Origin of the sequence: Stenotrophomonas sp. SMYL8, from assembly GCF_036320065.1 — a bacterium.
In the GTDB taxonomy this organism is placed as follows: domain Bacteria; phylum Pseudomonadota; class Gammaproteobacteria; order Xanthomonadales; family Xanthomonadaceae; genus Stenotrophomonas; species Stenotrophomonas maltophilia_A.
On sequence record NZ_JAWIRR010000032.1, the window covers coordinates 1 to 42,250 of the forward strand.

At 66.8% G+C, this 42,250-nt stretch carries 33 protein-coding genes; 14 read left to right on the forward strand and 19 right to left on the reverse strand.

Going from position 1 to position 42,250, the window contains the following annotated elements:
* Nucleotides 1–132: 132 nt before the first annotated feature.
* From V3B25_RS18870 to grxC, 6 genes are all read right to left on the reverse strand, one after another.
* Nucleotides 133–882 carry a sulfite exporter TauE/SafE family protein gene (locus V3B25_RS18870; RefSeq protein ID WP_032129085.1) on the reverse strand — a complete coding sequence of 250 codons (750 nt, stop codon included), beginning with the start codon at nucleotides 880–882 and terminating at the stop codon, nucleotides 133–135.
* Nucleotides 883–907: 25 nt separating this feature from the next.
* Nucleotides 908–1,816, reverse strand: coding sequence for a LysR family transcriptional regulator (locus V3B25_RS18875; RefSeq protein WP_100437398.1), 909 nt, complete (start codon nucleotides 1,814–1,816; stop codon nucleotides 908–910).
* A 53-nt stretch (nucleotides 1,817–1,869) separates the two neighbouring features.
* Nucleotides 1,870–2,613 (reverse strand): cysteine hydrolase, encoded by a 744-nt coding sequence (locus V3B25_RS18880; RefSeq protein WP_329811322.1) that lies wholly within the window; start codon nucleotides 2,611–2,613, stop codon nucleotides 1,870–1,872.
* Between the two features lie 245 nt (nucleotides 2,614–2,858).
* Nucleotides 2,859–3,863 (reverse strand): isocitrate dehydrogenase, encoded by a 1,005-nt coding sequence (locus V3B25_RS18885; RefSeq protein WP_329811324.1) that lies wholly within the window; start codon nucleotides 3,861–3,863, stop codon nucleotides 2,859–2,861.
* A 427-nt stretch (nucleotides 3,864–4,290) separates the two neighbouring features.
* Nucleotides 4,291–4,683 carry a carboxymuconolactone decarboxylase family protein gene (locus tag V3B25_RS18890; RefSeq protein WP_004146041.1) on the reverse strand — a complete coding sequence of 131 codons (393 nt, stop codon included), beginning with the start codon at nucleotides 4,681–4,683 and terminating at the stop codon, nucleotides 4,291–4,293.
* Complete coding sequence (gene grxC / locus V3B25_RS18895) at nucleotides 4,680–4,970, reverse strand: glutaredoxin 3 (protein ID WP_049400919.1); 291 nt, start codon at nucleotides 4,968–4,970, stop codon at nucleotides 4,680–4,682. Before grxC ends, V3B25_RS18890 begins: the two co-directional genes overlap by 4 nt.
* 88 nt (nucleotides 4,971–5,058) lie before the next feature.
* Between grxC and V3B25_RS18900 the strand changes: the two genes are divergently transcribed.
* The 10 genes from V3B25_RS18900 (at nucleotide 5,059) to lpxH (ending at nucleotide 22,219) form a co-directional block, all read left to right on the forward strand.
* Nucleotides 5,059–6,759 carry a M48 family metalloprotease gene (locus V3B25_RS18900; protein WP_329811327.1) on the forward strand — a complete coding sequence of 567 codons (1,701 nt, stop codon included), beginning with the start codon at nucleotides 5,059–5,061 and terminating at the stop codon, nucleotides 6,757–6,759.
* A 116-nt stretch (nucleotides 6,760–6,875) separates the two neighbouring features.
* Nucleotides 6,876–7,565 (forward strand): phosphate regulon transcriptional regulator PhoB, encoded by a 690-nt coding sequence (gene phoB, locus V3B25_RS18905; protein WP_005408258.1) that lies wholly within the window; start codon nucleotides 6,876–6,878, stop codon nucleotides 7,563–7,565.
* 106 nt (nucleotides 7,566–7,671) lie between these two features.
* Complete coding sequence (gene phoR / locus V3B25_RS18910) at nucleotides 7,672–9,003, forward strand: phosphate regulon sensor histidine kinase PhoR (protein WP_032129078.1); 1,332 nt, start codon at nucleotides 7,672–7,674, stop codon at nucleotides 9,001–9,003.
* 4 nt (nucleotides 9,004–9,007) lie between these two features.
* A complete protein-coding gene (gene ppk1, locus V3B25_RS18915) occupies nucleotides 9,008–11,095 on the forward strand; it encodes a polyphosphate kinase 1 (RefSeq protein ID WP_153856557.1) in 2,088 nt (695 codons plus the stop codon).
* Between the two features lie 434 nt (nucleotides 11,096–11,529).
* Nucleotides 11,530–13,056: an exopolyphosphatase gene (ppx, locus tag V3B25_RS18920; protein WP_010483920.1), complete on the forward strand. Its 1,527-nt coding sequence runs from the start codon at nucleotides 11,530–11,532 to the stop codon at nucleotides 13,054–13,056.
* Nucleotides 13,057–13,362: 306 nt separating this feature from the next.
* Nucleotides 13,363–16,332 (forward strand): TonB-dependent receptor, encoded by a 2,970-nt coding sequence (locus V3B25_RS18925; protein WP_049422614.1) that lies wholly within the window; start codon nucleotides 13,363–13,365, stop codon nucleotides 16,330–16,332.
* 337 nt (nucleotides 16,333–16,669) lie between these two features.
* Nucleotides 16,670–19,594, forward strand: coding sequence for a TonB-dependent receptor (locus tag V3B25_RS18930; protein WP_329811332.1), 2,925 nt, complete (start codon nucleotides 16,670–16,672; stop codon nucleotides 19,592–19,594).
* A 145-nt stretch (nucleotides 19,595–19,739) separates the two neighbouring features.
* Nucleotides 19,740–20,885 (forward strand): glycosyltransferase family 1 protein, encoded by a 1,146-nt coding sequence (locus V3B25_RS18935; RefSeq protein WP_032129074.1) that lies wholly within the window; start codon nucleotides 19,740–19,742, stop codon nucleotides 20,883–20,885.
* Nucleotides 20,866–21,405: a phosphatase PAP2 family protein gene (locus V3B25_RS18940; RefSeq protein ID WP_049422612.1), complete on the forward strand. Its 540-nt coding sequence runs from the start codon at nucleotides 20,866–20,868 to the stop codon at nucleotides 21,403–21,405. The genes V3B25_RS18935 and V3B25_RS18940 overlap by 20 nt, the downstream gene beginning before the upstream one ends.
* A gap of 67 nt (nucleotides 21,406–21,472) precedes the next feature.
* Entirely contained in the window at nucleotides 21,473–22,219 is a 747-nt protein-coding gene (lpxH, locus tag V3B25_RS18945; RefSeq protein ID WP_201118254.1) for a UDP-2,3-diacylglucosamine diphosphatase, read from the forward strand.
* 87 nt (nucleotides 22,220–22,306) lie between these two features.
* On the opposite strand, the gene V3B25_RS18950 is transcribed toward lpxH, so the two are convergent.
* Nucleotides 22,307–23,560 carry a zinc-dependent metalloprotease gene (locus V3B25_RS18950; protein WP_032129071.1) on the reverse strand — a complete coding sequence of 418 codons (1,254 nt, stop codon included), beginning with the start codon at nucleotides 23,558–23,560 and terminating at the stop codon, nucleotides 22,307–22,309.
* Between the two features lie 225 nt (nucleotides 23,561–23,785).
* Between V3B25_RS18950 and V3B25_RS18955 the strand changes: the two genes are divergently transcribed.
* Nucleotides 23,786–25,243: a DUF2235 domain-containing protein gene (locus V3B25_RS18955; RefSeq protein WP_032129070.1), complete on the forward strand. Its 1,458-nt coding sequence runs from the start codon at nucleotides 23,786–23,788 to the stop codon at nucleotides 25,241–25,243.
* A gap of 67 nt (nucleotides 25,244–25,310) precedes the next feature.
* Here the strand turns inward: V3B25_RS18955 and V3B25_RS18960 are convergent, their stop codons facing one another.
* From V3B25_RS18960 to V3B25_RS18990, 7 genes are all read right to left on the reverse strand, one after another.
* Entirely contained in the window at nucleotides 25,311–26,135 is an 825-nt protein-coding gene (locus tag V3B25_RS18960) for a ferritin-like domain-containing protein (RefSeq protein WP_049422611.1), read from the reverse strand.
* A 9-nt stretch (nucleotides 26,136–26,144) separates the two neighbouring features.
* On the reverse strand, nucleotides 26,145–27,611 hold the full coding sequence (gene purF, locus V3B25_RS18965) for an amidophosphoribosyltransferase (protein ID WP_032129068.1): 1,467 nt from the start codon (nucleotides 27,609–27,611) through the stop codon (nucleotides 26,145–26,147).
* Nucleotides 27,612–27,641: 30 nt separating this feature from the next.
* Nucleotides 27,642–28,421: a CvpA family protein gene (locus tag V3B25_RS18970; protein ID WP_049400926.1), complete on the reverse strand. Its 780-nt coding sequence runs from the start codon at nucleotides 28,419–28,421 to the stop codon at nucleotides 27,642–27,644.
* A gap of 46 nt (nucleotides 28,422–28,467) precedes the next feature.
* Nucleotides 28,468–29,496: an SPOR domain-containing protein gene (locus tag V3B25_RS18975; RefSeq protein ID WP_329811340.1), complete on the reverse strand. Its 1,029-nt coding sequence runs from the start codon at nucleotides 29,494–29,496 to the stop codon at nucleotides 28,468–28,470.
* 81 nt (nucleotides 29,497–29,577) lie between these two features.
* Entirely contained in the window at nucleotides 29,578–30,849 is a 1,272-nt protein-coding gene (folC, locus tag V3B25_RS18980; protein ID WP_329811342.1) for a bifunctional tetrahydrofolate synthase/dihydrofolate synthase, read from the reverse strand.
* A 41-nt stretch (nucleotides 30,850–30,890) separates the two neighbouring features.
* Nucleotides 30,891–31,535, reverse strand: coding sequence for a histidine phosphatase family protein (locus V3B25_RS18985; protein ID WP_008268389.1), 645 nt, complete (start codon nucleotides 31,533–31,535; stop codon nucleotides 30,891–30,893).
* 219 nt (nucleotides 31,536–31,754) lie between these two features.
* Nucleotides 31,755–33,917 (reverse strand): S46 family peptidase, encoded by a 2,163-nt coding sequence (locus V3B25_RS18990; protein WP_329811344.1) that lies wholly within the window; start codon nucleotides 33,915–33,917, stop codon nucleotides 31,755–31,757.
* 399 nt (nucleotides 33,918–34,316) lie between these two features.
* Between V3B25_RS18990 and tdh the strand changes: the two genes are divergently transcribed.
* Entirely contained in the window at nucleotides 34,317–35,339 is a 1,023-nt protein-coding gene (tdh, locus tag V3B25_RS18995) for an L-threonine 3-dehydrogenase (protein WP_010483949.1), read from the forward strand.
* A 144-nt stretch (nucleotides 35,340–35,483) separates the two neighbouring features.
* Here tdh and V3B25_RS19000 read toward each other — a convergent pair whose 3' ends face one another.
* Nucleotides 35,484–36,179, reverse strand: coding sequence for a TorF family putative porin (locus tag V3B25_RS19000; protein WP_329811346.1), 696 nt, complete (start codon nucleotides 36,177–36,179; stop codon nucleotides 35,484–35,486).
* Nucleotides 36,180–36,377: 198 nt separating this feature from the next.
* On the opposite strand from V3B25_RS19000, the gene kbl reads away from it, so the two are divergent.
* Entirely contained in the window at nucleotides 36,378–37,586 is a 1,209-nt protein-coding gene (kbl, locus tag V3B25_RS19005; protein ID WP_329811348.1) for a glycine C-acetyltransferase, read from the forward strand.
* 83 nt (nucleotides 37,587–37,669) lie between these two features.
* On the opposite strand, the gene V3B25_RS19010 is transcribed toward kbl, so the two are convergent.
* The 4 genes from V3B25_RS19010 to V3B25_RS19025 all read right to left on the reverse strand — a co-directional run bounded on the left by V3B25_RS19010 (nucleotide 37,670) and on the right by V3B25_RS19025 (nucleotide 40,739).
* Nucleotides 37,670–38,005: a hypothetical protein gene (locus V3B25_RS19010; protein WP_005412356.1), complete on the reverse strand. Its 336-nt coding sequence runs from the start codon at nucleotides 38,003–38,005 to the stop codon at nucleotides 37,670–37,672.
* Nucleotides 38,006–38,090: 85 nt separating this feature from the next.
* Nucleotides 38,091–38,900, reverse strand: a complete 810-nt coding sequence (locus tag V3B25_RS19015; RefSeq protein WP_197616478.1) for a pseudouridine synthase — start codon at nucleotides 38,898–38,900, stop codon at nucleotides 38,091–38,093.
* Between the two features lie 20 nt (nucleotides 38,901–38,920).
* Nucleotides 38,921–39,427: a hypothetical protein gene (locus V3B25_RS19020; RefSeq protein ID WP_005408235.1), complete on the reverse strand. Its 507-nt coding sequence runs from the start codon at nucleotides 39,425–39,427 to the stop codon at nucleotides 38,921–38,923.
* A 220-nt stretch (nucleotides 39,428–39,647) separates the two neighbouring features.
* Complete coding sequence (locus V3B25_RS19025) at nucleotides 39,648–40,739, reverse strand: OmpA family protein (RefSeq protein WP_010483958.1); 1,092 nt, start codon at nucleotides 40,737–40,739, stop codon at nucleotides 39,648–39,650.
* A 357-nt stretch (nucleotides 40,740–41,096) separates the two neighbouring features.
* On the opposite strand from V3B25_RS19025, the gene V3B25_RS19030 reads away from it, so the two are divergent.
* A complete protein-coding gene (locus V3B25_RS19030; RefSeq protein WP_049422604.1) occupies nucleotides 41,097–42,116 on the forward strand; it encodes a zinc-binding alcohol dehydrogenase family protein in 1,020 nt (339 codons plus the stop codon).
* The last annotated feature ends 134 nt before the right edge of the window (nucleotides 42,117–42,250 follow it).

Below are 42,250 nucleotides of genomic sequence, written 5' to 3' on the forward strand. Positions count from 1 at the left end.
CAACGCTGAGCGCCCCCACCTGTCCCTTAAAATGCAGACGCCCGATGCGATGCATCGGGCGTCTTTGGCCGCCTGACGGCGGCCGGACCATCCACCCATCGGTGTCAACCTATGGCAGGACGAGTCATTCCCTCAGCGCGCCAGCAGTACCGGCAGCGACGACGCCAGCAACGCTATGCCTGACGCGGTCAGCAGGCCCAGCACGACCTGCCGGAAGCGTGCCTCGCTGATGCCGATGTAGACCCGCGCGCCCAGCAGGGTCGGCACCAGCATGGCCGGTGCCACGATGGCGAAGTACGGCAACATCTGCCGGCTCACCAGGCCGCTGCCGACATAGGTGGCCATGGTCACCGCCAGCATCGCCAGGTTGAAGTTCTGGATGACCGCGCGCTGCTCGTCCTTGCCGAAGCCTCGCAGGGTGCTCCACAACGTCGGCACCGGCCCGGCAAAGCCGCCGATGCCACTGAGCACGCCACCGGCCATGCCAGCAATCGCATCACCGATACGGCCGCCGACGCGGACCGGAGGCAACGAGCGCGCCATCAGCATCACCGGGCACCACAGCGCCAGGAAGCCACCCAGCAGCGCCTTGAACCAGTCCATGTCCAACCGTGGCAGCACCGTCACGCCCAGCGGAATGCCGGCCAGCCCACCCAGCACGAACGGCAGCAGCAGGCGCAGGTTGAAACCGCGGCGCACGGTGAACACTGCGACCAGCTGCCCGACCAGCGCACCAAACACCGAAAGCGTCGCCGCCAGCCGCGGCTCCAGTCCCCACGCCCAGAACGACATCGCCACCATGCCGAAGGCGAAGCCGGACAGGCCCTGCACGAATCCGGCGACGATCGCGCCCAGCGCGACCAGCAGATACACCGACTCCATCACCACCTCGGTTGCTGCCGCGCGACTACCCCGCCGCGCCCACCTGTGCAGCGTAGTGCGCCGCAAGGTGCTCGACCAGCGCACGCACCTTCGGCGCCAGCGCCCGCGCGTGCGGATACAGCGCGAAGTAGCGCCGCTGTCCGGCGTGCCAGGCGGGCAGCACACGGATCAGGCGGCCGGCACGCAGGTCCTCCTGCACGGTCAGCGCAGTGAAGAGGCTGATGCCCATGCCAGCCAGCGCAGCGGCATACAACGCTGGCGTCGCATCCACCCGCAGGCGCTGCCCCGCCTCGATGCTCGCGGCGGCACCGCGTGGTCCCTGCAGCTGCCAGGGCGACATCGCCGCTGTGGGACTGAAACCCAGCAGCGTGTGCTGTGCGAGGTCCGAAGCCTGCCGGGGCAGACCGTGCCGCGCCAGATAGGCCGGTGCGGCGACCAGGATACGTGGGCAGCTGGCCAGCTCGCGGGCGACCAGCTGGCTGTCCGGCAAGGAAGGCGCGATGCGCAGGGCCAGATCGAAGCCACCCCCGACCACATCAACCAGCTGGTCGTCGGCGGAAAGATCCAGCGTGACCTGTGGATAGCGCTGCAGGAACGACGGCAACCAATGCGGCAGCTCCTGGCTGGCGACCACCTGCGGCACGCTGATCCGCACGGTGCCGCTGGGCTGTGCCTGCCCTGCGCGTGCGCGGTCATCCGCCTCCTGCAGGCGATCCAGCAGCGCTGCCGCCTCGCGGTAGTAGTCGCGACCGGCTTCGGTCAGTGACAGCCGGCGGCTGTTGCGATCGAGCAGTCGAACCTGCAGATGTTCTTCCAGCTGCCGCAGTTGCCGTGACATCGCCGAATGGGTGGTACCCAGTCGTTCGGCGGCGGCGGTGAAACTGCCTGCATCGACGATGGCGCGCAGCGCACGCAGGGCGGCGAAATGGTCCATCGGCGGGCGGCTCCAGGTGGCGGGGCCCGCGGCGTGCGGGCCCCGTCAGCTTATCAAGCGCCGTCGCCGGCCTTGCGCACCGGCAGTGCCAGGATCGCGTCAGTCGCCATGACATCGCCGAAGGTGTCCTCAATCTGCGCCAGCGAGGCGTCATGCAGCGCGCGATGACCGATGCGCTGGCCTCCGGCAAGATCCAGATCACGGCTGGCAGTTGCATCGGACGACACGATGACACGGTAGCCACGCGGTGCCGCTGCGGCATCGCGGGCGGCACCGGCCACGCAGGCATGGGTCTGCAGGCCGGTGACGATCAGGGTGTCGATGCCGGCATCCTTCAGCACCTGGTCGAGCACTGCGGCGGAGTCACCGGCGAACACGCTGACGTTGTCCTTCTGCACTACGGTCTCGCCCTTGCGCGGCTGCAGGTCGCGATGGAAGGCGGCATTGACGCTGCCCTGCGCGAACAGCGGCGCACCCACCGGCAACACGTGCTGTACATGGATCACGCGGATGCCGTGGGCATCGGCGAACTCGACCACCCGCTTCGCCTGCCGCAGTGCGGCCACGCCATCGGGGATGACCATGCGGCCACCGGCGAAGCCCGGCGCAGCGCTGCCGTCGAAGTATTCGTTCTGGAAGTCGATCACCAGCACGGCGGTCTTCGCCGCATCCAGCGAAGCCACAACGGGTGCGCCAGCCATGTGGCGGATGGTGGGATGGGGCGGTTCGGCAGCGGTGACGGGGGTAACGGTGGCCATGCCGATCAGGCTGGCCAGACCAAAGGCGGTGAGGTTCATGTTCAAGCTCCTGTGCGGTGAAAAGTGGGCACATGATGCGGAGCGGACGGCGCACGAACCAGCCATGTAAAAGCACATGATCTGTGCGAATTTCGCACAGACAATCCCCTGTAGAGCCGCCCCATGGGTGGCTGCGGACCAAAGCCCCGCCATCCACGCATGGCGTGGATCTACCGAGCCGACCCACAACGCAACGAGGCGCCCGAAGGCGCCCCGCTGCGGTTCCGTCAAGGAACGCCGGCCGCTTACAGGCGGCTGGCGATGGCCTGGGCAAAGCTCATGGTGGTGCCGGTGCCGCCCAGGTCGCCGGTCAGCGAATCCTTGGCTTCCATGGTCGCCACGATGGCCTTGCGCAGGCGCTCGGCATTTTCCGGCTGGCCGACATGGTCCAGCATCTGCGCCGCTGCCAGCAGCAGCGCGCACGGATTGGCCTTGCCCTGGCCAGCGATGTCCGGCGCGGTGCCGTGCACGGCTTCGAAGATCGCCGCGCCCTTGCCGATGTTGGCACCCGGGGCCAGGCCCAGGCCGCCGACGAGGCCGGCGCACAGGTCGGAGATGATGTCGCCGAACAGGTTGGTGGTGACGATCACATCGAACTGTTCCGGACGCATCACCAGCTGCATGCAGCAGTTGTCGACGATCATTTCCTGGAATTCGATGTCCGGGTACTGCGCAGCCACTTCACGGGCGACATTCAGGAACAGGCCCGAGGTCGACTTGATGATGTTGGCCTTGTGTACGGCGGTGACCTTCTTGCGGCCGGTGCTCTTGGCCAGCTCGAAGGCGTAGCGCACGATGCGCTCGGAGCCCTTGCGGGTGATGCGGGTGCCGGAGAAGGCGGTCTCGCCGTCGGCCGACACTTCCTGGCCTTCGGCCAGGTAGGCGCCTTCGGTGTTCTCACGCACGGTGATCAGGTCGACGTTGTCGAAACGCGACTTGGTGTTCGGGAAGGTGTGGGCCGGACGCACATTGGCGTACAGGTCGAAGTGACGGCGCAGGCTGACGTTGATCGAGGTGAAGCCACCACCGACCGGGGTGGTCAGCGGGCTCTTCAGCGCGACCTTGTTGCGCGCGATCGATTCCAGGGTCACCGCCGGCATCAGGTCGCCGTGCTTTTCCAGGGCCACCAGGCCGGCGTCGGCGTCTTCGTACTCCAGGCCAGTCTTGAGCTGGTCGAGCACGAACAGGGTGGCGTCCATGATTTCCGGGCCAATGCCGTCGCCGCGGATGACCGTAATTTTCTGCGTCATTGATCGATGTTCCGAACAGGGGGAAAAACGCCGTCCGGACGTGCCCGGAAACGCCGGCGCAAAGGAAGTTTCACCGGCAATTATGCCTGAGCCGGGGCCGAGGTCCCAAATAGACCATGGTCCCAGTGCCCGGCTCAGGCAGAATTGCCCGCGCATCCCACCTTATCCCCGCGCCTGTCGGCGCGCCCCCTTGAACAACAAGGGGGCTCCTGGGCTGTGGGATCACGGGGAAGGCGCCCCGCACGTCCGGTAGTGCCGGCCGCTGGCCGGCAACCTCGGCCATGTGGGGTTCACGGAATGCCGGCCAGCGGCCGGCCCCCCCCGCCCCCCCCCGCCCCCCCCCCCCGGGGCGCCCGCCCCCCCCCCCCCCCCCCCCCCCCCCACTACCGGGAGGGCCGCAGACCCCGGTTCCCGGCGCCCGTCAGGTTCAGTGCGCGTGCGCTTCCGGGGCGGCGGCGCCGCCTTCGAGCTGGTCGAGGAAGTCGACCGCGCGGCGCAGGTGCGGGATCACGATGGAACCGCCCACCACCAGGCCGACCGAGAAGGTCTCGAAGAACTCTTCTCGGGTCACCCCGGCGTCCTTGCACTGGGCGACGTGGTAGCTGATGCAGTCGTCGCAGCGCAGCACCATCGAGGCCACCAGGCCCAGCAGTTCCTTGGTCTTCACGTCCAGCGCGCCGGCCTGGTAGGTCTGCGTGTCCAGCGCGAAGAAGCGGCGCACCACCTGGTTCGGCTCGCCCAGGATCCGCTCGTTCATGCGCTTGCGGAAGTCGGTGAACTCGGCGATGCGATCCTTGCTGCCGTCGTCGGCCGCGCTCATGCCTGGCCCTGCCCGGCCAGCAGCGGCTCGAGCTTGCCTTCACGGTGCAGGGCCATCATGTCGTCGTAGCCGCCCACGTGGACGTCGCCGACGAAGATCTGCGGCACGCTGGTACGGCGGGTCAGTGCCATCATCTTCTCGCGCTCGACCGGGTCCAGGTCGATGCGGACCTCGGTCCACTGCTGTCCCTTGCTCTTCAGGAAGTTCTTGGCGGCCACGCAGTACGGGCAGACGGCGGTGGAATAGATGGTGATGGCGGGGGCACCGCCGGCGGTCTGGGCTGTCACGGGAAACTCCACGATGGATCGACGGTCTACATATGGTACCGGTGCGCTGGAATTTCCACGCCACGGCCGCAACACTGTGGATTAACGAATGGTTGCCCCCCACCCTGCCACGCTTGGCGCGCCCTGCCCGAGGACCCACTGCTTGCGAGCCCTGCTGCTGACTACCACCGTCACCCTGGCCCTGGCCATGCCGCTCGCCCAGGCCCAGGAGAAGCTGCCCGACATCGGCTCCTCGGCCGGCGAGCTGCTGACCCCGGCCCGCCAGGCCGAGTACGGCGCGATGATGCTGCGCGAGCTGCGCAACTACGGCTACCTGCTGGATGACCCGCTGGTCAACGACTGGCTGCAGACCATGGGTACCCGGCTCGGCTCCAACAGCGACCAGCCTCGCCAGCCCTACACGTTCTTCGTGATGAAGGACCGCCAGATCAACGCCTTCGCCACGCTGGGCGGCTACATCGGGGTCAATGCCGGCCTGGTGCTGACCGCCGAGCGCGAGGACGAGGTCGCGGCGGTGCTGTCGCACGAAATCGCGCACGTCACCCAGCAGCACGTGCTGCGCGGGGTCGAGCGTGCCCAGCGCGACCAGATCCCGATCCTGCTCGGCATGCTGGCGGCGGTGGTGGCCGCACAGGCCAGCAACAGCACGTCGTCCGGCAACGCGACGATGGCCGCGATCAGCTCGGGCATGGGCCTGATGCAGCAGCGCCAGATCAACTACACCCGCTCCAACGAATCCGAGGCCGATCGCCTCGGCATCCGCACCCTGTCGCGCAGCGGTTACGACGTGGACGCCATGGCCGGCTTCTTCGAGCGGATGGCATCGGCGATGCGCGGCAACGAGGGTGGCTACAGCGTGCCCGAGTTCCTGCGCACCCATCCGGTCAACATCACCCGCATCAGCGAGGCGAAGGCCCGCGCCGACCAGATGAAGAAGGACACGGTGCTGCTGACCACCAGCACCCCCAGCGGCGAGCGCAGGGAGCGCGTGGACCCGGCCGATCCCAGCCTGGCCGAACCTCTGTTGCGCGGAACCAACCCGCTGCTGCCCAGCAGCGTGCTGCGCATCCCGATGGGCCAGCTCAGCCGCGGCGCCAGTGGCGACTTCGACTGGGCGCGCGAGCGCCTGCGCGTGCTCAGCGCGGATTCCACCCCCGAGCTGGAACGCGAGTATGCCGATCTGGCCAAGCGTCAGAAGGACGGCCTCAACGATGCCCAGCGCTATGGCCAGGCGCTGGCGGTGATGCGCAGCGGTCGCGCCGGCGCCACCCAGGCCCGGCAGACCTTGGCAGGCCTGCTGCAGACCCGCCCGGACAACCTGTGGCTGGCTCTGGGGCTGGGCGAGGCCGAATCGCGTGCAGGCCAGACCGCCCAGGCCAACAGCCGCTTCGAGCAGCTGCTGCGCCAGCACCCCAACAGCCGTCCGGTGGCGCTGACCTATGCCGAGATCCTGAACGAACAGGGCAGCCGCGAGGCGGGCCAGCGCGCGCAGGCCATGCTGCGGCCCCTGCTGTCGCAAAGCGGTAACGATCCGGTCTTCCAGCAGCGGTACGCCCGCGCCAGCGAGTTGGCCGGCGACAGCGTGCGTGCCAGCGAGGCCTACGCCGAGGCGGCCTTCCTCAGCGGCCGGCCGGAACAGTCGCTGATGCAGCTGCAGGCGCTCAAGCGCAATCCGGCGCTGGACTACGTAGGCCGGGCACGGGTGGATGCGCGCATCGAGGCGATCACCCCCACCGTGCTGGAGCTGCGCCGGCAGGGCGTGCAGGACCCGGACCTGGACCGCCGCTGAGCGCTGCATGACCGGCCGATGGCAATCCCGGCCGGTTCCGGCCAGGTAGTCACAAACATGTCATCAAACCGTAGTCTACTGGCACCACTCCAGTAACCGAGCCCTACGGTGTCCTCGTGCAGAAACGCATCCTGATCGTCGATGACGAGCCCGCGATCCGTGAAATGGTCGCCTTCGCCCTGCGCAAGGGCGATTACGAACCGGTCCACGCCGGCGACGCCCGTGAGGCCCAGACCGCCATCGCCGACCGCGTCCCCGACCTGATCCTGCTGGACTGGATGCTGCCCGGCACCAGCGGCCTGGACCTGGCCCGGCGCTGGCGCAAGGAAACCCTGACCCGCGAAGTGCCGATCATCATGCTGACCGCCCGCGGCGAAGAAAACGACCGCGTGGGTGGCCTTGAAGCCGGCGTCGACGACTATGTGGTCAAACCGTTCTCGGCGCGCGAACTGCTGGCCCGCATCCGTGCGGTGATGCGCCGCGCCCGCGAGGACGACGAGGACGGCAGCGTGGCGGTCGGCCCGATCCGAATCGACGGCGCCGCCCATCGCGTGTTCGCCAACGACCAGCCGGTGCCGATCGGCCCGACCGAATACCGCCTGCTGCACTTCTTCATGACCCACCCGGAGCGCGTCTATACCCGCGCCCAGCTGCTGGACCATGTGTGGGGCGGCAGCGTGTACGTGGAGGAGCGCACCATCGACGTGCACATCCGCCGCCTGCGCAAGACGCTGGAACCGTTCAACGCCGAAAACATGGTGCAGACCGTGCGCGGCGCCGGCTACCGCTTCTCCACTGCTACCTGAGTCTCGTCGTGCCGGCGCCACGCACCTGCGGGTGCCGGCGCCGGCAACTCTGCTATAACCCTCGGTTCACCCCAGTGAACCGCCGCACCTCAACGACGAGATCGCAATGCCCCGCCACATCCGCTCTGCCTGGTTGAAGACCCTGGCCACCGTTGCCGCGGTACTGCTGTTCGCCGGACTGGTGGGGTGGTTCACGGGCCATCTGTGGTTGTGCATCGCGTTGGGCGCGCTGGCCACGCTGGCCTGGCATTACTGGCGCCTGCGCAGCGTGCTGCGGCGCCTGACCGCGCGCCAGCGCTGGGATACCGCCGAAGAAGGCACCGGCGTCTGGAACGAGCTGGACCGCCTGCTGTACCGCAACCAGGTGGAAATGCGCGTGCGCAAGCGCCGCCTGCTGGACATGCTGCGCAGCTATCGCGCTGCGGCCGCCGCACTTCCCGATGCGGTGGTGGTGCTGGACCGCAACAGCCAGCGCGTGCAGTGGTTCAACGAAGCGGCCACCGCCCTGCTCGGCCTGCATCACCCCGGCGACCTCGGCGAAGCCCTGGTCGAACGCCTGCAGCCGATGCCGCTGGCGCACTGGCTGGCCGGCGGTCGCAACGCCGAACCGATCCTCGACGTGCCTTCGCCGGTCGATCCGGCGATCCGCCTGAACCTGCGCCTGATTCCCTATTCGTCGGATTACTGGCTGCTGATCGCCCGCGACGTCAGCAAGCTGCTGCGCCTGGAACAGGTGCGCCGCGATTTCGTGGCCAACGTTTCACACGAACTGCGCACGCCGCTCACCGTGGTGCACGGCTACCTGGACATGATGGACCCGGAGGATTTCCCGGGAACCGGACCGATGCTGGAAGAAATGCGCAAGCAGAGCCAGCGCATGGCCCAGCTGGTGGAAGACCTGCTGACCCTGTCGCGCCTCGAATCGCAGGAACACAGCGAGGAAGAGACCGTGGCCATGCAGCCGATGCTGGCGACCCTGCGCCGCGAAGCCGAAGCGCACAGCCAGGGCCGCCACCAGATCAGCATCGACGACCTGGCCGGCGTTGACCTGCAGGGCTCGACCAAGGAACTGCACAGCGCCTTCTCCAACCTGGTCACCAATGCGGTGCGCTATACGCCGGCCGGTGGCCGCATCGCCGTGGAGTTCCGCCGCGAAGGCGACGGTGCCGTGCTGGCGGTGCGCGATTCCGGCTATGGCATCCCGGCCTCCCACCTGCCGCGCCTGACCGAACGTTTCTACCGTGTCTCCAGCAGCCGCTCCCGCGAAAGCGGCGGTACCGGCCTGGGCCTGTCCATCGTCAAACACATCCTCGGCCTGCACCACGCACGGCTGGAGATTGAAAGCGAAGTCGGCAAGGGCTCGGTGTTCTCCTGCCATTTCGATGCCGACCACGTGCGCCCGCGCGAGTCCGCCCCCCTGACCTCCATCGAAGAATGACGCCATGAGCAGCCTCGGATCCCTCCCCCTCCCCGTGAGCCCGGACAACGATCCGTTGCGCGACCCGGCGCTGTACATCAACCGCGAGCTGTCGCAGCTGGATTTCAACTTCCGCGTGCTGGCGCAGGCGATGGACCCGCAGGTGCCGCTGCTGGAGCGCCTGCGCTTCATGTGCATCTCCTGCACCAACCTCGACGAGTTCTTCGAGATCCGCGCCGCCGCCGTACGCCACGCGCAGGAATTCGGCCTGCCGCCGGCGCCGGACGGGATGAGCCCGCAGGCCATCCTCAACGCCATCCATGACCGCGCCGCGGAACTGGTGGACCAGCAGTACCGCTGCTGGAACGAGACGCTGCGCCCGGCGCTGATGGAGGCCGGCATCGGCGTGCTCGGCCGCCATTCCTGGACCGATCGCCAGAAGCGCTGGCTGCGTGCGTACTTCCGCAACGAGATCATGCCGGTGCTGTCGCCGCTGGGCCTGGACCCGGTGCATCCGTTCCCGAAGATCCTCAACAAGTCGCTGAACATCGTGGTGGTGCTGAAGGGCACCGACGCGTTCGGCCGCGCCGGCCACCTGGCCATCGTGCGTGCGCCGCGCTCGCTGCCGCGCATCATCCAGCTGCCGGAGAAACTCGGCGGTCCGCAGAACTTCGTGTTCCTGTCCTCGGTGCTGTCCACGTTCGTCGATGAACTGTTCCCGGGCATGGAAGTCCAGGGTGCCTACCAGTTCCGCGTTACCCGCAACTCCGAGCTGGTGGTGGACGAGGAGGAAGTGGAGAACCTGGCGCTGGCACTCCGCGACGAACTGGTCGACCGCGGCTACCGGCCGGCAGTGCGCCTGGAAATCGCGCAGGACATGCCGCGCGACATCGTGCGCACCCTGCTGCAGAACTTCGGCCTGACCGAGAACGCGGTGTACCGCATCGACGGCCCGGTCAACCTCAACCGCATCATCCAGCTGTACGACCTGATCGCACAGCCGGACCTGAAGTACCCGCCGATGACCCCGCGCACCCTGCGCGACAGCGACGGCATCTTCGAGACCACGGCGCGCCAGGACCTGCTGCTGCACCACCCGTTCGATGCCTTCACCGCCGTGCTGGACCTGATCCGGCAGGCGGCGATCGATCCGAACGTGCTGGCGATCAAGCAGACCCTGTACCGCACCGGCAAGGATTCGCTGATCGTCGACGCACTGATCCAGGCCGCACGCAACGGCAAGGACGTGACCGTGGTGGTCGAGCTGCGCGCCCGTTTCGACGAAGAGGCCAACCTCGGCCTGGCCGATCGCCTGCAGGAAGCCGGCGTGCAGGTGGTGTATGGCGTGGTCGGCTACAAGACCCACGCCAAGATGCTGCTGATCGTGCGTCGCGAGGGCCGCAAGCTGCGCCGTTACGTGCACCTGGGTACCGGCAACTATCACAGCGGTACCGCCCGCGCGTACACCGACATCAGCCTGATCACCGCCGATGCGGACATCGGCAACGATGTGCACCTGTTGTTCCAGCAGCTGTCCGGGCTGGCCTCGAAGATGAAGCTCAAGCGCCTGCTGCAGTCGCCCTTCACCCTGCACACCGGCATCCTCGGCCGCATCGAGCGCGAGACGCGCATCGCCGCCGCCGGCCGCCCGGCGCGGATCATCGCCAAGATGAACGCCCTGAACGAACCGCAGGTGGTGCGCGCGCTGTACGCCGCCTCGCAGGCCGGCGTGCAGATCGACCTGATCATCCGCGGTGCCTGCACCCTGCGTCCGGGCGTGCCGGGCGTGTCGGACAACATCCGGGTACGCTCGATCGTCGGCCGTTTCCTGGAGCACAGCCGCGTCTACTGGTTCGGCAACGACGGCGCACCGGAGATGTACTGCGCCAGCGCCGACTGGTTGGAACGCAACCTGCTGCGCCGGGTCGAGACCTGCTTCCCGATCCTCGATCCGGAGCTGGCCAAGCGGGTCTACCGCGAGGTCCTGCAGAACTACCTGGACGACAACCTCAATGCCTGGGAACTGGATGCCGACGGCATCTACCACAAGCGTGCGCCCGCCCACGACGAGGCACCGCATTCTGCGCAGATGGCACTGATGCAGGGTCTGTAACCCGGTGTGTCGACCAAGGTCGACACCTACCAGGAGCGGTAGGCACCGATTTGGGGCTGGATAGGATCAGTGCCGACCAACGGTCGGCACCCACCATCAGATCGCAGAAATCTGTCGAAGGCGGGGTGGGTCCGGTTGAGGGGGCGTGAGCGGCATGGGCCCGAGGCATGCCTCGGGCGGGTTGGGCAGGATGCCCAGCCCCGGTCTTGCCGTGTGCGCAGGACAGCGCACACGAGCAGGCGCGACCGAGCTTACATGGACGTACTTGCAGCGTCCCCCTCAACCGGACCCACCCCGCCATCCCGCGGATAGCCCGCTGTTGCCGTTGCTCTGGCCTCTGCGGGTGCAGGGCGCAGCCCAGCCGCACTCCCCTCTTCCAAAATGTGAAGGTCGCGCGGTGACGAGCACACCGCCCCTTCGGCTAACATTCGTCCATGCCGCACACCACCACGACTCCGCCCGCATTGCAGGATGGCGACCTGCTGGCCGCCATCGACCTTGGCTCCAATAGTTTCCACATGGTCATCGCGCGCTACACGCTCGGCCAGCTGCGGGTAATCGACCGCCTGCGCGAGACGGTGCGCATGGCCGACGGCCTGGATGGCAAAGGGGGACTCTCCTCCGCTGCCCGGCAGCGCGCGCTGGAATGCCTGGCCCGCTTCGGCCAGCGCATCCGCAATGTACCGCCGCACCGGGTGCGCGCACTGGCCACCAACACCGTGCGCCAGCTGCGTTCACCGCAGTCGTTCCTGGTTCCCGCCGAAACCGCGCTCGGGCACGCCATCGAAGTGGTCAGCGGCCGCGAAGAAGCGCGCCTGATCTACCTGGGCGTGGCCCATGCACAACCGCCCAAGCCCGGCCAGCGCCGGCTGGTCATCGACATCGGCGGCGGCTCCACCGAGTTCATCATCGGCATGGGCATGCAGACCCTGGAGCGCGAAAGCCTGCAGGCCGGCTGCATTGCCAGCACCCGGCGTTTCTTCCCCGGCGGCAAGCTGAGCAAGAAGCGCTGGAAGGACGCGCTGGCCGAGATCGGTCGCGAGTTCCAGCCCTTCGCCAGCAAGTACCGCGCGCTGGGCTGGCAGGAAGCGCTGGGTTCTTCGGGCACGCACAAGGCGATCAGCGAGATCTGCGCGACGATGAAGCTGAGCAAGGGCGCGATTACCGCCGAGGCCCTGCCGCAACTGCGCGACGAACTGCTGAAGGCCAAGAAGATCGACGACATCCAGTTGCCGGGACTGTCCAGCGACCGCCGCCCGATCATTGCCGGCGGCATCCTGGTGCTGGAGGCCGCCTTCCAGGCGCTGGGCCTGCAGAAGCTGCTGGTCAGCAAGGCCGCGATGCGCGAAGGCATCCTCTACGACATCGTCGGCCGCGCTGGCGAGAACGATCTGCGCGATGAATCGGTGTCCGCGCTCAGCCAGCGCTACGGCATCGATACCGTGCAGGCCGACCGTGTGCAGGACACCGCGCTGTCACTGCTGGAACAGGTGCAGGAACGCTGGCGGCTCGATGCCGACGACGCGCGCATGCTCGGCTGGGCCGCGCGCCTGCACGAGCTGGGCCTGATGATCGCGCACAGCGGCTACCACGTGCATGGCAGTTACGTGCTGGAACACTCGGATATCGCCGGCTTCTCGCGGCAGGAACAGCAGATGCTGGCCGCGCTGGTGCGCAGCCATCGCCGCAGCGTGACCAAGACCGCCTTCGACGCCCTGCCCGAGCGCCTGCTGCTGACCGCTCGCCGGCTGGCCGCCCTGCTGCGCCTGGCGGTGCTGCTCAATCGTGCCCATGAGGACGATCCACTGCCGGCGTTGGAACTGACCGCCGACGACAACCGCCTGTCGTTGATCGTGCCGCAGGCCTTCATTGATGCCCGGCCACTGCTGCGCGCCGATCTGATCGGCGAGACCGACGGCATCGCCGGGCTGGGCATCCAGTTCCGGCCCTTCGTAGCCTGAGGCTCACGCTTTCCCGCGAGGGAAAGAAGGTCACACACCGTTACGGTTCGCGCATGCGCCCCCGGTTGACCTGCTGCGACGCAGCAGATCAAGTCGGGGGAGCGCATTCAGCGTTACAGCTAAGCGACTGCTTTTGTTGAGCTTTCGTGAAATCTGACGATGAAGCCCGGTACAAATCGACACGACCTCTTTACAGAGCATTAACCAACGAGACTACTATCGGGTCATCGGTCCGCTTGTGGGCGGCCGATTTCTTCGACGCCCCTTTTGGCGTCCCTGCACGACCTGAGAGAGAGAGAGCTCGTCATGACTTCACGTACCACCCCCCTGGGGCAGGCCATCCGCTACGCCCTGGCAACCACTGCGACGCTGGCCGCCCTGCCTGCGTTCGCCCAGAGTGGCAGCACCGCCGCGCCGACCACCCTGGATCGCATCGAGATCACTGGCTCGCGCATCCGCCAGGTGGACGTGGAGACCGCTCAGCCGGTCCTGGCACTGAGCCGGTTGGACATCGAGCGCCAGGGCTTCAGCTCGGTGGCCGACATCCTGCAGAACGTGACCGCCATGGGCAGCCCGGCGATCAGCCGTGCAAACGCACTGAGCTCGGGCGAAAACACCGGCGGCACCTACATCGACATGCGCAACCTGGGCGCGCAGCGCACCCTGGTGCTGGTCAACGGCAAGCGCCTGGGCATCAGCACCTCGGGCCTGCAGGACGTGTCCTCGCTGCCGGTGTCGGCGGTGGAGCGCATCGAAGTGCTGAAGGATGGCGCGTCGGCCATCTACGGTTCCGATGCGATGGCCGGCGTGGTCAACATCATCACCCGTTCCAACGTCAACGGTGTGACCGCCAACGTCTACCACGGTCAGTACAGCGAAGGTGACGGCGCGCGCGATCGCTTCGACGTGGTGGGTGGCTGGAGCAATGACCGCGTGTCGCTGACCCTGGCACTGGAGCACTCCGAAGAAAAGAGCGTCTGGGCCAAGGACCGCTGGTTCAGCAAGTACGGCGTGAGCGACCGCCACCCGAACGATGCCTCCAACTGGACCACGCTGAGCCAGTGGGGCCAGGTCACCGGCCTGAAGGGCGGCCCGGGCTGCACCAACACCAAGGACGGCTGCGGCTATTCGCTCAACCGTGGTGCTGACCCGACCAACCCGGCCAACTACCACCTGACCGATGCGACCCCGTTCACCGGCGACGTCAGCAACGCCAACGAACAGATGCACGTCATGTATCCGCTCAAGCGTGATTCGGTGTACTTCGACGGTCGCTTCAAGATCACCGACCAGGTCAACCTGCGCACCGAATTCGGCTACAACAAGCGTTCGGCCGAGCGCCAGATTGCAGGCTACCCCCTGCAGTCCAGCTCGGTGTCCATCTCGGGCGACCCGACCGCCACCGGCCTGATGTCCAAGGACAGCTACTTCAATCCGTTCGGCAACCAGCACGGCTATGCCAAGCCAACCGACGTGGCCTGGAACCGCCGCACCTGGGAAATCCCGCGTGTGAGCACCAGCGAACTGAAGACCTACCGTGCGGTAGTGTCGCTGGATGGCAGCTTCGAGATCGGCCAGCGCTACTTCGACTGGGACGTGGGCTACCAGTACAACCGCAACGAGCTGACCGCTACCGCCACCGGCAACCTGCACAAGAAGCGCGTGCGTGACGCCGTGGGTCCGTCGTTCCTGGATCCGGCCACCGGCAAGGTGATGTGTGGCCGTCCGGGCGCGGTGATCAGCGGCTGCACGCCGTGGAACCCGCTGGTGCCCTACGGCAAGAACGATCCGAACGGACTGACCGGCAATGAAGAACTGATGGCCTGGCTGTTCCCGGCGGAGCACACCACCGGCCGGACCACCACCAAGAACGCGTTCGCCAACCTGTCCGGCAGCATCATGACCCTGCCGGCCGGCGACCTCGGCTTCGCTTTCGGCGTGGAAAGCCGCAAGGAAGATGGCCGCTACACCCCCGATGCCCTGGCCCAGACCGGCGCGACCACCAACCTGGCCGCAGGCCCGACCGGTGGCAGCTACAACGTGAAGGAAGCCTACCTGGAGCTCAGCGTGCCGGTGCTGGCCGACCTGCCCGGTGCGCGTGAGCTGAGCTTCAGTGCCGCCACCCGTTACTCCAAGTACAACACCTTCGGCAACACGCTCAACAGCAAGTTCGGCTTCAAGTGGAAGCCGATCGACCAGCTGCTGGTCCGTGGTACCTGGGCAGAAGGCTTCCGCGCCCCGACCATCAACGACCTGTACGGTGGTGGTTCGGAAACCTTCGCGCAGTTCAGCGATCCGTGCGACACCGTGTTCGGCTCGGCCAAGGGGAGTGCCGAAGTCCGCGCGCGATGCGCACGTGACATCGCCGATGCCGCCAACTTCCGCCAGCTGAAGCAGGGCAACGCCCCGGTGACCACGGCGCAGGATGCGACCCCGACGCCGTTCGTGTCCGGTTCGAACCCGCTGCTGGTTCCGGAAACCTCGACCAGCAAGACGCTGGGCCTGGTGTGGAGCCCGACCTTCCTCAGCAACCTCAACGTGGCGCTGGACTGGTGGAAGATCCGCATCGACAACACCATCGTCGGTGACAGTCCGAACCAGATCCTGAGGGACTGCTACGAGCAGGGCATCGAATCGCGCTGCAGCCGCTTCAGCCGTGACCCGTCCAACGGCATCGTCACCGGCCTGAAGTTCGGCAACCGCAATGCCGGCTTTGCCGAGACCGAAGGTTACGACCTGGATGTCAGCTACCGCGTCGACACCAGCTACGGCAAGCTGAGCGCAGGCTGGACCAGCACCTACGTCAGCAAGAACGTCTACCGCTCCACCAACGATGTCCGCGAAGCGATCACGCCGATCAACGGCGTTGCCAACACCATCGGCACCGCCACCAGCCTTGCGTTCCGCGTGCGCTCGAACCTGGTGCTGGGCTGGGATGTGGGTGACTTCGGCGTCAGCTGGACGGCACGCTACTACTCCGGTGTGAAGGAGCGCTGCCTCAACGCCTCGCGTTATGCGGACGAATGCTCCGATCCGACCTTCCTGGCTCCGTGGCTGAAGTCGCCGACCGCGTACAACGAGCGCGGTGCCGTGACCTTCCACGACGTGCAGTTCCGCTACAACCTGCCGTGGGATGCCACCGTTTCGGTGGGCGCGAACAATGTGTTCGGCAAGGAAGCACCGGTGATGTACAGCAAGCCGAACTCGTCGTTCTCCTACTACGGTGGCTACGACATCGGTCGTTTCATGTACATGAAGTACCAGCAGCGCTTCTGATCCATCCGCGCTGTTGAAGCTCGACGACCACGGCCCTTCGGGGCCGTGGTTTTTTTCTGCCTCCGCGCAGACTGTCGCTTTCCACATTGACCGTGATGCGTTCAATCAGGGACACGGTCCTCTGCGCAGCGTCCGCCGCGATGCCACAGGTTGGAGCAATCGATTGATTTGCTTCCGCTTTGTGCAGAAGCGTCACGGCCGTCTGCAGCGCTTTCGTCGCTTGCCCATACGTCTCCCCATCCATCTTCACTAGGTTCGAACATCCACCGCCGCGGTGGAGTTGACGCAGCCCCGCTTGGCTGTGTTCCGAAGACTTCGAAGACTGAGAGAGAGACCCATGACCATCCGTATTCCCGAGCTCGGGTTGGCGATCCGTCGTGCACTGGCGATGACGGCCACCACCGCGCTGGCCGCCCCCGCATTCGCCCAGCACGCACCGGAAGCCACCACGCTGGACCGTATCGAGATCACCGGTTCGCGCATCCGCCAGGTCGACCTGGAAACCGCGCAGCCGGTGCTGACCATCAGCCGCGCCGACATCGAGCGGCAGGGCTTCAATTCCGTTGCCGACATCCTGCAGAACCTGACCGCAACCGGCAGCCCGGCCTTGAGCCGTGCCAGCCCGCTCAGTGCGGGCGAGGCCGCAGGCGGCAGCTACGTGGACATGCGCGGCCTCGGTGCACAGCGCACCCTGGTGCTGGTCAACGGCAAGCGCCTGGGCATGACCACTTCGGGTTACCAGGATATATCCAGCATTCCCGCCGCTGCCGTGGAACGCATGGAAGTGCTGAAGGACGGCGCCTCGGCCATCTACGGTTCCGACGCGATGGCCGGCGTGGTCAACATCATCACCCGGCGCAACGTCCAGGGCGTAACCGCCAACGTCTACCACGGGCAGTTCAGCGAAGGCGATGGTGCCCGCACCCAGTACGACGTGGTTGCCGGCTGGTCGAATGACCGCGCTTCGATCAGTGTCGCCGCCGAGCATGTCGAAGAAAAGGGCGTTTGGGCGAAGGACCGCGGCTTCAGCGCCTACACCTATACCGATCGTCATCCGGACGATGGCTGGACCACGGTCGGGCAGTGGGGGCGCATCGTCGGCTTCAAGGGCCCGGGCTGCAGCAGCGCCCGTGGCTGCAGCTATTCGCTCGATCGCGGCAGCCAGCCGGGCGGGCCGGACAGCTTCCACCTCAGTGACAACACGCCGATCACCGGTGATGTCAGCAACAGCAATGAACAGATGCACGTGCAGACGCCGATCAAGCGCGATTCGCTCTTCGTCGATGCACGCATGGATCTGAACGACCAGATCCGCTTCAACACCCAGCTGGCCTACAACCGACGCACCACCACGCGCCAGATTGCCGGCTATCCGTTCCAGTCCGGTGCGGCCGGCATCACGCCGATGTCCGCCGACAGCTGGTTCAATCCGTTCGGCCGCCACCACGGCTATGAACGCCCAAGCGACGTGCACTGGAACCGCCGCACCTGGGAGATTCCACGCATCAGCACCAGCGAACTGACCACCTGGCAGGGTGTCGCAGCGTTTGAAGGCAGCTTCCAGTTCGCCGGTCGCGACTTCGATTGGGAAGCCGGCTACCAGTACAACCGCAGCGAGCTGGAGCAGCGTGCCACCGGCAACCTGCACAAGCAGCGCGTTGCCGATTCCACCGGTCCTTCGTTCTACAACCCGGCCACCGGCAAGGTGGAATGCGGTACACCGGATGCACCGATTGCCGGCTGCAAGCCCTGGAATCCACTGGTGCCGTATGACCAGGATGACCCGTACGGCCTGACCGGCAATGGCGAACTGCAGGACTGGCTGTTCCCCGAGGAACTCACCCGTGGCCGCAACACCACCCGCAACCTGTTCGCCAGCCTCAGTGGCGGCCTTGCCACGCTGCCTGCCGGGGAACTGGGCTTCGCCCTGGGTGTGGAGAGCCGCCGCGAGGAGGGTCGCTTCATTCCCGATGCGCTGGCCCAGACCGGCGCCACCACCAACCTGGCGGCGGGCCCCACCGGCGGTGGCTACCGTGTCGACGAGGCCTATCTGGAGCTGAGCGTGCCGGTGCTGAGCGACCTCCCCGGTGCACGCCAGCTGACCCTGGACATGGCAACGCGCTACTCGGACTACACCACCTTCGGCGGAACCCTCAACAGCAAGTTCGGCATCTCGTGGAAGCCGATCGACCAGCTGCTGGTCCGTGGCACCTGGGCCCAGGGTTTCCGTGCGCCGACCATCTCGAATCTGTACGGCGGCGGCTCGCAGACCTTCACCACCGGCTTCCGTGATCCCTGCGATACGGTCTATGGCGCCGCCGCCAGCAGCCCGGAGGTACGTGCACGCTGCGCCGCCGACATCGCCAACGCGGACAGCTACCGCCAGCTCGGCCAGGGCAACGAGCCGATCACCGGCAGCAGTGGGCAGACGCCCCTGCCCTTCACCAACGGTTCCAATCCCGACCTGAAGCCGGAAACCTCGACCAGCCGCACGCTGGGCCTGGTCTGGAGCCCGACGTTTGCCGAAGGACTGAACATTGCATTGGACTGGTGGAAGATCCGCATCGACAACACCATCGTCGCCGACCATCCCAACGACATCCTCCGCGACTGCTACGAACTGGGCATCGCCGAGCGCTGCGGCAGTTTCACCCGCGACCCGGAACTGGGCATCGTCAACACGCTCAACTATGGCAGCCGCAACAGCGGGTTCCGCCAGGCCGAAGGCTATGACCTGGAGATCGGCCACAAGATCGAAACGTCCTGGGGCACGCTGAGCGCCGACTGGAAGACCACCTATGTGGTCGCCGCGGAAGAACGGACCACCAACGAGGCGGATGCCCCGCCCATTCCCAGCAATGGCATCGCCAGCAACGGCGGCATCGGCTTCCGTGTGCGCTCCAACGCATCGTTGGGCTGGGAGCGTGGCAACCTCGGCCTAAGCTGGGGCCTGCGCTATTTCTCCGCGGTCAAGGAGCGTTGCCTGGATGCAGCCACGTATCCGGGTGAGTGCTCGCACCCGGGCCAGCGCGCGCCGTGGTTCAGTGGCAGCCGTGACTACAACCGTCGCGGATCGGTCACCTTCCACGACGTGCAGGCGCGCTACAACCTGCCATGGGATGCGACCGTCTCGATCGGTGCCAACAATGTGTTCGGCCGCCAGGGACCGGCCATGTACAGCCAGCCGAGCGCCAACTTCTCCTACTACGGTGGCTTCGACATCGGTCGTTTCATCTACATGAAATACCAGCAGCGCTTCTGATCCACCCCGCCATCTGCACGACCGCCACGGCCCTTCGGGGCCGTGGTTTCGTACAGGGACCTGACCACCGTCATCCCGTGGTCGCAAAGCGGTCATATCGGCTACATCGCCAGGCCCGAGCATGCCGGAAACCCGGAGGCCCGCCATGCGCTATGCCATCGTCACCGAGACCTACCCGCCGGAAGTGAACGGCGTTGCCCTCACCGTGCAGGGCCTGGAGCAGGGACTGCGCAATTCCGGCCATGACATCGACCTGATCCGGCCACGCCAGACCAGCGAAGCACTGGACTCGGCACCGGGCACGCTGCTGGTGCCGGGCGCCGCACTGCCGCGCTACCCCGGCCTGCGCTTCGGCCTGCCTGCACCGATCCGGCTCAACCGCCACTGGCAGCAGCAGCGTCCCGATGCGGTCTACATCGCCACCGAAGGCCCGCTGGGCTGGTCGGCGCTGCGCACCGCGCGCCGCCTTGGCATTCCGGTCGCCAGTGGTTTCCATACCCGCTTCGACGAGTACCTGCCCGACTACGGCGTGGCCTGGCTGCAGGCTGCCGCGATGCGCTGGATGCGCCGGTTCCACAACCAGGCCGATGCAACCCTGGTGCCCACCCGCGAGCTGCAGCAGTTCCTCGGTGAACAGGGCTTCGAACGCGTGCGCCTGCTGGCACGCGCGGTCGACAGCCAGCAGTTCGATCCGGGCCGGCGCGACCCGGCGCTGCGCGAGGAATGGGGCGTGGACGGCAACGGCCTGGTCGCGATCCATGTCGGCCGCATCGCTGCGGAAAAAAACCTTGGCCTGGCGGTGAAAGCCTTCCGCCGCCTGCAGCAGATCCGCCCCAAAGCCCGCTTCGTCTGGGTGGGTGATGGTCCGGCCCGCGAAAAACTGGCACATGAAAACCCCGATTTCATTTTCTGCGGCATCCAGCGCGGCGAAGCCCTGGCACGGCATTTCGCCAGCGGTGACCTGTTCCTGTTCCCCAGCCGCAGCGAGACCTTTGGCAACGTGACCCTGGAAAGCATGGCCAGCGGCCTGGCCACCGTCGCTTTCGACTACGGTGCGGCCCGCGAATACCTGCGTGATGGCGAGAACGGTGCGGCCGTGGAAAACGATGAGCAGTTCATCGAGGCAGCGGTGCAGCTGGCCGCCGATGATGCACGGCGCCGCGAATTCGGCAGCAGCGCCGCGCGTGCGATGAAGCGCCTGCATCCACAGCAGGTGGTTGCCGAATTCGATGCCCTGCTGGCCGAGCTGGCCCAGTCGCGGAGGAGCGGCCATGCGCACCACGCCGCTTGAGCTGCTGGCTGGCCGCGAGGCGCGGCTCTGCCGCCGGGCCAACCACTACTGCCGGCGTCGCCGCGTGCGTCGCCTGTTCTCGGTCATCAGCCGGCTCGGCGATGGCGTGTTCTGGTACGTGCTGATGGGCGCGCTGGTGGCGCTGGACGGCTTCGACGGACTGCGTGCATCGGTGCACATGGCCGCCACCGGCCTGGCCGCACTGCTGCTCTACAAAAGCCTCAAGCGCTGGACCCGGCGTCCCCGCCCGTATGCGGCCGATCTGCGCATCCGCGCCTGGGTGGCGCCGCTGGACGAGTTCAGCTTCCCCTCCGGGCACACCCTGCACGCGGTGTCGTTCACCATCGTCGCGCTGGCCTACTACCCGTGGCTGGCGCCGCTACTGGTGCCGTTCACCTTCGGCGTCGCGCTGTCGCGGGTGGTGCTTGGCCTGCACTACCCGTCCGATGTACTGGCCGCCACCGGCATTGCCATCCTGCTGGCATCGGCCAGCCTGGCCTGGTTGCCGCTGCCGGTGTAGCCCCCGGGGTCAGATCCCTTCGGTAGCGCCGGGCCATGCCCGGCGGTGGATGCCCTAGAATGCCTGCATGACCACGTTGTTCATTTCCGACCTGCACCTGGACCCCAGCCGTCCGGAGATCACCGACCTGTTCCTGCGCTTCCTGCGCGAGCAGGCGCCCGGCGCCGATGCGCTGTACATCCTCGGCGACCTGTTCGAAGCCTGGATCGGCGACGACACGCCCTCGCCTGCTGCCGATGCGGTGGCCGACGCGCTGAAGGCACTTTCCGACAGCGGCGTACCGGTGTACTTCATCCGCGGCAACCGCGACTTCCTGCTCGGCGAAGACTATGCGCGCCGTGCCGGCCTGCGCATCCTGCCCGACCCGTGCGTGATCGAGCTGTACGGCCGCCCGGTGCTGCTGCAGCACGGCGACCTGCTGTGCACGGACGACATCCCCTACCAGCAGTTCCGTGCACAGACGCGCGACCCGGTCTTCCAGGCGCAGTTCCTGTCGCAGCCGCTGGCCGCACGCATCGCCTTCGCGCAGAAGGCACGCGACGCCAGCCAGGCCCGCCAGTCGGAAATGAAGCAGGATGATCGTGCGCAGTTCGAGTCGGTAACCGACGTGTCACCCGCCGAAGTCGATGCCACCTTCGTGCGCCATGGCGTGGACACCATGATCCACGGCCACACCCATCGCCCGGCGGTACACACGCTGCAGGCCGGTGGCCGCGCCTGCAACCGCATCGTGCTGGGTGACTGGTACGAACAGGGATCGGTGCTGCGCGTGGATGCCGGCGGCTGGTCGCTGGATACGCTCGCGCGCGAATGATGGATCGCGGGGTGCCAACCAAGGTTGGCATCTACCAGGGCAGGTGAACGCACCCAGGTAGACGCCGACCTCGGTCGGCGGTTGGCCTCAGCGGAAGGCCGCGATGGTGGCCTTGGTATTGACCAGCACGCGCTGGTTGTCGGCGGTGCTGGCATTGCCCATCGGGATGCCGTTGTAGTTGATGTTCGGGTTGGACCAGTAGTTCAGGCGCGGGCAGCCGGCCGAGCAGTCATAAGCCATGATCGTGCGCCAGCGCGAACCGGAGGACGGCTCGTAGCGATAACCGTGCCCATAGGCATAGGGCGACGTGCTGGGATCACTGGCGATATCGTGCCGCGCACTCTGCAGGTGGCCGATCTCATGCGCGAAGGAGTAATAGCCGGTCGCGCAATCCCAGTACACCGCCGCGAACGCCGTCGATGCCGTCGAACCGATGCCCGAGGCCAACCCGCAGTAGCTCGTGTTGTTGATCAGCAGCACGCCGACATCGGCCGCAGTGTTGTTGCGGCTGGTGTGGATGCTGTCCATGTAGCCGTCGCTGGTGTTGCGGAAGCGGGTCAGGTCGGTGGTGAAGTTGCCGGATTCGGTGTAGCTGGTGGTTTCATAGCCGGCCAGCTGCAGGGTGATGCCCACGTTGCTGTTGACGTAGCCCTGGTTGGATTCGGCTACCGCCAGCTGCACCAGCGACTGCATGTTGCCGCCATAGGCCGTTACCGCTGCATTGGTTGCCACCACCAGCACGCGGATGGTGGCCGGGGTACCGGACGAGGCCTGCGCGATGCCGATGCGGTCATTGTTGCCCATCGGGATTTTCGGCAGCTGGTTGTAGTCGGCCGGATGGTCGGCCGGCATCCGCGACTCATCCACTTCCACCAGTACATGGCGGTTGCCCAGTGGGCGCAGGCGATACAGCTTGCCGTCCTTGCGGATCGAACCGGTGAGGGTGTTGCCCGAACGCACCAGGATCACTGAATTACCAGGATCATCCTGGCCATTCGAAGTGGCGGCAGTCAGCCGATCGGACGGCGAGCGCAACTGGCCGTACCAGATGCTGCCGCCATCGGGCAGGGCTTCCACCTTGCTGCGCACCGCCTGCACACGCTGGCCAAGCAGTTCGAACTCCAGCTGCGGCTGCGCAGTGGCAGCAGCGTCGACACGCACTTCCTGTACCGTCGCGGTGGACGGGGTGGCCAGCAGCTTGCCCAGCGCGGGCTCACTGTTTGCCGATGCGCGGCTGATGACCGTCACCGGCTCGAACAACGGTGCCGCATGCGCGGCCGCTGCCACCGACAAACCCAACACCAGGCCACCTGCCGCTTTGCCAATCGATCTGGACAACATTGCGTCGCTCCTTGAATGATGTGAACAGCGTTGATGCAGCACGCCCGGGTCTACCGGGTCTGGCCATCTGGCCTGCGCGGGTCGTGTGAATTCAATAGAAGATGGGAATGAAAATCAGGAACTGTGATCGACCGCATCTGCGTTAAGTAAGGTCAAAAGCGTCACTACACTTCGCCAATACACCGCTTTCGCGCTACCGTGACGCAGCCACGACGGGGAATGCACATGGCACCATCTCAGGACACGGACGAAGATGTCGGCTTGCTGCGGATCGGCCTGTTCTTCGATGGCACCCGCAACAACGCACACAACCTGGCACGCGGTCGCCCACAGGTTCCGCAGCCACGCCCGGCGCAGCTGCGCGCGGATGATGATTCGACCTACCAGAGCCGGCTGACCAGCAGCTACGACAACGGCCTGACCAACATCGCGCGCCTGCAGCAGCTGTATCCGGACAGCCGCCGCGATGCGATGGCCGCGCCTTCGCTGTCGATCTATGTCGAGGGCGTGGGGACCCGCGATGATGCCGATGACGATCTGATCGGACTGGCCTTCGGCATCGGTGCCAGTGGCGTTCGCGCGAAAGTGCAGCGCGCGCTGCAGGTGCTGCTGCCGGCGGCACTGGCCGAGCTGTCCGCGCGCTGGCAGCGACCGCTGCGTGGCGTGCAGCTGGATCTGTTCGGCTATTCGCGCGGTGCTGCCGCGGCACGTGATATCGCAAACCAGCTGCAGGCCTGGGACAGCGCGCGCTGGCGCCAGCTGCTGCAGGGCGCCGGCCTGCCCTGCACTGCGGACTTCGCCGCCGTCACGCCGGTGCTGCGCTTCATCGGACTGTTCGACACCGTGGTTGCAGTCAATGGTGGCCGCGCCGATGAACACCCGCAGCTCGCCCTGCGCAGTGGCATCGCGGCACACGTCGTGCAATTGGCCGCGCGTGACGAGCATCGCCAACACTATCCATTGACCAGCGTCGCGCCAACGTTCACCGAGGTCGCCCTGCCCGGCGTGCACGCCAACATCGGCGGTGGCTACAACCAGCTGGAAGAAGGGCCCAAGCTGCTCAGCCGTCCACGCCGGCAGCAGCTGCGCCGCCCACCGGTTTCCGACTACCAGGTCCCTCCACTGGCGTTGCTGCAGGCCACCACGGCCTACGCCGAAACGCAGGCCGACGCCGAACGCTGGCGGCAGCAGCTGGGCGTGGGTGAAAAGGAGATCTGGGTGGATGTCTGGCACCAGTGGCAGCAGCAGCGTCGCGCCGGCAGCCGCAGCGTGCTGTTGTCGCCGGTGCTGTATGTGACCGCCGCGGTGGTGCTGCGTCGGCGCATCGACTGGCGTTACCAGCTGATCGCACTGCAGGTGATGCAGCAGCAGGCCATCGATGCTGGCGTGCAATGGACCGCCAATGCCGCTGGAGTTCCCGGCTGGGAGCTGCCGTCCGCCCTGCAGCCGATCGCACGCCGACTGGTTGCCGGACAGCCGCTGACGCAGACACAGGAGGCGCTGCTGCGACGGCGTTACCTGATGCAGTCGGCGCACTGGAACTTCGATGCACTGGGCGACACCGCACTGACCTACGCCGCCGATGCCGGCGTCAGCGAACTGCCGTACCGGCCGGGTCCCGGCCTGTTCTACATCAACCGGCCAACGGTGGATGGCAAGCGCGTGGTGTTGCCGAACGCATGAAAAAAGGGACGGAGGGGATTAAGTCGTTTGTGCCACAAACGACTTAATCCCCTCCGTCCCCTTTTCTTCAACCGGCCTGTTCAATCAGGTTGGCCAACTCATCCGCATCGAACCCGGCCAGCAGGCGCGCTTCGATGTTGAATGGCCCATGCAGGTAGCCGCCGGCGTACTCCACCAGCAGTTCCTTGAAGCGCGCACGCGGCTCGACAGCGGCGCGGTCGCAGTACCAGCGATACCAGCGCGAACCGGCAGCGACGTGCGCCACTTCCTCGCGCAGGATCACTTCCAGCACATCGGCGGTTTCGCCATCGCCGACATTGCGCAGCTTCCCGATCATGCCGGGCGTTACGTCCAGGCCGCGCGCTTCCAGCACGCGCGGCACCAGCGCCATGCGTGCCAAGCCGTCATGGGCGGTCTTTTCGCACATTTCCCACAGGCCGTTGTGCGCTGGGAAATCGGCATAGTCGTGACCATGCACCTGCAGGCGTTCGCGCAGCAGCATGAAGTGCCGCGATTCGTCGTCGGCACAGCTGACCCAGTCGGCATGGAACGCCGGCGGCAGGCCACGGAAGCGGTATACCGCATCCCAGGCCAGGTCGATCGCGTTGAGTTCGATATGGGCGATGGCGTGGATGAAGGCGGCACGCCCTTCCACACCGCCCAGTCCACGCCGCGGCACTTCACGCGGATGCACCAGCACCAGCTGCGCCGGCCGGCCGGGCATGCGGATCGGCTCCGGCGGCGGTGCATCGGCCTCCACCTTCAGGCGGCCAGCACGGAACGCGGCGGCATAGGCCTGGGTCAGCGCCACCTTGCGCAGCGGGTCGGCTTCGGCCAGGCACTGCTGCGCAGCGCGCAGCAGGTCGCCACCAACGTCGGGTACATCGACCACGCCTGGACCTCAGGCGCGGCGCTTGTGCTTGGCGTCGTCCGAACGCAGCTGCTGGATGCGCTCGAAGTAGCCCGGCTCGATACCCGTCGGGTAGTGGCCGTTGAAGCAGGACGAATCGAAGTTGCGCAGCGCCGGGTTGCCCTCGCTCACCGCCGCTTCCATGTCTTCCAGGTCCTGGTAGATCAGCCAGTCGCAGCCCAGGTGGGCCTCGATCTCTTCCACGGTGCGGTTGTGCGCGACCAGCTCTTCGGCCGCCGGCATGTCGATGCCGTAGATGTTCGGGTAGCGCACCGGCGGTGCCGCGCTGGCCAGGTACACCTTGCGCGCGCCCGCATCACGGGCCATCTGCACGATCTGCTGGCTGGTGGTGCCGCGCACGATCGAGTCGTCCACCAGCAGCACCACGCGGTTGCGGAACTCCAGGTGGATCGGGTTGAGCTTGCGGCGCACCGACTTCACGCGTTCGCCCTGGCCCGGCATGATGAAGGTGCGGCCGATGTAGCGGTTCTTGATGAAGCCTTCGCGGTACTTCACCCCGAGCACGTTGGAGATCTCCAGCGCGGCATCGCGCGAGGTATCCGGGATCGGGATGATGGTGTCGATGTCGTGGTCCGGGCGCAGGCGCAGGATCTTCTCGCCCAGCTTGATGCCCATGCGCATGCGCGCCTTGTGCACCGAGACGTTGTCGATCATCGAATCCGGGCGCGCGAAGTACACGTATTCGAAGATGCACGGGGTGTGCTCGGCCGGCTCGGCGCAGATTTCCGAGAACAGCTCGCCACGCGCGGTGATCACCAGCGCTTCGCCCGGCTGCACGTCGCGCACGCGCTGGAAGCCCAGCACATCCAGTGCGGCCGACTCGGAAGCAACGATGTACTCGTCGCCCTCTGCATGGCTGCGCTTGCCCAGCACCAGCGGACGGATGCCATGCGGGTCGCGGAAGGCCACCAGGCCCAGGCCCAGCACCACGCTGACCACCGCATAGCCGCCCTTGCAGCGGCGGTGCACGCCGGCCACCGCGCGGATCGCGGCTTCCGGGCTGAGCTGGCGCTGCTGCTCCAGTTCATAGGCGAACACGTTCAGCAGCACTTCGCTGTCCGAATCGGTGTTGACGTTGCGGCGGTCCTGCTCGAACACCTGCTGGCGCAGCGCTTCGGTGTTGATCAGGTTGCCGTTGTGGGCCAGCGCGATGCCGTACGGCGAATTGACGTAGAACGGCTGTGCCTCGTCCATGCCTTCCGAACCGGCGGTCGGGTAGCGCACATGGGCGATGCCGACGCTGCCTTCCAGGGTGGACATGGTGCGGGCATCGAACACATCGCGGACCAGGCCGGTGGCCTTCTGCACGCGCAGGCGGCTGCCGCTGGCGGTGGCGATGCCCGCCGCATCCTGGCCACGGTGCTGGAGAACGGTCAAGCCGTCATACAACTGCCCGGCGACGTTCTGGTTGCCGACGATTCCGACGATGCCACACATGGTGCGAGGTCTCCGCTGGGCTGTGCCCAGTTACAAGGAAGGTGGCCGTACCTGGCCGCGGTGGTCGCCGCGCGCGCGGTCGACGTTGGCCGGATCGCCCGGCTCGATACTGTCCGGCAGTGCAGGAGCGTCCGGGCGCACTTCGGCCGGATCGTAGGAATCGCCCTGTTCCGCTTTCGCAGGCCGCAGCCATCCGCTGCCTGCCACTACCTGGTTGAGGATGCCATTATCGCCTGCCGCGCCCGGCTTTCCCAACCCGGCGCCTGCGTTCTTGCCCAACTCCATCAATGCAGATGGGGACAGCGCGTCGGTCGGCAAGGCCTTGGGCAGCAGATCGGCCCCGGGAACCTCCCAGTGCGGCAGTTTGCTGTTCATCCAGGCCACGGTCGGGTTCAGCAACGGACGCACCGCCGAACGCTGCCAGGAGGGTTCGGCGGTCAGCGGGGTGAAACTGCCCAGCAGCAGCAGGACTGCGGCGATCAGGCCGCCTCGCACCGCGCCCAGCACCCCGCCCAGCAGGCGGTCCAGGCTGGTCAGCATGCTGCGGTGGACCAGGGCCTTGATGACCATGCCGATCACCGCGACCACGATCATCACGCCGATGCCGACCCCCAGGTAGCCACCGACGAAGTGTTCGCCACCGGGGGCCGCCGGAGCGGCCCACCAGTGGGCGGCATCATTGCCGAAGGCGAAGGCCGCCCACGCGGCCAGCAGCCACGACAGGGTGCCGATGACGATTCCGACAAAGCCGCGCAGCATCCCCAGCAGGGTCGAGGCGGCGATCACGATCAGCAGCACCACGTCGATCATGGCGCCCCGCTCCTTCGGCGGCGCTGGCAACGGGGCTGCGCGTGGGTCATGGGTGCGGTCGGACCATGCCGGCCACGCCGACCTTGGCGGCGACCTGCGCCTTCAGCTGCTCGGCGTCAGCGCGGTTGGCCACCGGCCCGACGCGGACGCGATGCAGGGTGCCCTTGTCCGTGCGCACCTGCTCGACGAAAGCGCTGAAACCAGCGGCACGAACCTTGTCGCGCAGGGCATTGGCATCGTTGGCCTGACCGAACGCGCCCAGCTGCACGGCAAAGCCGACGCCGCTGGCAGCCGGTGCTGCCGGTGCGGTCGGCACCGTCGCCGGCTTGCTGGCGGTGGCCTCCGGCTTCGGTTCGGGCTTCGGCGCCGGCTTCGGCGGTTCCGGCTTGGCTGCCGGCGGCGCGGTCGCCGTTGGCGTGCTCGGCGGCAGGCTTTCGCTGCGGACCGGGTTGCCGCTGGCCGAGGGCGCAACAGCTGCGGACGGGGTGCTGGCGCTCGGCGCAGCCGGTGCCGGGGTGGCCGCAACCGGAGTACTGCTGCCGGCCGCCGCGTCCAGGGTGATCACTTCGGCCTTCACATCCGCACGGATCTTCACCGCCTGCAGGCGGGCCGCTTCGGCCTGGGCACGGTCGGCGTAAGGTCCAACGCGCACGCGCCATGCCTGGCGGCCGTTGATGGTGGCCGTTTCAGCGAAGCCCGGCAGCTGCGAGCGCTTCAGGTAGGCGATCACCGCATCGGCGTCGGCCTTGCTGCCGTAGGCACCGAAGGTGACCGCATAGTTGCCGGCGGCGACTGCCGGCGAGGTGTCCACGGTCGGCGGCGTAGCCGGCGTGGCAGCCTCCTGCAACGGCTTGGCCTGCCCGGTCTGCAGGCCGGTGGCACCACCGGCCGGGGCGACCAGCGGCAGCTCACGGGTTTCGAACTGACCATCGGCCGGCGCATCCGGCGCGGCGATCGGCACATTGGCGACACCGCTGTCGGGTGCGGGTCCCTTGACCAGCATCGGCAGGAAAATCACGGCCAGTGCCACCAGCACGATGGCACCAATCAGACGCTGTTTCAGAGGCGTATCCACGTGAGGCAGGCAACTGTCCGGAGATTGCCGTCGATTATACGGGTGCCGGACCGGCCGGCGTCGGCGTTGGCTGAACGCGGATCAGGCGTCGCCCTGCAGCCACTGCAGGGCCGCAGCGGCGGTATGGAAGGAGCCGAACACCAACACCCGGTCACCCCGCTCAGCCTGGGCCAGCACCTGCGCCAGCGCCTGTTCGACGCTATCGGCCAGCGGTGCCTTGGCCGCCACCGTACCGCTCAGGCGTGCCTGCAGCTGCTGGGCGCTCTGCCCACGCGGACCGTCCAGCCCGGCCAGGGTCCACTCGCCCACCACGTCCTGCAGGGCCTGCACCACACCCGCCGCGTCCTTGTCCTGCAACGCGGCGTACACCGCCAGGGTGCGGCCGGCTGACACTTCGGCCTTCAGCGCACGCGCCAGCTGGCCCGCCGCCTGTGGGTTGTGGCCCACGTCCACGCGGATCTGCACGCCGTCGCGCTCGAATGCCTGCATGCGGCCGGAGATTCGCGCTGCTGCGATACCCGCGGCCCACGCCGCACGCGGCACCGGCTTGTCCAGCGCGCGCAGGGCGGCGATGGCAGCACCGGCATTGGCCAGCTGGATCGGGCCGGCCAGCGCCGGGGTCGGCAGCTCCATGCGCAGGCCGACATCGCGCCAGCGCCAGCGCTGGGCGTCGATCGGCTCGTAGAAGTAATCGCTGCCGCCGCGGATCGCGTTGGCACCGACCAGATAGGCACGCGCCAGCACGCTGGACGGCGGATCGGTCTCGCCCAGGATCACCGGCTTCCAGCCACGGATGATGCCGGCCTTCTCGGCGCCGATCGCTTCGCGGTCCTCGCCCAGCCACTCGGCATGGTCGATGTCCACGGTGGTGATCACCGATACATCGGCGTCGACGATGTTGACCGCATCCAGGCGGCCGCCCAGGCCCACTTCCAGCACCGCCAGGTCCAGCCCGGCGTCGGCGAACAGCTGCAAAGCAGCGAGCGTGCCGTACTCGAAATAGGTCAGCGTGGTGTCGCCGCGTGCCGCTTCGACGGCATTGAACGCAGCAACCAGCGCCGCATCGTCGACATCCTGGCCATCGATGCGCACACGTTCGTTGTAGCGCAGCAGATGCGGCGAGGTGTAGGCACCCACCTTCCAACCGGCAGCACGGCCGATGGCCTCGATGAAGGCCACGGTGGAGCCTTTGCCGTTGGTGCCACCGACCACGATGGTGCGCCCGGCCGGCGCGCCAAGACCCATCGCCGTGGCCACGGCGCGCACGCGTTCCAGGCCCATGTCGATGGTCGCCGGGTGCTGGCGTTCAATGTAATCCAGCCAATCGGCCAGGGTGGTCGGGGTGTTCGTCACGGCAGTGCTTCCAGCAGGTACAGGTGGTTCGGTGTGGCGGGTCAGAGTGCGCGGTGCTTGGCTTCGCCGAAGAACGGCGTGTGGTGGGCGCAGTCGTTCAGGCGCACCACTTCCAGGCTGTCCAGGTCGGCGCCTTCGAGCAGGTTGAGCGTGGTCGGCGCCTGGCGGAAGGTCCACAGGCGGGAGATCGGCAGGCCCAGCACCTTGCACAGGATCACGCGGTTGACCGCATCGTGCGCAACCACCAGCAGGGTGTCGTGCTCGCCGAGGCCTTCGGTGGCACGCGCCAGGCCGCGCCAGCTGCGCTCCAGCACCAGGCGCAGCGATTCGCCGCCGGGCATCAGCACCGTATCCGGCTCCTCGCGCCAGGCCTGCAGGCGCGACGGATCCTTCTCGTGGATCTCGCTGGCGAGCAACCCTTCCCATTCACCGTGGGCGATTTCCTGCAGCTCCGGCTCGGTCAGCAGCATGTCGGCGCGGGCGGCGCCAAGCGCCAGCTGCGCGGTGCGCTGCGCGCGCGACAGCGGCGAGGCGACGGCACGGGTGATGTCCACCGAGGCCAGGCGGGCACCCAGTGCCTGGGCCTGGGCTTCACCGATCGGCGAAAGCGGAATATCGATCTGGCCCTGGTAGCGGCCTTCGGCGTTCCACGGCGTTTCGCCGTGGCGGGCAAGCAGGATGCGCATGCGTGCAAGGGGTCCTGGGGGGAGGAGGTTTCCGCGTTTCGTTCACATCCTGTGAAGTACGCGGAACAGGGATGATACCTGTTCGGCGCACCGGGCCGGGCCGGGCATGAAAAAACCCCGCGACGTGAGTCGCGGGGTTTCGATGTCTCCTGGGCATTCCCGCCGAGCATGGCTCGGCGCTACAACCGGCGGTCCCCGCTCGCGCGGGGACGGCGGATCTTATTTGACCAGGTTCAGTTCCTTCAGCAGCTGCGGCGCCGGCGCCACTTCCTGCATGATCCACTGCATGTAGCGGCTGTCGACGGCGATCATGCGGGTCATCACCGGGTCGAACACCCAGTTGGAGCTGACCGATTCCCAGTTGCCATCGAAGGCCAGGCCGACCAGCTTGCCGTTGGCATCCAGCACCGGCGAACCGGAGTTGCCGCCGGTGATGTCCAGGTTGGACAGGAAGTTCACCGGCACCGAACCAATGCGCTTGTCTTCCAGGCCGCCGTAACGCTTGGCCTTGACTGCATCAAGCAGCGCCTTCGGCGAATCGAACGGATCCTCACCGGTTTCCTTCGCCGCCACGCCTTCCAGGGTGGTGAACGGGGTGTACTTCACGCCGTCCTTGCCATAGCCCATGACGTTGCCGAAGGTGATGCGCAGCGACAGGTTGGCGTCCGGGTAGACGAACTCACCCTGGCTCTTCTTGTAGTCGGCCACGGCCTGCAGGTACAGCGGGCGGGCGGTCAGCGATTCGCCTTCGCGGATCTTCTTCTGCTCTTCCTGCTTCAGCAGTGCCGGCATGACGGCCACGGCGTACTGGATGGCCGGATCGCTGCTGGCTTCAAACGCGGCACGGTCGGCCTTGAACCACTTCAGGCGATTGTCCAGGCTGCCCAGCTCGGTGCCGCCCAGCTTGTTCACCAGCGACTTGACCGCAGCGGCATCGCTGCCGGCCAGCCACTTGTTCAGCACTTCGTTGTCGCGCTGCGCGGCCGGCAGGGCCACGTACTGGTCCAGCCAGTAGGTCTGCAGCTGCTGGTCCATCTTTGCCACGTAGCGACGGTCCATCTGCTTCAGGCCACCTTCGATGGTGGTCAGGTCGCGTTCCTGGTAACCGGCTTCGCGCTCGGCATCCGGCTTGCTGCGTTCGATCGACAGGCGGTACAGGGTGATCGCTGCGCCAACGGCCGAGGTGTTGTTGAACTGGCCGACGAACAGGTCGCGTTCGCGGGTCGACTTGCTGGTATCCAGATGCTTGAGCAGCTGCGCGTGTGCCGCCAGGGCCGGCTTGCCGGCAGCGCCCTGCTTCTTCAGCCACGCCAGCACGGCGGCTTCTTCAGCCTGCTTCTGGCCAGCGGCGTCGATGCGCTTGAAGCCTTCCAGCTGGCCCAGGTAGTTCTTGGCCACGTTGTTCATGCTGGCGGCGGTGGCGGCGTACTTCACCTTGACGTCGGCGTCGGCCTTGCCGGCGTCGGCGATCATCTTCAGCACGGCGTTGTAGTGCTTGGCGATGGTCGGGTAGGTGAAGCTGGCGGTTTCGTTGAATTCACCGGCCAGTGCATAGCGGTTGGTGCGGCCCGGGTAGCCGGCCACCATCACGAAGTCGTCGGCACCCAGCGGCTGGTCGGCGAACTTCAGGAAGTGCTTGGGCTGGTACGGCACGTTGTCGGCGGCGAAGGCGGCCGGCTTGCCGTCCTTGCCGACGTAGGCGCGGTAGAACGAGAAATCGCCGGTGTGGCGCGGCCACATCCAGTTGTCGACGTCGCCGCCGAACTTGCCGACGCTGCCCGGGGGTGCGTAGACCAGGCGCACGTCCTTGATTTCCATGTTGCGGAACAGGCGGTAGGTGTTGCCGCCAGAGAAGCTGTACAGGCGGCAGCGGAAGCCGGCATCGGCTTCACAGGCGGCGACCTGGGCCTTGTCGAAGGCGTCCAGCGCGCGGCTGCGGGCCAGCGGGTCGTTGCCGGCGGCAGCGATGGCGGCCTTGGCCTGGGTGGTGACGTCGGTGATCTGGTCGAGCACGAACACGCGGGCGTTCGGGCCGGCGCTCAGTTCGTCCTTCAGGGTCGGCGCGTTGAAGCCGTCCTTGATCAGGTTCTTCTGCGCGGTCGAATTCAGCTGGATGGCGCCATAAGCGCAGTGGTGGTTGGTGACCACCAGGCCCTGCGGCGAGACGAAGCTGGCGGTGCAGCCGCCGAGGGCGACGACCGCGCCCATCGGGTCGCCGGTCAGGTTGGCCAGCTGTTCCGGGGACAGCTTCAGGCCGGCCTTCTGCAGCGGGCCGGCGATTTCCGGCAGCTGCTGCGGCACCCACATGCCTTCAGCGGCATGGGCGACCTGGGCCAGCCCAAGGCTGGCGACGATGGAGAATGCAAGCAGGTTCGAGCGCATGGAGCGGCCCCTGGTAGTGGAACCTTCGATTGTAGCCCGCCGCCCTGCCCCCGCCCGAACCCCGGAAGTCATGGACCTGCTTCTTGCTCTGCCACGCGCACGTCGGCCGCGCACACGGAAATCGTCCAGAGGGGGCGTGGTCACCCTGGACGGGACCGTTGGCGCCATGGATGGCGCCATCGAGCACCATGGAGGGGCTTTTGCGTGTCCTGGCCAGGGTGACCACGCCCCCTTTCCCGGATCAGGGAGGCGCCGCTGTTCGCAGCACGTTCGAAACGCCCGCCAACACACGCCTTTCGTTCCGCCACTGCACCCGCAGCGCAACATGGGAAATCCGCGCGGCACCCTATAATCCGCGCTTTCCCCCTGATGAGTTCCACCCCGATGGCGCAGCAAACGATGAAGGCCCTGGTCAAGCGCGAAGCGGCCAAGGGCATCTGGCTGGAAGAAGTTCCGGTTCCGACCCCGGGTCCGAACGAGGTCCTGATCAAGCTCGAGAAGACCGCGATCTGCGGCACCGACCTGCACATCTACCTGTGGGACGAGTGGAGCCAGCGCACCATCAAGCCGGGCCTGACCATCGGCCACGAATTCGTCGGTCGCGTCGCCGCACTCGGCTCGGCCGTGACCGGCTATGAAATCGGCCAGCGCGTCTCGGCCGAAGGCCACATCGTCTGCGGCCACTGCCGCAACTGCCGTGGCGGCCGCCCGCACCTGTGTCCGAACACCGTCGGCATCGGCGTCAACGTCAACGGCGCCTTCGCCGAGTACATGGTGATGCCGGCCAGCAACCTGTGGCCGATCCCGGACCAGATTCCGTCCGAGCTGGCCGCGTTCTTCGATCCGTACGGCAACGCCGCGCATTGCGCGCTGGAGTTCAACGTGATCGGTGAAGACGTGCTGATCACCGGTGCCGGCCCGATCGGCATCATCGCCGCCGGCATCTGCAAGCACATCGGTGCACGCAACGTGGTGGTGACCGACGTCAACGACTTCCGCCTGAAACTGGCCGCCGACATGGGTGCCACCCGCGTGGTCAACGTGGCCAACCAGTCGCTGAAGGACGTGATGAAGGAGCTGCACATGGAGGGCTTCGACGTCGGCCTGGAAATGAGCGGCAACCCGCGCGCGTTCAACGACATGCTCGACTGCATGTACCACGGCGGCAAGATCGCCATGCTCGGCATCATGCCCAAGGGCGCTGGCTGCGACTGGGACAAGATCATCTTCAAGGGCCTGACCGTGCAGGGCATCTACGGCCGCAAGATGTACGAGACCTGGTACAAGATGACCCAGCTGGTGCTGTCCGGCTTCCCGCTCGGCAAGGTGATGACCCACCAGCTGCCGATCGACGACTTCCAGAAGGGCTTCGACCTGATGGAAGAAGGCAAGGCCGGCAAGGTGGTGTTGAGCTGGAATTGACCCTTCGCCGCGCGCGATGGGTGGGTGGGTGCCGAGCTTGCTCGGCACACCTTGAAACTGAAAAAGGCGCCCGATGGGCGCCTTTTTCTTTGCCATCCCGATGTTGCCGGCCAGCGGCCGGCACTACCGGTAACGCCTGCAGCGTTACTTGCCGATGGCCACGGTCAGCATCACGCGGCTGTGGGCCAGCTTGCCGGAGTTGTCGCGGCCGTTGCCGTCGGTGCCGTAGTAACCCAGGCCGACCTTGGCCATCCCGAACTGGCGCTCAACGCCGACATTCCAGTCGGTGTAATCCTTGGCGATGCCGTCTTCAAACGTGCTGCGGCCGACATTGGCATTCAAGGTCAAGTCCTTCGGCAGGCCCCAGCTGCCGCCCAGGCCGAAGTACCAGCCATCGGTGCTGCTGTTCCATACATCGTTGGTGTAGGCCACCGTCAGCTTGTAGGTGTCATCCAGCGTGGTGGTGGTGATCAGCTCGTTGTAGTTCTGGTGGCTGGACTTCAGGTAGGTGTAGCGGTTCAGCAGCACGTCGACGTTGACGCGCTCGGTGACGTCCACGCCGTAGCCGATCAGGTAGTCGACCTCGGTCTTCGGATCACCTGCACCAAAGTCCACGCCCGAACCCCAAACGCCGGCATACAGGCCAACCGGGCTGGTGTAGGTGAAACCGGCCTGCAGGGTCGGATCCTCGTCGGTCTGCGACACACCACGGAACAGGTAATCGGAAACAGCGGTGACGTTCCAGCTGTACGGCGATTCGTTTTCCTGGGCGCTGGCGGCGAACGGGGCGGCCAGGGACAGGGCAGCGGCAATGGCGAGGCAGGCACGGGTGTGCTTCATGAGCGTCTCCGAGGGTGGCGGGGGCGGGAAGGGGGAGCGGCAAACCGGCGTCAGACAGGCGCGGTTCACGAATTTTTAACCCGTTTGCTATTGCGATGCAACATGTGCCACCCGTGGCGGTGCCCTGCCCGGCCCGGTCGAAGGCCGTCGTAGCCCGGTAGAATCAACGGTTTCCCCGTTCAGAGCCGTGCCCACGCCATGACCGACGCCTCCTCCGCCCTGACCCGCCACTACGCCGAGGAACTGGACGCCATCCGCGCCCAGGGCCTGTTCAAGTCCGAGCGGATCATCACCAGCCCGCAGTCGGCCGAGATCACCCTCGAGGACGGCCGCAGGGTGCTGAACTTCTGTGCCAACAACTACCTGGGCCTGGCCGACCATCCGGACCTGATCCAGGCCGCCAAGGATGCGCTGGATACCCACGGCTTCGGCATGGCCTCGGTGCGCTTCATCTGCGGCACCCAGGACCTGCACAAGCAGCTGGAGAAGCAGATCGCCGACTTCTTCGGCAAGCAGGACACCATCCTGTACGCGGCCTGCTTCGATGCCAACGGCGGCCTGTTCGAGCCGCTGCTCGGCGAGAACGACGCGATCATTTCCGATGCGCTGAACCACGCCTCGATCATTGATGGCGTACGCCTGTGCAAGGCGAAGCGCTTCCGCTATGCCAACTGCGACATGACCGACCTGGAAGCCCAGCTGCAGGCCGCCGACGCCGCCGGCTGCAAGACCAAGCTGATCACCACCGACGGCGTGTTCTCGATGGACGGCTTCATTGCGCCGCTGGACGAGATCACCGCGCTGGCGAAGAAGTACAACGCGCTGGTGCACATCGACGAATGCCACGCCACCGGCTTCCTCGGTGCCACCGGCCGCGGCTCGGCCGAAGTGAAGGGCGTGCTGGAGAAGATCGACATCATCACCGGCACCCTGGGCAAGGCCATGGGCGGCGCACTGGGCGGCTTCACCTGCGCCAGCGCCGAGGTGATCGAGCTGCTGCGCCAGCGTTCGCGGCCGTACCTGTTCTCCAACTCGCTGCCGCCGCATGTGGTGGCCGCCGGCATCAAGGCGTTCGAGATGCTGGCCGCCGCTGACGACCTGCGCGACACCCTGGTGGAGAACACCCGCTACTTCCGCGAAAAGATGGTCGCCGCCGGTTTCGACGTGAAGCCGGGCGTGCACCCGATCAGCCCGGTGATGCTGTACGACGCACCGCTGGCGCAGAAGTTCGCCGAGCGCCTGCTGGAAGAAGGCATCTACGCGATCGGCTTCTTCTTCCCGGTGGTGCCCAAGGGCCAGGCGCGCATCCGCACCCAGATCAGCGCTGCGCACAGCCGCGAGCACCTGGACCGCGCGATCGATGCGTTCACCCGCATTGGCGTCGAGCTGGGCGTGATCAAGGGTTGATCCCAGCGGTCAAAGCGTGCCGACCAAGGTCGGCACCTACCGGGCGTGAGGGCGTGCCGACCGAGGTCGGCACCTTCCCGGCATCACTTCTTTTTCTTCTTGCCCTTCGGCTCGTCCTTGCTGGCCACCACCACCGGCTTGGCGGCAGCGTCCTGGCCGTTGCCCTTGGCAACGCGGATGCCGTTGGCCTTCATCCAGGCATCGAACTCGTCGGCGGTCATCTTCTTGTCGCCGTTGCTCATCAGGAAGCGGTAACTGCCGCGGCCATCCAGCTCCGGGGTCTTCACTTCCACCACCGGGGTTTCGGCCGGCGTTTCTGCCTTGGCCACCTTCTTGTGGCCACCACAGGCGGTCAGCAGCACCATCGGCAGCAGCAGGCCTGCGCAGCGCAGGGTTTGGTTGAGGGTCGGGTGGTACATGGGCAGGCTCCGTTCGGGAAATTCAGCAGCCAGACGCCCCCTACGCCTGGAACGGTGGCCGGCAACCGCCGGCCGCGGGCGATGATCAGCCCGGTGCAGCGGCCCCCAGCCGCTGCTGGTCACTGACCTCCAGCACCCGCCACTGGCCCTTGCCGAGATCGCCGAGCTGCAGCCCGCCGATCGCAACCCGGACCAGGCGCAGCACCTGCAGGTCGAAGGCCGCCAACAGGCGGCGGATGTGGCGGTTGCGGCCCTCGTCGAGGACCACCTCCAGCCACGCGGTCTTATCGCCGCTGCGCAGCACGCGCACAGCCTGGGCGACGAGGAACTCGCCCTCGTCGTCCACGCCGGCCTGCAGGGCCGCCAGCGTGGCGTCATCGGGCAGGCGGTCGACCTGCACGTGGTAGGTCTTGTCCGGCCCGGTCTGCGGGTCGGTCAGGCGCGCCGCCCACTGCGGATCGTTGCTGAACAGCAACAACCCTTCACTGGCCTTGTCCAGGCGCCCGACCGGCGCGATCCACGGCAGACCGGCACCATCGAAGCACCGGTACACGGTATCGCGGCCACGCTCATCCTGCGCGGTGGTCACCACCCCACGCGGTTTGTTGAGCATCAGGTACAGGCGCTGCGGCGCGCCCATCGGCTGGCCATCGACCTCGATCGGCGGCGCCGGCTGCCCAATCGGGAATTCGGGATCCCGCACGATGCGGCCGGAGACGCGCACGCGGCCATCGGCGATCCAGCGCGCGGCCTCGCTGCGCGAACACACACCGGCCTTGGACAGCACGCGCGCCAGGCCATGACGGACACCGGCGGCTGTGGCAGCGGGAGTCGCACGCCCACGCGGTGCGTGGGAGCGGGCGGCGGGGGCGGCAGGTGGGCGGCGCGTGCGCAAGCCTCTGCTCCCCGCGGTGCTTACTTCTTGTCGACCGGCTTGGTCTCAGCCGGTGCTTCGGCCGGGGCCGGAGTGGCGGCCGGAGCCGGACGCGCCTTGACCACACGCACGCCACGCGCCTTCATCCAGGCGTCGAACTCTTCGGCGGTCATGCGTTTGCCGTTCTGGCTCATGTCGAAGCGCCAGGGCGTGTTGTCGAATTCGGTCTGCGGCTTGTAGGCCGCCGGATCGTTCGGCTTCACCGCCGGTGCGCTCGGAATGGCCTTGGCGATGTTCTGGCAGCCATCGATGCGCAGGCGCTGCAGCACCTGGTCCAGCGACTGCGACGGATCGTAGTTGCTGCTCAGCACGCCGGCCGGCATGCCCAGCTGGTTGCCACGGATGTAGAGCTCGTCGGCCACCGGCGCGATGGTCGTGGCCGGCAACGGCAGCGGCGAGGCGCTGGTGTTGACCGAGCAATCGACCGCAGCGTGGGCGGCGGGAACCAGAGCCAGCGCCAGGACGGCGGCCGATGCAGAGCGCAGCATGAAGGGCATCCAGGAAAGGAAGTGACGCGGCGAGTTTAGCAATGCCGCGACAGCTTTCAAGCGCCACTTTCAATGAATACGGCAACTCATTGGTTTTACGGATAAAAACCCGACGAACGGTTGTTCCCGGACCGACGGACACGCGCATTCCGGGCCGCAGAAACAACAAGACCCGGCCGAAGCCGGGTCCTGCTGTGTCCTACTGGCAGAGCGTCAGAACTTAGTTCTGGACGTTCAGCTCGGTACGACGGTTCTTGGCGCGACCTTCCGGGTTGTCCGAACCATCCGGGTTGGTGTTCGGAGCAATCGGACGGCTCTCGCCGTAGCCGATCGGGCCGACCAGGCGACCGGCGTCAACGCCGTTCTTGGTCAGGTAGTTGTACACGGCGGTAGCACGACGCTCCGACAGCTTCTGGTTGTAAGCGTCGGTACCCTTCGAGTCGGTGTGACCGGCAACTTCAACGCGCAGATCCGGGTAACGCTTCAGGATCTCGGTGGCTTCGCTCAGGATCGCCACGGCGTCCGGACGCAGGTTCGACTTGTCGAAGTCGAAGTTGACGCCCTTCAGGTCGATGGAGACCGGCACCGGGCAACCGTCCGGACCGATGGTCTGACCCGGCTGCGAGTTCGGGCACTTGTCGTCGCAGTTGTTGACGCCGTCACCGTCGTCGTCCAGGTCGGCGCAGCTCGGGGCAACCGGAGCCGGAGCCGGAGCAGCCGCGACCGGAGCCGGGCCCAGCGGGATCACGACGCCGACCGAAGCCAGCACGTCACCGAACCAGTCTTCCTTCGGAGCGGCAACGCTCTGGTCGTCGAAGTCAGCGCGGTAGGCCACTTCGGCGCGGACAGCAACGCGCTTTTCGAAGGTGGTCTGCAGGCCGACGCCCAGCTTGGCGGCAACGTTGCCGTCCTTACGCTGGCGCGGACCGTTGGCATTCAGCGCCGGGTACTCTTCTTCCGACTTCTGGTAGCCCAGGCCACCGACGATGTACGGGTTCCAGCCGCGGCCTTCCTTGATGAAGTGGCGACGCAGGTCCAGCGAGACGCCGTACTGCGACCAGTTCAGGTCCTTGTTCGAATCGAAGTTCGGGTTCTGATAGTTCAGCTCACCGTCCAGCGACCAGTTCGGGCTGATGAACTTGCCCAGGCCCAGGGTCACGAACGGAGCGTCATTGGTCAGACGGTCGCTGTCCTGGAAGTTGAAGCCGGCCGAACCGGTCAGGTACCAGCGGTCATCGAACTCCTGCGCCGAAGCTGCCTGGGCAAAAGCCAGGCCGCCCAGCAGCGCGGCAGTAAGGATCTTCTTGTTCATTGAGTACAGCTCCTATTTCGGGGGTATGAAACCGGTAGAGGCATGGGCCAGCACAAGTGCGTCGATGTACGACAGCCGATTCAGCACGCCACCGCCGCGAACATTATGCTCAGGCGGGTGAAGGCCATGTTAACAGTCCCGTAACATGTGAAGTGTTGCGCCCGACCGTCCGCCGGTCCGACGTTGAAACCCTATACAGGATGATGAAAATCCGCAAGACCCTCACGCTGCAAGGGTTTGACGGGGTTTAGGTGGGGAAAACGACATATTGCGCGGCGCGCTGCATCAAACGGTTCAGCGCGTCTGCGGAAACGTGAGGAACCTTATGATGGAGCCACGAACCCAGCCGGAGCCGTGATGAAAGCCGTCGCCCTGAGTCGTGAATCCGCCCCTGCCCTGTGCGATATCCACCTGCCTCCGCCGCTGCCTCCCCGGGGCCGTGACCTGCTGGTCCGGGTCGAGGCGGTTTCAGTCAACCCCGTCGATGGCAAGCAGCGCGCCAGCACGGATCCGGCCACGCTCCAGGCACCCCGCGTGCTGGGTTGGGACGCTGCCGGCGTGGTCGAGGCAATCGGCGACGAGGCGAGCCTGTTTGCCTCCGGTGACGAGGTTTATTACGCAGGCGATGTCACCCGCCCCGGCTGCAATGCGCAGTACCACTGGGTGGATGAACGCCTGGTCGCGCGCAAGCCAACCACGCTGGATTTCGCTGAAGCCGCAGCGCTGCCGCTGACCACGCTCACCGCCTGGGAGCTGCTGTTCGAGCGCATGCCGCTGCGGCTGGACGATCGCCGCCACGCCGGCCAGCACCTGCTGGTGATCGGCGGTGCGGGCGGGGTCGGCTCGATGGCAATCCAGCTGGCCCGCCATGCGGGTTTCGAGGTGATCGCCACGGCGTCGCGCGAGGCCTCGGCCGACTGGTGCCGGCAGATGGGTGCCCGGCACGTGATCGACCACCGGCAACCACTTCAGGCCCAACTGCAGGCGCTGGGCATCGACACGGTGCAGGTCGCACTCAACCTGGCCGACACCGATCACTACTGGGACGAACTGGGCCTGCTGCTGGCGCCGCAGGGACATGTGGGCCTGATCGTCGAGCCGCGTGGGCCGCTGCGCATCGGCGATCCCTACAAAGCCAAGTGCATCGGCATCCACTGGGAGTTCATGTTCGCGCGCTCGCGCTTTGCCACTGCCGACTGCATCGAGCAGCACCGCATCCTCAGCCGCACGGCCAGCATGATCGATGCCGGCCAGCTGCGCGGCACCCTCAGTGAAAGCCTGGGCCCGATCAATGCGGCAAATCTGGACATCGCGCATCAGCGCCTGGCCAGCGGACGCACGGTGGGCAAGCTGGCGCTGGCAGGCTGGCGCGACTGAGCCAGGCTGGAACGCCGCTGTAAAGCCGAGCCCATGCCCGGCCGTGCGGTCTGATCGTAGCGTCGAGGGGGGGGGGCGGGGTTAGACAGGCCCCCGGGGGCCCGGCCCGCGCGCCGGGTGGGGGGGGGTGGGGG

What these genes read in the sequence shown, in the direction of transcription:
- V3B25_RS18925 (WP_049422614.1), top strand. Translation starts at nt 13,363, where the DNA reads ATGACTTCACGTACCACCCCCCTGGGGCAGGCCATCCGCTACGCCCTG.
- V3B25_RS19020 (WP_005408235.1), bottom strand. Translation starts at nt 39,427, where the DNA reads ATGCTGCGCTCTGCATCGGCCGCCGTCCTGGCGCTGGCTCTGGTTCCC.
- V3B25_RS18890 (WP_004146041.1), bottom strand. Translation starts at nt 4,683, where the DNA reads ATGAGCGCGGCCGACGACGGCAGCAAGGATCGCATCGCCGAGTTCACC.
- purF (WP_032129068.1), bottom strand. Translation starts at nt 27,611, where the DNA reads ATGTGTGGCATCGTCGGAATCGTCGGCAACCAGAACGTCGCCGGGCAG.
- kbl (WP_329811348.1), top strand. Translation starts at nt 36,378, where the DNA reads ATGACCGACGCCTCCTCCGCCCTGACCCGCCACTACGCCGAGGAACTG.
- V3B25_RS18990 (WP_329811344.1), bottom strand. Translation starts at nt 33,917, where the DNA reads ATGCGCTCGAACCTGCTTGCATTCTCCATCGTCGCCAGCCTTGGGCTG.
- V3B25_RS18935 (WP_032129074.1), top strand. Translation starts at nt 19,740, where the DNA reads ATGCGCTATGCCATCGTCACCGAGACCTACCCGCCGGAAGTGAACGGC.
- V3B25_RS18950 (WP_032129071.1), bottom strand. Translation starts at nt 23,560, where the DNA reads ATGTTGTCCAGATCGATTGGCAAAGCGGCAGGTGGCCTGGTGTTGGGT.
- V3B25_RS19030 (WP_049422604.1), top strand. Translation starts at nt 41,097, where the DNA reads ATGAAAGCCGTCGCCCTGAGTCGTGAATCCGCCCCTGCCCTGTGCGAT.
- V3B25_RS18955 (WP_032129070.1), top strand. Translation starts at nt 23,786, where the DNA reads ATGGCACCATCTCAGGACACGGACGAAGATGTCGGCTTGCTGCGGATC.
- ppk1 (WP_153856557.1), top strand. Translation starts at nt 9,008, where the DNA reads ATGAGCAGCCTCGGATCCCTCCCCCTCCCCGTGAGCCCGGACAACGAT.
- tdh (WP_010483949.1), top strand. Translation starts at nt 34,317, where the DNA reads ATGAAGGCCCTGGTCAAGCGCGAAGCGGCCAAGGGCATCTGGCTGGAA.
- V3B25_RS18970 (WP_049400926.1), bottom strand. Translation starts at nt 28,421, where the DNA reads ATGATCGACGTGGTGCTGCTGATCGTGATCGCCGCCTCGACCCTGCTG.
- phoR (WP_032129078.1), top strand. Translation starts at nt 7,672, where the DNA reads ATGCCCCGCCACATCCGCTCTGCCTGGTTGAAGACCCTGGCCACCGTT.
- V3B25_RS19025 (WP_010483958.1), bottom strand. Translation starts at nt 40,739, where the DNA reads ATGAACAAGAAGATCCTTACTGCCGCGCTGCTGGGCGGCCTGGCTTTT.
- V3B25_RS19000 (WP_329811346.1), bottom strand. Translation starts at nt 36,179, where the DNA reads ATGAAGCACACCCGTGCCTGCCTCGCCATTGCCGCTGCCCTGTCCCTG.
- V3B25_RS18985 (WP_008268389.1), bottom strand. Translation starts at nt 31,535, where the DNA reads ATGCGCATCCTGCTTGCCCGCCACGGCGAAACGCCGTGGAACGCCGAA.
- V3B25_RS18940 (WP_049422612.1), top strand. Translation starts at nt 20,866, where the DNA reads ATGCGCACCACGCCGCTTGAGCTGCTGGCTGGCCGCGAGGCGCGGCTC.
- V3B25_RS18930 (WP_329811332.1), top strand. Translation starts at nt 16,670, where the DNA reads ATGACCATCCGTATTCCCGAGCTCGGGTTGGCGATCCGTCGTGCACTG.
- V3B25_RS18885 (WP_329811324.1), bottom strand. Translation starts at nt 3,863, where the DNA reads ATGACGCAGAAAATTACGGTCATCCGCGGCGACGGCATTGGCCCGGAA.
- V3B25_RS18875 (WP_100437398.1), bottom strand. Translation starts at nt 1,816, where the DNA reads ATGGACCATTTCGCCGCCCTGCGTGCGCTGCGCGCCATCGTCGATGCA.
- V3B25_RS18900 (WP_329811327.1), top strand. Translation starts at nt 5,059, where the DNA reads ATGGTTGCCCCCCACCCTGCCACGCTTGGCGCGCCCTGCCCGAGGACC.
- V3B25_RS19010 (WP_005412356.1), bottom strand. Translation starts at nt 38,005, where the DNA reads ATGTACCACCCGACCCTCAACCAAACCCTGCGCTGCGCAGGCCTGCTG.
- V3B25_RS18870 (WP_032129085.1), bottom strand. Translation starts at nt 882, where the DNA reads ATGGAGTCGGTGTATCTGCTGGTCGCGCTGGGCGCGATCGTCGCCGGA.
- lpxH (WP_201118254.1), top strand. Translation starts at nt 21,473, where the DNA reads ATGACCACGTTGTTCATTTCCGACCTGCACCTGGACCCCAGCCGTCCG.
- ppx (WP_010483920.1), top strand. Translation starts at nt 11,530, where the DNA reads ATGCCGCACACCACCACGACTCCGCCCGCATTGCAGGATGGCGACCTG.
- V3B25_RS18880 (WP_329811322.1), bottom strand. Translation starts at nt 2,613, where the DNA reads ATGAACCTCACCGCCTTTGGTCTGGCCAGCCTGATCGGCATGGCCACC.